Below are 57,671 nucleotides of genomic sequence, written 5' to 3'. Positions count from 1 at the left end.
TCAAGTTCTTGTTCCGATTGCACACCACGGCGCGCCAAAATTTGCGCAATAAACGGCGACACGCCCTGAAAATTTTCAGGGCGTGTAATCAAAGGGCGTTGCTGAATCAGGGTTTTAGGCATTTAAGGCATGAGTCGTTGTAATTTCCATGTACCGTCGATTCTTTCATAACTCAGGCGGTCATGTAAACGGTTAGGACGGCCTTGCCAAAACTCATAATAGTCCGGTTGCAAACGATAGCCTCCCCAGAACACCGGTTTAGCCAGCACCGCTTTTTCCGTCACCCGATCTTGCAAGGCCTGGAAACGTGTTTGCAGCTCTTCTCGGCTGACAATCACGCCGCTTTGCGGAGTGCTGATGTGTGCAGCAATTTGGCTATCACGTGGACGCTTATGATAATACTCAGTCGATTCCTCTAAAGAAATTTTCTCAACCCGACCACCGACACGAATCTGACGTTCTTGCTCAGGCCAATAGAACAGCAGCTCTGCATAAGGATTTTCCGCCAGATCCAGACCTTTTTGACTGTCATAATTGGTATAGAAGTCATAACCTGCTTCAGTTGCACCACGCAACAAGACCGTCCGCACATGTGGACGCCCTTGCGCATTTGCCGTTGCCAATGACATGGCATAGGGTTCATGCAGTTTCGCTTCCAAAGCATGGTTAAACCAATTCAAAAACTGCTGATGTGGCGTTTCCGCCACCTGAGTTTCGTGTAATTCCCCTTTTTGGTAACTTAAGCGCAGTTCGCTTAGGTCTTTAATCACATCAGTCATCTTGTTACCTTAAGCAGCGTTGGCACGTACGGTATCTGCCAGCTGGTTGGCTAAAGCAGTTACTTCCTGAAGATTATCCCCTTCCACCATCACACGAATCACTGGTTCTGTACCCGACTTACGAATCAGTAAACGGCCACGACCTTTCAGTTGGGCTTCTACTTTTTCAAACTCGCTCACCAATGCAGGAACACTGTAGGGATCAAACATATTGTCCAGACGAACATTTACCAGCACATTCGGCAATAACTGGAAACCTGCAACCAATTCATGCAATGCTTTTTTCTGCTCGACCATCACTGTCAGTACTTGCAAGGCAGCAATAATGGCATCACCAGTGGTGCTCTTATCTAGAGTCAGAATATGTCCTGATGGTTCTCCACCAATGGCCCAGCCTTTTTCATCCAGTGCTTGTAACACATAACGGTCACCGACTTTGGCACGTACAAATGGTACTTTAGCCTGATCCAAGGCCAGTTCAAGCGCCATGTTACTCATCACTGTGCCAACTATGCCAGCAGGTTTATGGCTGCTTTGAGTGGCTAAAATATACAGGATATGGTCGCCAGTGATTTGTTCACCGTTTTTATCCACCATAATCACGCGGTCAGCATCACCATCAAAGGCAATGCCTAAATCGGCCTGATGTTCAACTACGGCTTTTTGCAGATTTTCTGGATGGGTTGAACCACAATCCTGATTGATATTCAGGCCATCAGGCTCGTTATACAGTGCAATGACTTTAGCGCCCAACTCTTTAAATACCGATGGACCGACGTTATAAGCAGCGCCATTAGCACAGTCGACCACAATTTTTAAATTACTTAAATCAAAATGATACGGGAAGGTCGATTTACAGAATTCGATATAACGACCATTGGCATCTTTAACCCGCACACTTTTACCCAGGTTTGCGGTATCTTCAATTTTAAGTTCATTTTCGAGCTCTTGATTAATCGCATCCTGTAATTCGTCCGGCAGTTTTTTACCTTCGCCGGAAAAGAATTTGATGCCATTATCAAAATACGGGTTATGCGAAGCTGAAATCACAATGCCCAGACTGGCATGTAAAGCACGGGTCAAGTGCGCAATCGCCGGTGTTGGTAATGGACCTAAAAGATGCACATAGACGCCCGCTGCATTCAAGCCGGCCTGTAATGCAGATTCCAAAATATAACCAGATAGACGAGTATCTTTACCCAAGACTACAATTGGCTTTGATTTTTTACTGTATTGTTTTAAAACTTTACCTGCTGCAAATCCTAGTTTTAATGCAAATTCAGGTGTAATTGGAAGCTCCCCAAACTTTCCACGAATACCATCTGTACCAAAATAACTCATGTTCTACTCACTTCTTGATGGTGATCTAAATCATCACTTTTTACTGTAAATACTTTACACCAAAATCAAAAAAGCCGTCATAAAAATGACGGCTTTTCATGACTTTGATTACGATAAATCAACCAACGCGATAGTTCGGTGCTTCTTTGGTAATGGTCACATCATGCACATGTGATTCAGACATACCAGCAGCGGTAATTTTCACAAATTTGGCATTTTGACGCAGGTCATTCACAGTCGCAGAACCGGTATAACCCATCGATGAACGTAAACCACCCATCATTTGATGCACGATGTTACCCATCGGACCTTTATAAGGTACACGACCTTCAATACCTTCCGGTACCAATTTTTCAGCGCCAGCTTTAGAGTCTTGGAAGTAACGGTCAGCAGAACCTGTTGCTCCGGCCATTGCACCTAATGACCCCATACCACGGTAGGCTTTGTAGTAACGACCCTGAAAGAATTCAACTTCACCCGGTGCTTCTTCAGTACCAGCCATCAATGAACCCACCATGATGGTGCTTGCACCCGCGCCAATCGCTTTCGCCATATCGCCAGAGAAGCGGATACCACCGTCAGCAATTAAAGGAATTTGTTCTTTCAATGCATTGGCAACACTGTCAATCGCAGAGATTTGTGGCATACCAATACCAGCCACAATACGTGTCGTACAGATTGAACCTGGGCCAATACCGACTTTAACAGCATCTGCACCAGCATCTAAAAGTGCCAAAGCAGCATCACCAGTAGCAATGTTACCGCCAATCACCTGAACTTGCGGGTAGTTCGCTTTCACCCAACGTACACGTTCAATCACGCCAGCAGAGTGACCATGTGCAGTATCTACAACAATGGCATCAACACCGGCTTCAACCAATGCTTCTACACGGCTTGGTGTTTCTGCACCAGTACCAACCGCAGCACCAACACGTAGACGACCAAGGTCATCTTTACAGCTGTTTGGATAAAGTTCCGCTTTACGGAAGTCAGTCACAGTAATCAAGCCTTTCAGCTCATTGTTGTCACCCACCACCAGAACTTTTTCGATACGGTTTTTTTGTAATAAGGCTTGGATATTTTCTTTAGATTCACCTTCGCGTACAGTCACAAGGCGATCTTGACCGGTCATAATATTGCTGACAGGTTGTTCTAAATTGGTTTCGAAACGTGTATCACGACCTGTCACGATACCCACAACTTTACCGTCTTTAACGACTGGTACACCGCTAATATTGTTTGCTTGGGTAATGGCAATCAATTCACGAACTGTGGTTTCAGGAGTCACGGTAATCGGGTCTTTCACCATACCCGCTTCAAATTTTTTCACACGGCGTACTTCTGCAGCTTGGGCAGCAATATCCATGTTTTTGTGCAGAATACCAATACCGCCATTTTGCGCCATTGCAATTGCCATACGTGATTCAGTCACGGTATCCATTGCAGCAGAAACGAGAGGGATATTTAAATTAATTCCGCGTGTTAAACGTGTCTTTAGCGAGACATCTTTTGGGAGAACAGTTGAGTAGGCAGGGAGTAATAGGACATCATCGAAGGTTAGCGCTTCTTGAACGATGGTCAACATAACAGTCTCACTGGTAATTTCCGTGCGCCATTATAAACAAATTTAGATTCAAATTTCATTTTTTATTGAATTTTTTTGAATCTGCATGCAGCCAACATCATCCCTACCAGAATTTTTCCTCAATCTTAAGCTTAACTGACCTGATCAAAATCATCGTCATTGGTCGATTCAAAAGATTCAACCTGAATAAAGGCGATCATGTTATGGGCTTTACGTGCCTTATTACATTGCTCATCGGCAATTTGCACTTCTTTACATGATGAACTGCGTGCTTCATACATCCCACAACTGACCTGTTGACCGATCTCACCCTTCAGGGCAATACAGCGCGGTGATTTTTGGTTGGTGCCTGTCATACACGAATAGACAGCATTTACAGGTTCAGTATAGTGTTTGGGCATAGCCAAACCTTCTGCCCAATAAAATGAAACCCGGAAATAAGCGCAGCACGCACCACAACTTAAACACGCATCCTGCGTAGGTACTTGAGACAACATTCTTCTAAATTCTCGTTATCTAATATATTTTTAGAGCGAAAATCTTAAAAAATGTTGCCCTTTAATTCAAGATTTTTTTATGCATATCCCGTTCATTATGCAGGACAGGTAAATACCGTTTCATCCATTAAATCGGTGCCACATTCCAAGGTCTCAATCCAGTCCAGGAACTGCTTAATCTGTTCCTTGCCAATAAATGGCGTACCATGCTGCGGTACGATCATTTCCACATCCATGCTGCGAACCATATTGACCCATAAGCGAATGACTTTATTGGAACACATATAACGTTGATGGAACCCTTTCATCTTTGGAATATGCGCAGCAAAGTTCTCCAGTGGTTTGGCCGCATCTTCCACCATGGATGCCCCCATGTCACCGGAGAACAAAATTTTGGCGATCGGATCGTAAAACTGGAAATTGCCGACCGAATGTAGGAAGTGTGCTGGTACGGCCACAATACTGGATTGCCCTAGAGGAATCACCTGACCATGATCTGGAAGTTCAATCAAACGATCCAGCCAGTTGCCTTTCATGCGGTCACTCATAAACGCCGAGTTCAAATGCGGTAAAAAGCGTGCCCATAATTTTGAGGCCACAACTTTGGCTTCGGTATAGACCAGCCAACGCGGCATAGAAGTAATGATATCGGGGTCTTGATGCGAGGCCATCACATAATCAAGATTGGTTAAACGAGTATATTTATTCAATTCCATAGTCAGCGGGACATAAGTCAAGTCACCACCCGGATCAAGGACTGCAGCACGCTCATGATCCAAAATTAGAAATTGATTCGCTTGTACACCTTCACCTTTAACCAAACTGGTAAAACTAATACATTTATGCGTACCATTATCAAATAGTACTTGTGATGTGGTGCGATCAAACGCCATACCCATTCCCCAAAATTCTCTTTTAAAAAATTAGACTTCTAATTCCCTATAACATATATGGAATGCTGCAAAGTTACAATAAATTTAAGACCAACATCATTAGAAATATCAATTAATTGAGAGCCATTTTCCACAAAAAAATCCCGATTTTTTAAGTCGGGATTTCAGTTTTTTAGGCTTATATTCAGAAAAAATAATGCTGTACTAAAGCTGCAACACCAATGATCAGAAACACTGCTGCGCCAATTTTGTGAATCAAAGCAATTGGCAGCTTTTGTGCCAGTTTATTACCTATAAATACCGCAGGTGCATTAACCAGCATAATGCCTAGTGTCGTTCCTAAAGTGACCCAACCAATACTGTCAAAACGCGCAGCTAAAGCGACTGTTGCAATTTGGGTTTTATCGCCAATTTCTGCCAGAAAAAATAAAACAAAAGTTGCACCAAATACACCGTATTTTTGCCATTTATTGATACTTTCAGTTTCATCATCCAGTTCATCTGGAATCAACATCCACGCCGCCATCGCAATAAAGCCGAGCGATACAATCCACAGCAGCACTGTTGGACTCAAAACCGTAGTAATCCATTGACCTAAAACAGCAGAAATACCATGGTTGACCACAGTAGCAAGAAAAATTGCAATGAGAATGGGTACAGGCTTTCGGAAGCGGGCTGCCAGCAATAAGGCCAACAATTGAGTTTTGTCACCCATTTCAGATAAGGCAACGACTGCTAAAGAAATCAGAAAAGCTGAAAGCATGATATGTTTCTCTGGCTAGCAATAACAAATACCAATGACTCACCGCTCCTGCTAGCCAAAAATCTGCAGAGTGGTAAATCAAAGGTCTTGCCAACAAGAAAAAAAGCTTTCATCAAAAGCCAATTGGTTCTTTGCTATGATGACCATGTTCTGTTGAACAATTATGTTGACCATCACCTTTTTACATTGCGTAAAAAGCGGCTACTCCCCAATGAAGTAAAAGCATTTTAAGCTGAAGTCAAAAAATTATCAAATTTATTCAATAAGTAGACAAATAAGAAGCTAAAAATTAGAAGTTATTTAATTGAAAATGATCATAAAGAAGAGGAACTTTAATTGCTTCTTGCTCTTATTCCCAATATTACAATCCGCATTGCCTACAAAAGCAAATACGAAAAAACCCCGCCGAAGCGAGGTTTTTTAAATGCTCATGCAAAATGCGCTAGCTACTTTTTCTAGAGCAATAAACTACGAATATCAGCAAGCAACTTGGTCAATTTGTGGGTAAAGCGTGCTGCATCTGCACCATTAATCACACGATGATCATAGGACAGTGACAACGGCAACATCAATTTTGGATCAAAGCCTGAACCATTCCAAACTGGTTGCATGGTTGCAGGTGAAATTCCCAAAATCGCCACTTGTGGCCAGTTTACGAGTGGCGTAAACGCGGTACCACCAATGGCACCAAGGCTAGAAATAGTAAAGTTCGCGCCTTGTAGATCTTTCGGTGACAATTTCTTATCACGCGCTTTTTGCCCCAACTCACCCAACTCAATCGCGATTTGCTTAATCGACTTTTGGTCTGGATTACGCAGTACTGGAACGGTTAAACCATCAGGTGTCGCTACTGCAATACCCATATGAATTTCATTTCGCAGCAATACCGATTTACCATCGTCTGCCAAGTGACCTGCAAAATCACGCTCTTCTTTCAGTAAATGAGCCACAGCTTTAATAATAAACGCCATGATGGTCAGGCTAATACCTTCTTTCTTAAAGTTGCCTTTAAGATCACCGCGCCATGCTTCAAGTTCCGTGATATCCGCCAAATCAAACTGTGTCACTTGCGGAATGAAATTGTTGAGTGACAACTGTGGAATCGACACTTGTTGCAAACGTGTCAAGGTTTTCTCTTCCACGCCGCCAAAGGCATCAAATCTTGGTAATTTTGGTAAGCCAGACACTTGAGCCACAGCTTGCGCAGCAGGCGCTGCCTGAGGTGCGGTTAAACGCGTTTTCACGAAAGCAAATAAATCTTCTTTCATTAAGCGTTCATGTGGGCCAGAAGCTTTCACTTCAGCCAAAACCACACCTAATTCACGCGCTAACTTACGTACCGCTGGCCCTGCATAAACTTTAGCATTCGCCGCATTTTGCTCTTTGGTCAGCTTATCTGCGCCTTGAGTTACTGGCGCAGCTTCCACTTTTGCCTCAGCTTTTGGCGCAGTTGCAGCTACAGGCTGTGCTGCGGCTTGAGTAGGCTTTTCTGCCACAGCAGGTGCAGTAGCAGCTTGACCCTCTGCTTCAATGGTCAGTAAAGCCGCCCCCTCTGAAACACTTTGTCCAAGTTGTACGTGTATCGCTGTGATCTTACCAGCTACAGTGCTTGGCACTTCAACAGTCGCTTTATCTGATTCCACCACAATGATGCTTTGGTCTTTTTCAACCACATCACCAACTGCCACCAAAATTTCTGCCACAGCCGCTTTATCAACACCTAGGTCAGGTACTGCAATTTCAACGGGACCTGACGCAGATGCGGCTGGCTCAGGTGCCGATGCAGCCGCTTGAGATACTGTCGCAGGTTGCGCTGCTTGTGCAGCCGGTGCAGGAGCACTTTCAACCACTGCAGATGACGCCGCTGTTTTCACAGTCAGAATCACCACGCCTTCTTTCACCACATCACCTGCATTGATGGTGATGGATTCCACACGGCCAGACACAGTACTTGGCACTTCTACAGTAGCTTTGTCCGATTCCACTACGATGATGCTTTGATCGACATCAATTTCATCACCCACAGCGACTAAAATTTCGCTGACAGTGGCTTTCTCTACGCCAATATCAGGCACTTGTACATCGACCACTTGCGATGCCGATGCAGTCGCTTGTGGTACAACTTCAACTTTAGGTGCTTCTGTTACAGACGCTGCTTCAACAGCTTTTACTTCCGGTTCGCTTTGTGAAGTTTCAGGAGCAGCAGTACTTTCGCCTTCTGCTTCTAACTCAATCAGTACCGAGCCTTCAGCAACACTGTCACCTAAATTCACGGCAATGCTTTTCACTACACCTGCTGAAGTGCTTGGCACTTCAACAGAGGCTTTGTCAGACTCTAACAGTACAATGCTGTCATCGACAGCAATGCTATCGCCAACTTTCACTAAGATTTCAGCAACCGTTGCTTTATCTACACCAATATCAGGAGTCGTAATTTGCATGCTTAGTTCTCCTCTTTGTAGTCAGCAACAGCATGAAGCTCAGGAGTTTCTTGCGGTGCCCAAGCCACAGGACGGTCAGTGTCTAACTCAAAGCTAGAAATCGCATCTTTTACCAAGCGCGCATCCACTTCGCCTTCATCTGCTAATTTTTTCAAAGTCGCCACAACAATATGCGCTGCATCTACACCGAAGTAGCTGCGTAAGTTGCCGCGAGTATCTGAACGGCCGTAGCCATCCGTACCCAATGCCACAAACGGACGGTTATCTGGAAGATAAGCGCGGATTTGTTCGCTGTAGGCACGCATATGGTCGGTTGCCGAAACCACAATACCGTCTTTTTCACGCAGCAACTGAGATACCCACGCTTCTTTGGCATCTTCAGCCAACGGATGTAAACGGTTGTACTCTTCACACGCCATACCATCACGTGCCAATTCGTTGAAGCTAGTCACGCTCCACACGTTTGAGTGAATTTGGTATTCGTCACGCAAGATTTTCGCCGCTTTAATCACTTCACGTAAAATCACGCCTGAACCGAGCAATTGAACTGTCGCTTTGTCATCTTCTTCGAGTAAGTACATACCACGTTTGATGCCTTCTTCAGCACCTTCTGGAATCGCAGGATGTTCGTAGTTCTCGTTCATGACCGTGAGGTAATAGAACACACGCTCTTGGTTCACGTACATACGTTTCAAACCGTCATGCACAATCACCGTCAATTCATAGCCGAAACATGGGTCATATGACACACAGTTTGGAATGGTGTTGGCTAAAATGTGCGAGTGACCATCTTGGTGCTGTAAACCTTCACCGTTCAATGTAGTACGGCCTGCCGTTGCACCCAATAGGAAACCTTGCGCCTGTGCATCACCTGCTGCCCATGCAATGTCGCCAATACGCTGGAAACCAAACATTGAGTAGTACATGTACATTGGAATCATTGGCAAGTTATTGGTTGAATAACTGGTACCTAACGCCGCCCAAGCACTCATTGCGCCGGCTTCGTTAATCCCTTCTTGCAGCATGTGACCATCTTTAGCTTCACGGTAATGCATCAACTGTTCTTGGTCTTCAGGGGTATATTTTTGACCATGCGCAGCATAGATACCCAACTGACGGAACATACCTTCCAAACCAAAAGTACGCGCTTCATCCGGAACGATTGGCACAACGCGGTCTTTAATAGCTTTTTCTTTCAACAAAGATGAAATCAAACGCACCATCAGCATGGTGGTAGATTGTTCTTTACCGCCGCTGCCTTTGAGTACCGCATCAAACACTGACAATTCAGGAATTGCTAGCTGTTCACTTTCTTTACGGCGAGCAGGTAGATAACCACCCAATGCCTCACGACGCGCCTTCATATATTTCAATTCAGGTGAGTTTTCGCTTGGACGGTAGAACGGCACTTCTTCCAATTGCTCATCGGTAAATGGCAAGTTGAAACGGTTACGTACATATTTTAAGGATTCAAGCTGCATTTTCTTGATTTGGTGGGTTTTGTTCACCGCCTCAATTTCTTCAGATAAGCCATAGCCTTTCACAGTTTTGGCAAGAATCACCGTCGGTTGACCTGTTGATTTCATTGCTTCTGCATAAGCAGCATAGACTTTGTACGGGTCGTGACCACCGCGGTTTAGATTATCAATATCTTCATCGCTTAGGTTTTTCACCAGCTCTTCAGCTTCTGGATATTTACCAAAGAAGTGTGCACGGGTGTAAGCACCGCCTTTTACTTGGTAACGTTGGTAGTCGCCGTCTACGGCTTCTTCCATAATCGCTTTTAAAGCACCGGTTTTGTCTTTATCCAGTAGCGGATCCCAATGACGGCCCCATACCACTTTAATCACACGCCAGCCTGCACCACGGAACAGTGATTCAAGTTCTTGAATGATTTTACCATTACCGCGTACCGGCCCATCCAGACGCTGCAAGTTACAGTTTACAACCCATACCAAGTTGTCTAACTTTTCACGACCCGCAAGCGCGATTGCACCTGTACTTTCCGGTTCGTCCATCTCGCCATCGCCGAGATAAGCCCAAACTTTACGGTCTTCTTCTTTGATCAGGCCACGGTTCATCAAGTACTTTTGAATGTGTGCTTGATAAATCGACATGATTGGGCCTAGACCCATCGACACCGTTGGGAACTGCCAATAATCCGGCATTAAATAAGGGTGTGGATACGATGGCAAACCTTTACCACCCACCTCACGACGGAAATTATTCAAATGTTCTTCAGTCAAACGACCTTCAAGGAATGAACGTGCATAAATACCCGGTGCACAGTGACCTTGATAATAGATCATGTCGCCGCCAAAGCTGTCGCTGTTGGCACGGAAGAAGTGGTTAAAACCCACATCATACAAAGTCGCTGAAGATGCAAAGCTGGCCAAGTGACCACCTAAGTCATCACCGGTTTTGTTGGCACGCAGTACCATCGCCAAAGCATTCCAGCGAATGAGGGCACGGATACGACGTTCCATATCCGAATCGCCTGGCATAGGCGGTTGTTCTTCAACTGAAATAGTATTTAAGTAAGGGGTATTTAGCCGCTGAATGGGAACATGCTTGGCAATGGCGCGCTGATAGAGTTTTTCCAACAAAAATGCAGCCCTGTCTGTACCCATGTGCTGTAAAACCGAGTCAAACGCGTCTTGCCATTCTTGGGTTTCCTGCGCGTCGGTATCACCATAAAACGCCATAATTCACCTATTCCTTGAGCCTATTTATATTCTCTATATGTACCATACTTTAGTAGACTTCAGTTATTGCTACAGCTGAATACGGAATAGCACTATTATTTAGATAATAAATAGTCATTGACCATTCTTTACGCAATTAAACAAAAAACCGCCAATAAAGGCGGTTTTTTATACAATAAGTATTCTTTTGAATGATATTCTTATATCTGTAAGCTATAACCCACTCAAGGTCTGTGCTGTAACTCAATCTTTAATTCAACAAAGTACAGACCAAGGCATAAAATACATATAGCGATGAATGGAATAGCCTTATGGCAACATAGCTAGATAAGTAGATGGATTTTTGCGCTGTCCATCTTTAACCACTTCATAATGTAAATGAGGACCAGTGCAGCGACCTGTACAACCAACATTGGCAATATGTTCACCTGCTTCTACCCGATCCCCAACACGAGCAACTAAACGAGAAGCATGTGCATAACGGGTCAAGTATCCATTGCCATGATTGATTTCTACATATTGACCATAGCCCGTGCCCCAACCAGACTTGGTGACGACTCCAGGACCTGTGGCATAAATAGGTGTACCACTCGCAGCAGACAAATCTAAACCTGAATGATTTTCAGCACGGCCACCCATAGTACGGCCACCATAATTTGAGCTAACGCGCTTCATATCAGGAAGCGGATGTGCGACCAACCAGGAGTAAGGATTGTTAGAATAACTTTTTGAGCTACTTGAACCGTATTTTTTAGCGAGCGATGCATTGTTTAATTCAACAGTTTTTTCACGCAAGTTAACACTCATTCGAGTTTCAGCAGGAATATCGATATCCTGTGATTCTGCATAAGAGCCTTGAGCTAAGGTACGAGTTAGCTGTTCAATACGATCTGTTGAACCATCGTTAGGATTTAATTCCACTAAGTCTGCAAAAGCTACAGACGCGGCAGATGCTGCCAATGAAAACGCTAATAAAATACGTCGCGTATGCATAAAAAACCTCTTTTAACTGTTCTTAGTCAATGTCCTTGCGTGATCTCTTCCTTGATATTCACTAAAAGAAGTGCGTAAGATTAAGACACAAATATGTAGGAACAATGTATGTCGGAACCAGTGAACGTCTTTCAACAAACAAGAAAACACTTAAAAACAGGAAACTTTACGTTTCTCTCTACACAAGTTGCTGCATGGCAGAAACTTACAAAACTCATTCAACCCATCTTGCCCCAACCAGAGCAATGGCAAGTTGTTTGTTATCAACATGGCATTTTGACGATTACAGGTGAAAATCAAGCCATGATTAGTCAACTTGCATATCTTCAAAAGCAATATATCACTCAATTGTCACAGCTTTCTGAATTTAAAGACCTACATAAACTGCAAGTGCGTTTAAGAATTCAAACTCAAGCTCCACTAAAATCTCAAGCTCTGTCCCGATCCCTTAGTACCGATACTCAAGACCTCATCCGTGGCGCTGCCGACTTTGTGAGCGACCCTAAGCTTAGCCAAGCTATGCTACGTTTGGCAAGCAATAAAAAGTAACCAATATTCTGATCCCTTTGAAATCAGTCAGAATAATATGTGACCTGCTTAACAGTCTATTTTGTTATATTATAACACTTGCATTAAAAGACAATGACTTATGTCACACTTACATAAGAAATTGGACATTGAGTTTCGTCATCAAATGTTACAATTTCATAGTTCTTTGGATCACTTTGAACATTGCGTAATAATTGATTATTTAAAGCATGGCCAGATTTATAAGCATCATATTTTGCAATAATCTGATGCCCGAGCAAGTATAAATCACCCACAGCATCTAAAATTTTGTGCCGAACAAACTCATCAGAAAAGCGTAAACCTTCTTCATTGACCACACCCGTGTCATCGACGCCAATCGCATTTTCCAGACTAGCACCTAAAGCCAGATTATTGGCTTTCAAATAGTCCAGATCTTTCATAAAGCCAAAAGTACGTGCTTCGCTGACTTCATAAACGAAAGTTTCGGTCGAAAAGTCGATGGTTGCAGACTGGTATTCTTTTTTAAATGCTGGATGATCAAAATCAATGGTGAAGTTCAGCTGAAAGCCTTCATGTGGATGAAACACCGCATGTTTATCATCAATCAGCGCTTCCACCGGTTTTAAAATTTTTATAAATTTCTTGGGTGCATCTTGCTCTTGCAATCCACCTTGCATCAGCAAGTAAATAAATGGACCTGCACTGCCGTCCATAATTGGCACTTCGGACGCAGAGACTTCAATGATGAGATTATCGATACCCAATCCAGCAATCGCACTCATGACATGTTCAATGGTACCCACTTTGGCATTTTCTTGAACCAGATTTGAACACATAAATGCTTCTTGAATCAGCATTGCATCCGCAACAATATCAACCGGTGGCTGCAGATCAATACGCCGAAACACAATTCCCCCATCGACATGGTGCGGCACAAAGTTAATTAATACTTTTTGCCCACTATGAAGACCAATACCGCTCGCTCTCACGACACGCTGTAGGGTGCGTTGTTTCAACATGTTTTTCTATCATCTGCTCATCAAACCGCTATACGTTAGCATATTTAGCCATTGATAAAAAACAAAAAGGTAGCCTGAAGGCTACCTTTTCTGTTGAATTTATGCAGTCTGCATAAATTTTTCTTTATTTACGTTGCTGATTTTTCAAGTAATCTTGAATACTCATAGGCGTTGGTCGTGCCGAGCCTACTGCTGGAGCAGGAGCCGTTCCAGCCTCACTTTGTTGACGTTGAATTGCTGGCACATCATCGTCTTCCACCACTGCCTGCGCTACATGATTAGAAGGACGCGTTGCTGACTGTACCGATGGACGTTTAACTGCATCGGCTGAATCCGCAGAGTTACGAGTTAAGCCTGTTGCAATCACAGTAACGCTAATTTCATCACGTGCATCTGGATCAAATACTGTGCCGTAGAACACCTGACCTTCATCCAAATCGACAATTTGATTCACAACATCGGTGATTTCTTCAATTTCACCGAAGGTCACATCATCGCCGCCAGTCACGTTAATTAAAATGCCTTTGGCATTCATAATGGTCACGTTGTCGAGCAATGGACTGCGAATCGCTTGTTCTGCAGCTTGACGTGCACGAGTTTCACCACGACCTGAACCGACACCCATCATGGCATAGCCACGGGTACTCATTGCAGTTTTCAAATCGGCAAAGTCAAGGTTGATATGACCTGGACGTACCACAAGATCAAAGATACTACGTACGGCATTTAACAACACATCATCTGCCTTTTTATAGGCATCTTTCATTGAAATGTCGCGGAATACCTTAAGCAAACGCTGGTTTGGAATAATAATTAAAGAATCGACATGGGCTTCTAAAGCTTCAATGCCTTTTTCAGCTGACTGTTGACGACGTTTACCTTCAAAGTTAAATGGAGTAGTGACCACACCCACAGTCAAAATACCCATTTCTTTGGCAATTTCAGCCACAACTGGCGCAGCACCTGTACCTGTACCACCACCCATACCGGCGGTGACAAACACCATGTCAGTGCCTTCAAGATGTTGGCGAATCAATTCACGGCTTTCTTCAGCTGCGGTTTGCCCCACTTGAGGATTTGCACCTGCGCCTAAGCCACGTGTGCTTTGTTCACCCAACTGGATTTTGAATTGGGCATTCATACGGTCTAAAGCTTGTTTATCCGTATTGGCACAAACAAATTTTACACCTTGAATATCTGACTCAAGCATATGTTGTACGGCATTACCACCAGCACCACCAACACCAAATACAGTGAAACGGGCTTGACCGTTGCTATCGTTTTGATCATCTTCTAAAAATTCAAATGAGGCCATGACCTTTGGATTTCCTAATTCGTAATTGGCAGTCACTTAAGCCCGTATACTGCCTTGATCTTAATAAACAAAAATTGTGTTTTAGGATGCTGTTCAACTACACGCTTGTCAAGTGCAAGCCGTTAGACGTACAACTTCCTAACAATATTCCCAAAAAATTCCACTTAAAATATCGATTTTAACTGATTGTTTAAAGCTGACCATGCTCGACCTACGCGTCCAAAAATGGATAATTTTTCAGAGTCTGTAGATTCTACAAGGCTATCTTGTGTGTCACTTTGACTAAACATTAGCAATCCAGCAGCTGTTGCATATTGAGAACGACGCAAAGCCGCCTGATTTTGTTCATCGGCATGCACCTGAACTGGGGGATTACCCAGATGGGCTGAAACACCCAACATATGACGCGCCAGATTAACCATACCTTCAATTTGACTGGCATCACCTGTTAATACTACACCATGATATAAGCCATGAATGGCACCGTTATGTTGTAATACTTGATGTACTTGGGTCAAAATTTCTTCATAACGGGCAATAATAATTTCTGCCAGTTCAATACGGCTAATGGTTTGTGGACCGTCAATACCCTGAAATTGAATCATATGGTCTGGTTTTACTACTTTCAGGTCAACACAACCATATAATAATTTCAGACGCTCAGCTTCTTCAGTTGTGGTTTGCAGTACAGCCGCAATATCACGAGTGACATGCTCACCACCGCGTTGCAAGGTATGGGTCAATGCCAGACGACCGTCCAGATACACCGCTATATTGGTTGTACCAGCACCAATATCCACCAAGCATACACCATATTCTTTTTCATCTTTAAGCAAACTGGCTTCAGAGGTTGCCAAGCAGGAAACCACCATTTTTTCGACGCCAATATTGGCCCCTTTCAATGCACGATCCAGATTCTGCATGGTACTGATGGGTAGCATCATGAGCTGATAATGCCCCATCATGCTATGTGCTGACATGCGAATCGGGTTTTGTACCCACTCTGCAGAATCATCCAGTTCAAAACCTAAAGGCACTGCACTGACCAAATAATGGTCCGAAGTCAAATGACTGGCTTTCGCCAATTCTAAAGCACGCACCACTTCGCTTGTTGTAATTGTATGGTCGCTATTTTCAATAGGTGTACGACCTGAGGCATAAAAGCTTTTTAATTCTGCACTTGGAATTGAAATCCAAGCGGAATGCACCCGGCATTCAGCCATATCTTCTGCTTCTTGTACGGCATTTTTAATTGCAGTGATGACCTTGTCTAGACTTACAATTTTCCCTTTATTCATGCCTCGGTTACGAGCGGTTGCCATACCAATCACTTGGATATTGTCTGGCGCATGTACCTTACCAATCAAAACTGAAACTTTGTGTGTCCCAATGTCAATCGCCACAACCGAGGGAACAGCTTCATTCATTATCTACTACTACCATTACGTTTTTGGTTAATTTATGGCCTTAAGCCTCTATTTTATATAAAGCCGCTCAATTATGGCTTTACCGTTATTCCATCTGCAATGCTTGTGTCATTAATCGTTACAACAAAGTGACCATTTACAATACTTGGAGGTGCTGAATTCTTCCATTGTATAGCCAATCCGTTTCTATAACGTAAGTCAACCGATGAAATTCTAGCCCAAACGGGTTTTAAATCACTTTGTGCCATATGACTCAAGCGTTGAAGTTTACTCATGGTCTGATCTTGGTCCACTATGACACGTAAACCAGAATCAAACTGCATAAACCAAGTCATACGTTCGGTTAAATATAATTCTTTTAAATGAACGTTGACTGGAAGGAATAATTGATTAATTTCATTGTAGCGACGCATCATCATTTTAGATTGAGATGCTGGACCATGCAGCAATGGCAATTTCTGATTATTTTGCGGAACAACTTCTGCAAAAATATCGCCACTATCGCTCAGCAATCGTCCGGTTCCCCAACGGGCAATCGCATGACGCGGCATGACTCGCACACGAATTGAATTGGGCCAGGCACGTGAAACCACCACGCGATCCACCCAAGACAACTCCAAAGCCTGATCCCGGATTTGTTCCAGATCAGAAGTAAAATAATTTTCAGTGACCTTAGGCGCCACATGTGCCATGACCTGACGATTTTCAGCATCAGAACGTGTACCCACCACATTCAGTTCAGCCACATGGGCATCAGTCATGACACGATATAAACCATACACCCCGACTGCCAATACCACCAGTGCAACAAGCATTAATAACCAGCCACCCAGATTCGCAAGCTTTTCCTTACGTGTAGGTGGCTTATCATGGATAGAGGTAATTGCTGCTCGTTTACGACGCATTGAAGCAGGGAGTTGAGCCATAGTTTAGTGTGCCGCACCAGTCAGAGTTTGTTCTAAAATTGCCACACATAAGTCATCAAAGCTATAGCCCACCGCTTTTGCAGCTTTGGGAACTAAAGAATGACTGGTCATGCCTGGAACGGTGTTCACTTCCAACAACCAGAAGTTGCCGTTTTCGTCCTGCATGGCATCAATACGTCCCCAACCACTTGCACCTACAGCCTGAAAAGCCCGTAAGCACAAGGCTTGTAAACGCTTTTCTTCATCTTCGGTCAGACCGCAAGGAATCCCATATTGCACGTCATTACGATTGTATTTGGCTTCATAGTCATAGAATGCCACATCTTTAGGTGGTTCTAGACGAATAACCGGCAAGGCCTGACCATTTAAAATCACAATGGTAAATTCACGACCAGTGATCCATTTTTCGGCCATCACTACAGCATCATGCTGGGTTGCTTTGGTCATCGCGTCAGCAAAGTCTTCCATTTTTTCAACTTTGCTCATGCCAATACTGGAGCCTTCATGTACCGGTTTGATAATGAATGGCAGACCAATAGTATCGACTACATCTTGCAAATCAGAATCTTTCGTCACAATGCGGTAAGGTGCTGTTGGCAATTCTGAACCTTGCCAAACCTGCTTGGTTTTAACCTTATCCATACCAATAGCTGAACCTTGCACACCAGTACCGGTATAAGGCAGATTCAACCATTCTAAAGTCCCTTGAATTTGACCATCTTCACCGCCGCGACCATGCAACACAATAAAAGCACGGTCGTAGTTAACCAGTTCCGTCACACTGCGTTCCTGAGGATCAAAAGCTTCGGCATTCACCCCGGAACGCACCAATGCCTCAAGCACAGCTTTACCACTATCTAGAGAAACCTCGCGCTCAGCCGATTTACCACCAAGCAATACGGCAACTTTGCCGAATTTTGAAGCATTTGCCACGTTTATATCCTTAAACTTTATAACTGAACGATCAAATTCAAAATCACATAAAGTGATTATTTTAAATACAATTTATTTTGTGCAAGCTCGATTGAGATAGCTCCCACATTACCTGCGCCCTGCGTTAATAACAAGTCATTCGCTTGTAACACTTTTTGCATCGCATTCTGCAAATTGCCATCAACCGGGTCAATCAGAATCGGCTCGACATCGCCACGCAAACGGATACTACGTGCCAAGCTGCGGCTATCTGCCCCGACAATCGGTTTTTCACCCGCAGGATACACTTCCAGCAATAACAATTGGTCAACTTGTGACAATACATCCACGAAGTCGTCAAAACAGTCACGGGTACGGCTGAAACGGTGTGGTTGGAACATCATCACCAGGCGACGGTCAGGATGGCTGGCACGCGCAGCTTTAATGGTGGCTTCCACTTCTTTAGGATGGTGACCATAATCGTCCACCAATTTCACATTGCCACCTTCAAGCTCAAATTCACCTTGCACCTGGAAGCGACGACCTACACCGCTAAAGCTTTCCAATGCACGAGCAATCGCTGCATCTGATACGCCTTCATCGGTTGCAATACCAATCGCAGCCAAAGCATTCAGAATGTTATGCAAACCTGGAAGGTTAATGGTTAAGCGTAACGGCTCACGGTCTTTACGCAATACGCTAAAGTGAGATTGCATACCGTCTTGAACAACATCTACCGCACGAATATCGTTGTCTTCATTAAAACCATAGGTCAGAAGCGGACGACCGATACGCGGCATGATCTCGCGAATGTTGGCATCATCACCACACACCACAGCCAGGCCGTAGAATGGCAGTTTTTGCAAGAACTGCACAAAAGTATCTTTTAAGACGTCAAAGCTACCGCCATAAGTGTCCATATGGTCAGCATCAATGTTGGTCACAATGGTTGCCATGGGCTGTAAATGCAGGAATGAGGCATCTGATTCATCCGCTTCAGCCACGATATAACGACTCGCACCCAATGCTGCATTGACACCGGTACGGTTCAGCAAACCACCAATGACATAGGTCGGATCCAGATTTTCTTCCGCCAACATACAAGTCACTAAACTGGTGGTTGTGGTCTTACCATGTGTACCTGCAACCGCAATGCCATGACGGTAACGCATTAACTCACCCAGCATTTCCGCACGGCGAACTACTGGAATACGGCTTTCAATGGCTGCCTTGATTTCTGGATTTTCACGATCAATGGCGGTAGAAACCACCAGTACATTGGCATCTTTAATATTGTCTGCTGCATGGCCGATATAGACTTTGATGCCATTTTCTTCAAGCTGTGCCGTGGTTTTTGAGGCTTTAATGTCTGAACCAGAAACCTGATAGCCTTGGTTCTTCAGCACTTCTGCGATACCGCACATCCCTGCGCCACCAATACCCACAAAATGAATGTGTTTGATACGGCGCATTTCAGGCACTTTAATTAACTTTTTCGCTTGATCAGCAGGAGTAGATGGAGACATATATTACTCTAATTTACAATTCTTGAATTAAACGAACCACGTGTTGGGTTGCATCTGTTTGAGCCTGTTGACGCGCCTTGACTGCCATTTCAGACAACAGCTGACGATTCATCAACGGTGCTAAAAGTTCTTTTAAACTGTCTGGGGTTAAAGTTGCTTGCGGGCAAATTTTTGCCGCACCGGAATTGGCTAGAAATTTGGCATTGGCCGTTTGATGGTCATCCACCGCACTTGGCAGCGGAACAAAAACCGCAGCCACGCCTGCTGTGGCAATTTCAGTCACGGTTAAAGCCCCTGCACGGCAGATAATTAAATCGGCATCGGCATAGGCTTGCGCCATATCTTCAATAAAGGGCTGCACTTCAACCTGCAACGATGCCGGTTTATCAGCATAACGTGCCTGAGTCGCCTCGGCATGGTTTTGACCACACTGATGATAGACATTCAATGGCACATTCAGCTGTTTTAAGGCTTCCGGAACCCGCTCATTCAGTGCTTGAGCGCCAAGTGAACCACCAACGATCAATATACGCAGTGGTAAACCTGCTTTTTCACGTTCTTGATAACGCCAAGCCGGGCTTAAAATTTCAGTAATCTCTTTACGTACCGGATTGCCTGTGGTCACAATTTTCGCACTTTCAGGGAAAGTCTTCGGAAATGCCTGACACACCGTTTTGGCAATGCGTGATAACTGCGTATTGGTAAATCCGGCAATGGCATTTTGCTCATGGATAATCACCGGAATACCCAAAGCACGAGCTGCCAAACCACCTGGGCCGGCCACATAACCGCCAAACCCGGCTACTGCATCCACTTTCAACTGTTTCATATAGCGCATCGCGCTTAGGGTTGCTTTTAAAATTTTAAAAGGGGCCAGTAACTTACGCACCGCACCGTTACCACGTACACCCTGAATATCAATTTGATAAATTGGAATATTGTGATTTTTTAATAATCGGTTTTCCATGCCTGCAGGTGTTGCAAGCCAGGACACCTGTATTCCTTGTTGCTGTAACTGTTTAGCAACAGCCAATGCTGGGAAAACATGTCCACCCGTACCTGCGGCCATCATCATGACATGTTTAGGCTGTTTTTGCTGAGCTTCGGTCACGGTTTAATTCTTCAATTCAAATAGGGATAATGAAAGATCTTTATAAGCGGTCAATTGTAATCACAAACGTAAAGTCGTGAAAGTTTATTTACTTTTTTTCACCAAGTGCTTCATTGTTTTTTTCTTCCGATTTTAAAGTTTAAACTAGTTTTATTATTAATCGGCCAAAAATATATTTTTTTATACATTTTTTATGCAATTTAGCACCCTATTCCTGAATAGGCAGCGAGTTTTATATGGACTGAGCAAAATGTCTAAAAAAAAGAGCCCGTTTAACCCGGGCCCTCTATTTTTATTAAACCATCATTAAGCTTTTAAACCGGCTTCTAAAACATCAAATAAATCATCAGCAATCGATGTTCCAAACTGACTATCAATTTCACGGATACAGGTTGGACTGGTGACATTAATTTCAGTCACATAATTACCAATTACATCCAGCCCCACAAAAACCAGACCCTTTTCTCTGAGATACGGCCCCACTTTAGCCGCAATTATTTTGTCATTTTCAGACAATGGACGTGCCTGCCCCAAACCGCCAGCAGCCAGATTGCCACGAACTTCACCATTTTGAGGAATCCGTGCCAGACAATAAGGCACCGGTTCGCCATTGATCATTAAAATACGTTTATCCCCTTCCACAATTTCTGGAATATAACGCTGTGCCATAATTGGCTGTGTACCGTTATTGGTCAGAATTTCAATCGTCGAGCCAATATTGATGCCATCTTGATACAAACGGAAAATCCCCATACCACCCATGCCATCTAATGGTTTTACAATCACATCGACCTGTTCTTTAATGAAGTCACGAATCAGGCTTTCTTGTGAAGTGACCAAGGTTGGCACCTGCAATTCCGGAAACTGGGTAGCAAATAGCTTTTCGTTGCAGTCACGCAGGCTTTGCGGTTTATTGATAATCCATGCACCTTCTCGTTCTGCCTGTTCCAAAATATAAGTGGTATAGACAAAATTCATGTCGAAAGGTGGGTCTTTACGCATTAAAACTACGTCATAAGCCGCAATAGATTCTTTCTTCTTTTCGCCCAGTTCATAGTAATGGTTATAGTCCTCAAACACTTGAAGCGGCGCAATCAGACCAAATGCTTTACCCTGTTCAATATATAAATCTTGCTGTAATGCATAACCCAATTCATGTCCACGGCGCGCTGCTGCCCACAGCATGGCCATTGAGGAATCTTTTTTCAGATTAACAGTTTCGATGGGATCCATCACAACAAGTACGCGCATATCGATCTGCTCATGTATGTTTAAATTGAGAAAAGTATAGCGGAGATTACCCTAGATGTTTTCTGATTTTTCTACATGCTTATAACTAAAACTCAAGATCACAATATGATTTATTAACCCTTTAAATTTATATTAAAATTATTTTTATTTTCAGTATTTTACATTATATTAAACCTCGATTAAACAAAAATAAATCGAATTCAACATGAATAAAACAAAGTATTCTTTTCAATCGGGAATTTTGGTTGGGGTGATCAGCAGCTTATCTGTCGTGGGTTTGGCCTATGCCGGACAATATTTTTATCAAACATACCAGCAACAGCAAATCCTCCACCATATCGAAGCCCAAAAACAACAGTTCCTGGAGCAAGTGAATCAGCAGTATTTAAATCAAAGTCAAGATGGCGCACAGCAACTGCTGACCCTATTACGACAATCTTCACAAATCCAACGGGCAATTGTAGCCAATCTAAAAATAGATGATGGCGTGAGTTTACAATTTGACCGCCTGTTATTTACAGCAGAAATTCAAGCACATAAAGGCATTCCAGCTGCACTCGCTCAACATAAGATTTTCTATCAGCCCCAATTTCAAATTGGGCAACCGATAAAGACATGGCAATGTTTTTCAACATTGAATGATGAACTTCGTCCTAAAGACTGTTTATATCGGCAGGAAGCACCAGAAAATTCTGATCTATTACGACAAGCCCTAATGTCTGCGGTATCTGCAGCGCGACAGCAATACCAAGGTTCAACTCATACCCCTCCTATTGAAACGCAATGCAGTAAATTCAAGGCCAAACTCCCGCAAGATTTTGATGTCTTTGCCACAGGTGCCTACTCTGGTCGTGATTCACGCTATCAAATTGATGACAGTGGACACCAAGCCAACGAAATGGATATTTACGTGCAACACAATCGCCCGACCGTATTAATTTTAGGGGCATACGAACCTACAATTTGGAACATAAAATGGGAAGCCAACACCCATATCGTAGGCGTTGTTGCAACGGGTTATCATGCTCAGCGCGTATTGGGCTTGCCTAATTCAGTACCAGTTCTGGAAACCACTTCTGAAAATTCGCAATGTGGCTATAGTTACGTATCTAATGAAAATGCCGCGGCATTAAACCAACTGTCACAAAAGATTATGCAAAAAGATATTAAATCCGTAATTTTGGCGCAAAATGGACGCGCCCAGATTGGTAATATTGGTTTAATCAGCGCCTTAAAGTCATCAAATGACAAGACTATCAATGACATTATTGATAAAAATGCCCCTTTGGCAGGTCAAGCGGGAATTAATGATGCTGTGGCGAAAGGCTTGCTACGTCCAGCCAATAAGACCGATATTCAAGCATGGAAAGCCAGCTACAATAGAGCCAACAATATTCATACACCACCCGTGATTGGCGGTTCTGAGTCTTCGGGTACAGGCATGGAATATGTTCATTTCGGTAGTGCTTATGTGGTATTAAAAGAGATGACCATTCCTGCTGGATTATATGGTGCCCACTCGGTCACCTTTTTTGTTCCGCAAGGCGTACCACGCCCGAAAGGTAATCCTGGGCATTCGACTATTTATGACATGGGTTCCGGCGGTTGCTATGGTTCAAGTCCTGACTGTTCCCGATCTTAAAAGCCTGAGGAATGATTTAAGGGGACTAAAAGCCCCTTTTGAATTGCTTTAAACGTTGAATCGTTTTAATTTGAATTTATCATCGTTATTTCGGAGCATAACCATGCAACAAGCAATTATTGGCTTTGATCTGGATGATGAAAATCATTGGTTTGCCATTTTAGCCTGTGGCCACACCCAGCATGTCCGACATAACCCACCATGGCAAAACCGTTCTTGGGTGATGACTGAACAAGGACGACTGGAGAAGCTAGGTATTTTGCTGGAATGTAAAAAGTGTGAACAACGAATAGACTAGCGAGAGCTTAGGCACAAAATATTAATTTCAGATTCCAATTTCATCACTATATGTGCTGCATGCCTAAACAAGAAAATGAATACTTACTTAGCTTAAAATATCTATTAAAAATTTAGTTTAGCCATTATTTGTCTATTTTAAAAAATCCAAATAAAAAGCCCAATTATGAGCAATGGGCTTTTTATCAATACTACATATAGCCTGATGAATATCTGATTATTATTACTTTGGTATGCTTTTTTATCATTTTAAATTTTAGCTACAGATATCTCACGTACTGCATGCGGCACCACAATAGTCAAAAAACCTAGCTTAATGAGCCAGTTTTTTGAAAATATGTTTGAGATTTTCTAACATTTTTTCAATTTGAAGGGGAGTTAAACCCTCAAAAGATTGTTCCAAAACAACGTGACTCAGATCATTAATCTTATGAATCATCTGTTGTCCCTTATCTGTTAATAAAACCCGGGTAATTCGAGCATCATCTTCGCAACTATAAGTATGAACCAAGCCTTCATCTTTTAGGCGATAAACAATTTTTGTCGTTGTAGACATTTTAGAAATCAGCATTTCAGAAAGATCGGAAACACTTGCTCTATTTTTTGCTTTTAAAGCCAATAAAATGCGACGACGAGAATTATCTAATCCATATTTTTTTAATGCATGATCTACATTCTGTACATACTGAGCATGAACTTGAGTGATCCAAAAATATGGAGAATTTTCTAAATTAAAATCTGCTGTGGCAGACAAAAATCTATTGTACTTTTTTGCCATGGCTAAGCCCCTTTACATTTATTGTTGTTATTGAAATTATTTTCAATAAATAAAGTTCTTTTATAACAGTTACATCTCTCGCATAACTTGTATTGCTAATTTCGAGATCAGATCTTTTCTTTAAGTTGACGGCCTCGTTCAATTCATCACATGGATTTGCTTAAAGTGAGCAGGTCAACGTTAAATATAGACTCCTGTTTCTCTGTTCTATGCTGAAACAAATTAAATCACTTTAATGGTTAAATGATCTATCACAAAAAATACCAATTTATTAGCCAGAACAAACAAACACGTGACACAATTAACATTAATTTGATTCAAAAATATTTTAAGCATGCATCATTTTCTTAAAATGATCATAAGTTTATATGAAAAAAATGAATATTTATCAAGATTAAAATAGCAATTAAGTTGTTGTTTATTTTTAAATTTACAAAAATACAATACTATACAAGTATAAAATTATATCGATCAATCATAGTTGAAAAATCACATATACACATTTTGTCACATCATACATTTTATATACTTGACTTTAATAATCAGAAATCCAACTCGCACTATTTTTTAGTGATTCTAAAATGAAAGTCTATTGATGACATGGGAATCAGACCTAAGCAATAGTGACTTAGGAAGCCTGCAAAAGATTCTATTCCGTGCAACTTCACAATAATAAGCATTTAATAATTTTCATTATAAAAAATATTAAATATCAATGTATTGAAATTAATATTTGGTAGCCATTATTGTCTATCCATATTTTTAGCTCATTATCATGTTCTTTAATCATAAAAAAAAGGAAGCGATGGGCTTCCCTTCTTCACTTACTCAGATTCAGCTGAACCATCAGATGCCGTATTTCACACGATAGGCTTCCATTTTCGCCAAAGCCTCTTTTTCACCTTTAGCATCCAGAAAGTTCATTAAATCTTTCATAGTAATTAAGGCATGCACTGGAATTTCTAATTCTTTTTGCACTTCCTGAATAGCAGAAAGTTCACCTTGACCTTTTTCCTGACGATCAAGTGCCACCAATACGCCGGCAATTTGCGCACCGGCATTTTTTAAAATGGTGACCACTTCACGAATCGCAGTCCCTGCAGTAATCACATCATCAATAATCCAGACTTTTTTACCTGCAACAGAAGCACCTACCAGTACACCACCTTCACCGTGATCTTTGGCCTCTTTACGGTTAAAACCCCAAGGCACACTTACGCCATGATTTTGTGACAATGCTACAGCTGTTGCAGCAACAAATGGGATACCTTTATATGCAGGTCCAAAAATCACTTCCACGTTGTCACATGCCGTTAATTTGTCTGCATAGCCTGAAGCCAATAAGGTTAAGGCTTCCCCATCATTCAATAAACCGGCATTAAAAAAATAAGGACTCACACGACCCGATTTTAAAGTAAACTCACCAAATTTAAGCACACCACGTGATAATGCAAGTTCGATAAAAGCTTGAGGGTTAAATTGAGCTGGCGACGTCATGAGGTGCTCCAAAATTCATAAATAGAGGTAAGACTTGCGCATGATACCAAAGAGTAGCTATCCAAGTGATCAAAAAATTCTAAGAGTAGTCTCAATTAACGTGAATGGCTTACGTTCTTCAGTGACCAAAGGCTTACTGGAATGGATGGCACAGTCAGATGCTGATGTCATTTGTATGCAAGAAAGCCGGATCACGCATGCGCAGTGGACTGAAAAATTCAGACCTGAAGGCTGGCACACTCACCTGTTCCCGGCAGAACGTGCAGGTTATGCGGGTACTGCGATTTATAGCCGTTTGCCCTTTGTTTCAGTAAAAGATGGCTTGGGTTTTGAATTGGCAGACTCTCAAGGCCGTTTTATTACGGCTGAATTTGATCTCGGTTTAGACAAGCCAGTGCATATCTGTTCACTGTATTTACCGTCAGGTTCTTCGGGTGAGGAAGCCCAAGCGCGTAAAGATCACTTTTTGGATCAATATCAGGAAATTTTAAAGCAGTGGCGTGATGAAGATAAATCCATCATTGTCTGCGGTGATTACAACATTGTGCACAAGCGTATTGATATCAAAAACTGGTCAGGTAACCAAAAATCTTCCGGTTGCTTACCGCATGAACGTGCCTGGCTGGATCATATTTATGATGATTTGGGTTATGTCGATACTTTCCGTGAAGTACGCAAAGAAGCTGAATTGTATTCATGGTGGTCTAATCGCGGTCAGGCACGTGCCAAGAACGTGGGTTGGCGGATTGATTACCAAGCCTGTTCTCCCGACTGGAAAGCCCGTACCATCAATGCCTGGGTTTATAAAGACAGCTGGTTTAGTGACCATGCGCCAGTCATTATTGATTATAAAATCTGATTCAATGCACCTATTTGAGTGAACAATAGTTCACTCAATACCATCCAAATTCGTACAACACTTGACGCGTTTGTGTATTTTTATACATCTGTTTTCAGCGCATTATAGTCACACGGCAAAGGGATAAGTCAGGATGACTCAAAAGGACAGGACGCCGTAGGATGAAACAGAATAGACAGCTTAAGCCGTTTATTTTGCAAGGATGTGACAATGGACGTTGAAATGAGACCCGCATGATCAGGACGATTAAATGCGGGTTTTCTCTTTTTTATTCATCCATTTTTATCATTATAAAATGATCATCAAAACGATGCTTTCCTTTATAAGGCTATATTGGCAAATCCAAATGTCAATTTCATGACATCACACTATATTTTTTAAGCTTGAATACTTTCATTTCTTTCTAGAGCTTCTAGCAGATTTTCGTTACGCTATCAGATAATAGAAAATGGAAAGACCCTCTTATGCTTAAAATTTATGGCATCAAAAACTGCAACTCGATGAAAAAAGCCTTTGACCTGTTAACTGAATTAGGTCTGGCCTATGAATTTCATGATTATAAAAAACAAGGCATTGATACTGAGACCGTGAAAATCTGGCTGGATGCCAAAGGTCAGGATGTGATTTTAAATAAAAAAGCTACCACCTGGCGCAAACTCACTGATGCGGAACAACAAACAGCTTTAGCCAGTAAAGAAAATCTCATTCAAGCACTGACTCAACACAGCAGTTTAATTAAGCGTCCTGTGCTGGCAACAGATACGGGGTATATTGTCGGTTTTGATGAAGATGCTTATCGGGCATTAAAATAAGTCTGCTAGATAACTTCCTCTAATTGATAGTGCCTTGAATAAAAAAAGCCTGACAAAGTCAGGCTTTTTTTATTCAAATTGTTCAGCAAAATTAGTTCGCGCGAATCCAAGTTTGGTTACGACCTAAAACTGATACACCAATAAAGCCACGTAGCTCTAATTTTTTACCGCCTTCAATAAGCTGGCCTTTTAATTTGTAAGTTTTGCCTGAAGAAGGATCAAGAATAGTACCTTCTTCATAGTTTGTACCGCCTACATTTTTAAGTCCATGTACAATCTTTAGACCTTTCAAAGATTTGTTGTGATATGGACCTTCACATTTGGTACAAGCGTTTTCTTCACCTGGTGTTAAAGTCTTTTGAATACTCGCAGATAACGTACCATTTTTTTGCTCAGTAAATTTTACTATTGCTTTTGGTTGTTTTGTTTTGTCATCAATAGTTTTCCAAACAGTACCATTTAATGGATCTGCGGCGTTAGCCAAAACTGTAAATCCGAGCAATCCTAATGCAAGCGCAATTTTTTTCATTTTTTTTTCATTCCCTAGTCTAGTGTTGACGGCTTTAGTATAAAAAGTCACAACAATTATGCAATTTTTGAATGTGACCATTTAGTGTACCCTTGTAACTTGTATTGGTAAATATGCAAAATAAGGCTCAAAACAAATAACAACATAGGAACAACATGAAGATAGATCCTGTTTGGAAACAATTAGTAACTGAAAGCTTTTTAAAAACGGCTATTCGAACGCCCAGTCAATTTAATTTACCTCCAAGTTCAATCCGTTTTGCACTTGAACAAATGTGTCGCCTATTTCCCCAGAATAAAGAGGTAAGTCTTCGTCCTCTACGTCTCGCAGGTTTACGTGCAGAAGAAATTAAACCAAATAATGAAGCCACTCAACTGATTTTATATATTCATGGTGGCGCATTCTTTTTAGGGTCTTTAAATACCCATCGGGCCTTCTTATCCGATATCGTGGCGCGCACCCAAATGCAGTTAATCCACATAGATTACCCACTAGCGCCTGAACAGCCTTTTCCTGAAGCACTCGATGCACTTTTCGATGTCTATAATATTTTGCTCGACCAAGGCATACAGGCCAAAGATATTATTTTGGCTGGCGACTCTTGCGGTGCCAATTTAGCGGTCGCGCTGGCATTGAAAATTCGAGACCAAGAGCTTCCCCAAGCCAGTGGACTGATGTTGTTATCACCATTTTTAGATTTAACCTTGACCAGTGAATCTTTACGTTATAACCGCAAGCATGATGCCCTGTTATCAATTGAAACACTAGAAACCGGTATTGATTATTACGTTCCAAAATCAATGGACAAAGCTGATCCAGCTATTTCACCGTTGTTTGCAGATTTAACCGGTTTACCACCAACTCTGATTCAAGTCGGTTCAAAAGAAATTTTATTAGATGATGCCCAGCGTTTTAAAGCAAAAGCAGAACAGTCCAACGTAAAGGTTAGTTTTAAACTGTACACTGGCATGTGGCATGACTTTCAGCTCTTCACTGCATGGTTTGATGAAGCAAAGCGCGCTTTAGCAGATCTGGCCGAATTTGCTCATGAACTTGACCAAGATTAATTAGAAAATCAAAGCATAAAAAAGGTCAGCCGAAGCTGACCAAAGAGGAATTGTGAACTTAATGCTGTAAAAACTCAAAATTACAGGGCTTGAACCTGAGATAAAGCGCTTTCAATGGCTTTTGCTTTTAATTCTGGACCCATATTCACACCTTCAGCACGAATAATTTCCACATCATTCACACCTGTAAAATTAAATACGGTTTTCAAAAAGCCTTCCTGAAAATCAGCCGGGCTATTTTCGCCATAGACACCACCACGACTGCTGGCGATATAGGCTTTTTTCTCACCTGCTAACCCGACTGGGCCATTTTCAGTGTATTTAAAGGTTTTTCCTGCCACACTGATACGATCAATCCAGGCTTTTAAGGTAGATGGTAAGCCAAAGTTATACATTGCCGCACCGACCACGACTACATCTGCATCCAAATACTGCTGAATAATTTTTTCACCCAAAGCAGCCTGTTCAGCATCTTGCCCCATCATGATTTCAGCAGTTAAATGAGGAATAGGCTGTTTAGCCAAATCCAGATATTCTACTGTTGCATCTGCATGCTTGGTTTGTAATTGAGAAACAATGGCCTGGCTCAATTGGCGTGAAACTGAAGCATCACCTAAAATACTTGAGTCGATATGTAAAACTTTCATGGCTAAACCTGCATCTGTATTTATTCAATGCAGTCAGTTTAATCAATCAATAAAAATAGAATAATATCTATAACAACAACATTACGTTCTATTTTTAAAACAATGAGAATACGAATTTAGCGTAATTTTCACTCAAAAATGCACAAAATATAAGCATTACTATTCACAAAAAACGTGCTATGTTGTGAATTAATCAAAATAAATTAATTGTTTCACACTCATTTATCATTATAAGACTTAGGGATCAAATCTATCGAATGAAGCCAAATTTTTCGCCCAATATCAGCTCTTCGTTCAAGAAAAAAATTAAAAAATATCTCATCGAAGATGAGGTCGTCATGAACTGGAGCGTCTTAAATAAATGCATTTTGATGCTGATTTTAGGCAGTTTGGTGCACGTCATTTGGATTGTGTGGAAAGTATTTGTACTTATAACGCCTGATCTGTGGCAATGGATCAATTTACCTTTACTCAAATTCCAGCTTGGGTTGAACATTCTCATCCTGATAACTTTTATTGCCCTGATTTACCCATGTTCAGTTTTGCGTAAAAAGGTCTGGGTACAAAATTGCTTACCCTTTTTAGCAGTTGGAATTTTGGTGATATCCCTATGTCGGGACGGCTATGTTGTTGGAGTACTGAGTCCTGCCACTATGATCTCTTACATCAGTCTGGTCACTGTGGGTTTAGTGCTGTTTAACCGTAAAATCGTGTATTGCGCACTGATTCCTGCCACCGTGTTTTTAATTGCATGTGGATATTTGAGTTTACAAGGTTATATCCGCTACGCCCCGATCTTTCACCTAAGCAGCCTGCCCTATCAGAATAAGTTTTGGGTACTCACAATGATGTACTTCATTCTCCCGATTATGATTACCTGTTTAATTTTATTTGAAATTTTACTGAGCCAATGGCGACATAGAGAAAAACTCATTCAGCAGCTCAGCCGGATTGACCCACTGACCAATGCGCTGAACCGGCGCAGTATTAATGATTGCTTAGAAAAACTGGAACGCAAACCCACAAAATCTTATGCGTTGGTATTGATTGATCTGGATCATTTTAAGCGGGTTAATGATCAATTCGGACATGATAAAGGCGATGAAACCCTGATCAAGGTCAGTGAAGTCCTTTCCCAGATTATCCGGGATAGCGATGTGGTCGGACGCTTTGGCGGGGAAGAATTTATTCTGATTTTGAACCAGTCTTCTTTAGAGCAGGCGCAGATTATTGCTGAACGTTGTCGACAGGCTATTGAGCAAATCAATTTAAATAGTGATTCAGGAGAAGTCATCTCCATCACCGCCAGTTTCGGGATCGCCCTTTCCAATCATATGCTTAAACCGCAGCAACTGATTAGCCAAGCAGACAAGGCTCTTTATGAAGCCAAAGCCTGTGGTCGTAATCAGGTCAAATGTTATCAGCCAGAGTTTTTAACTGAAGCCAAGCTGTGTTAACCATCCAAGTGATTAATGCTGCTTTTGTTGATAGGACTCTAAATAATTGACCCAGCCATCTTCTTTCAAGGCGTCCGCTATCCATAATTGCATGGCCGGATGCTGCAGCATGGTCTGCATATATTGGAGAGTAGATTCACTGACAGGTAATCCATAAGTCATAAAGCGGGTCACTACAGGCGCGTAGAATGCATCGGCAATGGAAAATGCCCCACATAAAAAACCATCCGCGTGCGGACGCTGCGCCCAGATCTGTTCTATACGGGCAACATCTTGACGCAGTTCTGGATTGTCCTGCCATAAGCGTTGACCAACCTCAGCCAGATTGGCGCGGATATTCATGCCACAGAGATTACGCAACTGGGAAAAGCCGCTATGCATTTCCGCAGCAATACAGCGCGCACGTGCTCGCTGTTTCACATCTTGTGGCCATAACGCCAGATCAGGATGTTGTTCAGCCAAATATTCACAAATGGCCAAGGAATCCCAAAGCATCAACTCCTTATCCAGCAATACCGGAACTTTACCGTTCGGATTAATGGCCAGCACGTCCTGCTTAAACGTACCGGTATTTCGCTCGACCGGAAAAGCGATTATGTTTTCCTGAAAAGGCAGATGGAAAGCCTGCAACACCAGCCATGGACGCATGGACCAGCTGGAATAATTTTTATTGGCAATATATAGCTGATACATCAACTTATGCTCCTAAATGCTTTTGAAACCGGACCAGCTGTTTCAGCAATTCCGCCTCGCTAAAAGCACCGGTTAAACGCAAACCACGAATTTCCTGCTGTTTGGAATCTAAGAATAAATAGGTCGGCGGTCCCAAAATATCCCATTGATTCAATAAAGACTGATGCGTGGCATCATAGTCGCTCAAATCCAGTTTGATCAGAAAATAAGGCGCCAACGCCTGTTGCACTTGCACTGATTTTAACACCCGATGTTCAATCGGCTGACAGGCCACACACCAATCAGCATAGACATCAATAATCACGGCCTGATTAGATGGCACGCTGGCTAAAATCTGCTGAAACTCAGCTGCAGTTTTCGCAACATGCCAGGTAGCGTGAGTACGGCTCTGCTCGGCAAAAAACCGCTGGCTCTGCTGATATTGCGTATAGGCCAGATACGGAACCAGAATCAGTAAAGTCAAAAGATATAACCATCTCAGCGGCGGTGTTTGCCCGGCTAAGCGCTTGAGAAGATAGCCAATAAAGATGATGCCCAAAGCCAAACTTAGCCACTGCATCCAGGCTTCAGAAATGAGCGGACGTATAAAGTACAGCGCCAATCCGAGCATAATAAAAGCGAACAGCACCTTTATCTGATGCATCCACAAACCGGCTTTAGGCAGGACTTTAGCACCCAGCACACTGGCCAGCAGCAAAGGGGTTCCCATGCCAAAACCTAAAGTAAACAGCAATACTGCCCCCTGCCACTGACTTTGGGTCTGGGAAATAAATAACAGTGCTCCGGCCAAAGGCGCGGTCATACAGGGTCCAACCAAAAGCGCCGAGATCATCCCCATGATGCCAGCACCAATCAAACTGCCACCCTTTTGCACCGACTGTGCCTGATCCAGGCGATTGACCAGTGCCTGAGGCAATTTAATTTCAAATAGACCAAATAGATTCAACGCAAAAACCACAAACAGTGCACTAAATGCAATCAATGTAGAAGGCTGTTGTAACCAGCGCTGAAAGTTCAATCCGGCAGATGAAGCGATTAAGCCTAAAACGGCATAGACCATGGCCATGCTACAGACAAAGACCAGTGCAATCATCCAGGCTTTCAAGCCCTTACTGTCTCGTACAATCAGCGAGGTTAGAATGGGTAACATCGGTAATGAACAAGGAGTAAAAGCCAGCAAGATTCCCAAGCCAAAAAACAACAATAAACCATAGACCAAAGAGCTTTCAGCCAGTTTTTCCGACCACATCTGATCTTTGGCGGTATCTAGGGCAACAGTAGGTTGAGTGGCTGTTGAATTATTTTGTTCAGCGTTCAAAGTCTGATTGTGAAGGCTGGTGGTACTATTCGCGGACTGCGACAGTTCCAGTAAACTTTTTTTCGATTTCGCCTGATTCTGCAGCAACACCAAGCCATCTATATCGGTCTGGAACTCGATAGTTTGTGGCGGGTAACAGATACGATCCTGCGCACAGCCCTGCCACGTCACCTGATAGGTTTTGGAGGCTTCAGTAGGCACATTAAATTGAACCTGATGAAAATAAACCTGGGTATGTCCATAATTTTCATCATGTAAATAGGTGGCTTTGGGTAGGCTTAACGCCAACTTCTGGCTGCCCTGCTGCACTGCAAACTTGTGCTGATATAAATAGTAACGATCTGGTATGTTCCAGCTCAGCTGTGCTTCATGCGTGCTGGTAGACTCCACCGTAAAGGAAAAAGCATCTTCCGCAGACAGTAATTGCTCTTGGGCATGTAAGGTCATTGAAAACAGTAGAATAACGCTACATACCAATCCACTGATAGCGCAATGTAACAACGTGCTCAGATTTTGAAGATGCTTTTTCATGGGCATTTATATTTTTTATTAGAAAAGGTAGGACACACCTAAACCTGATTGATAGCGTTTATCTCTGCCATTCAAATTCACCCCGACACTGGCATCGAGTTGCAGGCGGTCATTCAGCGCATAAATCAGCCCTGAACCCAGTGCATATTCGCTCTCTTCACTTTCGGCTTTACGATAAGCCAGTTCAGAGAACCCGGATAATTTATCGGTAATTTTATATTCAATAGTCGGTATAGCATTGATAGCCCAATTACTGTTTTGAACTTCATAACGCATAGTCATCGAGGTATTGATTAACTCATTATATTCATAAGCTACGGCAGAACTGAGACTATAAATATCATCATGATTGCTAAATTGATCATTGCCTGTAGCCAGAATCGCTTCGGCTAAAATCGCCATAGACAGCTTTTCATCATCTAGATTAATGGCTTTTTTTACCCCGATGCCGACATCGCCTAAACCATCTTCTTCAACTGACTTACCTGCACGTTTAACTTTGCTCCAGGCGGGGCCTTGCCATCCCAATTGCAGTTCCATATCTTGTGCCAAACCTGTACGGAACAGCATGTCGCCATTTAAAGTCGTGCTTTTCAGCTTTTCGCCATTTACAGTGCTTTCCTGATAATTGGCACTTGGAATGCCCTGTTCCCAAGCTAGATGGCCTACCGGCGTAATGCCCATACCCATGCCTGCACCCGGGCGATCAAAAGAAAAATCGGCAGCTATGGCAGGGATGCTAAAACCGGCTGCAAAAATAAAACTTGCTGTTTTTAATACAGACATTTTTGATCTCGCTATTATGTTAATTCTTTGGTCATTTTTGCACCGTAACTACGAAGCAATTCCAAAGTTTGCTTTTCTTCGGCCAAGGCTTCAGACCAGTTAATTTCATCAAAATCACAATCGAAAAATAAATCACTAATTGAAGACAAAATGGTTAAACCTTCTTCATCTTTGCTATTAGGATCTACTTTTTCATCTAACAAGCGTTTGACCGCAGGCACACAGGCAGAACTGGCAGCATCCCACAATGGACCATACAGTTCTTCTGCATCCCATAAATGCAAATTGACTTTGGCTTGAATCAACGCATCTAAAATTTCAAGGTGAACTGCCAGATTTTGTTGTTTTTCTTGTTCAGATAAAGGAGAACCCGCTTCATAGGCTTCGCAAATATGTTCCCACCATTGAAACAAACCATCTGACCAGACTGAAATGGCTGGGCCTTTCTCAAGATCAATAAAATTAGGATCGAGACCATCTGCCAAAAGACGTTGCACCTGAGCAAGATTGAGTTCTTCTATTGCCTGTACAAAGACTTGTTGTTGTGCTGTTAACATGGAGAACGTTCTCTTCAATCATTTTCAGACTATTATGCCGAATAAACGGTGATTTGTTTTAGCTAAATGTATAAGCCATACATTTTTATTACTTTTAAGAAAAATTTCATGCCTGCAATAAAAAAAGCTCCGAAGAGCTTTTTTATCTATTTAAGCAGAATACTGCTTAATCATGTGTCGTTTCTGCCTCAACAGCTTCTTCAGCCAGTTCAAGCGCCCCGCCACGCGGGTTCTCTTTTTTCTCAAACACATGTTCCAGACTGCGTTTTAAGCGGTCAATCGCTCCATGAATCGCAGTATCGATATTGTGACCACGATGATTCACAACCACGGGTTTTAAACCTGCTGGACGTGCTTCAATCATACAGTTGATATCATCTGCACCACCTTTGGCGCCGTTTACATCACTGAAATGAACCGAGAAATGGGTAATACGCTCACTATGACGCTGGAATTCTGCATTCAGTTCTGCACGAACATAAGTAATTAATCGATCACTATTTTGAATGTTTTTATCTGTACGGATTTCAATGTTCATATAATTTCATCCTCTTTATTCAAATCTTTTGTGCAAAACTTCTTATCTTGGCACGTTTAAACTTGCTGTTAAAAACAGCGCTGAGCATCTATCAAATTAGTTTGGAACCAAGTCCTCCACATTGAACGATGAACACTTTTGAGTCTGCAGATTCGTGTCCTTATGCTTTGAATATAAGGGTCTAAGTGAAGCATATGCAAGTAGTATTTTGATATTTTTTTAAATCCCATAAAAAGACTATGTGATTCTATTATTTTTTTAAATTATCTGATAAATCTCACATTATTTTTATCCCATCAAATTTCTGTCCAAAACAGGTTTATCTTTTTTATCGGCATGTACTTTTTAAGTATCAATGCTGTGTTATTCATTTGATCACAAAATTTTTTGCAAATTACACTATTTTTTAACCGTCAATCAATTTTGACTTTCTTTTTGGTTAAGAATCTGTATCCTTTGTGTGCTTCTCGGGGGAGATATTTTTTAATGAAACTTACACAAATTTTTGCTACATGTGCATTGGCTTCAACTGCTGCATTTACACAGGCTGCACCAGTATGGCAAGACTTCAGCGTGACTGGTCTTTATGGTGAAAATTACAAATCACCTTATGCAACTGGTGATGAAGAAATCGATCAAAGTACTGTTACCTTTGAATATGGTGCTGGCTTTAAATATGGTGATTTCTTTGCTTTTGCTGACCGCACAAACAACGATCCAGATGGCAATCAGACTTACTTCGAAGTCTCACCTCGTTTAAGTTTAGGTGCTGTTTCAGGTCAAAAACTTGCAGTGGGTCCAATTAAAGACGTTTTGGTTGCAACCACTTGGGAAGGCGGTGAAGGTTTCAATAACTACCTATACGGTGTAGGTTTTGATCTGGATATTCCATATTTCCAATATGCCCAGTTGAACTTCTATAAAGCAGCCAATGACAACACTAAAGATGATTACCAAATGACCTTTGTCTACGGTATTCCGTTCAAGGCAGGTTCTGAAGACTTTCTGGTCGATGGTTTCCTAGACTGGTCTACTGCTGAAGATGATCATGCAAGTGAATTGAACTGGACTACTCAGTACAAATGGAATGTAGGTAAGCATATCTCTCCAGATACACGTTTATACGTAGGTATCGAACACTCTGTTTGGAACAATAAATACGGCAACAAATTTGGTGTAAATCAAAACGACGTCAGTGCTTTGGTAAAATACCACTTCTAAGCACCATGTTTTGAACACTGAAAAAGCAAGGCTTAAGCCTTGCTTTTTTATTGCTGAAAATCAGGTTTATTTCTAAAATCCATATTCTATTTATCCGTTCGGCATATACTCATGGGCTTTCTGATCCGTCCTGCTCAAACACAAGACCTAAAACACATACTAAAAATTTATAATGCTGAAATTTTAAATGGAACAGCGACCTGGAATAGCACCGAAAAGTCGATAGAAGATTTTCACAGCTGGTTTAACGATCTCAGTACTCAACAATTTCCTTTATTTGTCGCTGAACATTCAGAGACTAAACAAATTGCAGGCTATGCAGATTATTCTTCTTTCCGCCAGATTCAAGGCTTTAAACAAACGGTTGAACATTCTGTGTTTATCCATCCGGACTTTATTAGACAAGGTCTGGGTAAAACCTTAATGCTGAAACTGATTGATCATGCACGGCAAAATCATATTCATGTCATGGTTGCTGCGATTGATGCAGAAAATTCAGGCTCTATCCTGTTACATGAAACATTAGGTTTTAAGCAAACCGGTTATATGCCTGAAGTTGGACAGAAGTTTGGGAAATGGCGTGATCTGGTGTTGATGCAATTAAATTTAGAATAAATGAATTTTCAATAGATAAAAAAATCAGGAGCTTAATAATTTTAAGAACAACTTTTACTCTACGTAACTTAATTCTGATTTTGCGCATTCATGCAAATATCATTTGTTCAAGAACTAAGACAAGATTACGATAAAATCAGTCAATACAATCAATTGGGGGCAAAAATTTTATGCTCTAAAAAACTATAAAAAACATTTAGAAACTGGAAAAATAAAAGCCCTCTATTTGAGGGCTCATGATTTACAGATTTTCAAATAATTCTTGGGCAATTTTTCTGGCTAATTGATCTTTTTCATCCCCTAATTGTTCAAGATGGACAGCATATTGAATAGCTTCTCTTCCTGCAATTGCCATAGGTCCATAATCATCATAGGCTTCACCTGTATAGGCATTATAAGCTCTGAAATCATCCTGAGTAAAATCCATATCCAACAGCTTCGCCAAATATATATAGACCCAAGCTTCACCTGAATTTTTGAATATTTTATTGTATAAAAAACACTCAATTGCTTCTAGATCTCCTCGATTACATAAATAAAGAAATTGTTTGTATACCGTTTCTGTACCTGCATTCAGATTGATCTCTTCAATATTTGCTGGTGCAAATTTGATAAACTCTTCGTAATACTCTGCAAATTTTATAAAATCATCATATTGATCAATTTTTTTCTTTGCATCATTAGATGAAATATATTTTTGTTTATTATTATCCCACTTACTTCCAAATGTAGACCTATCTCGCCCGTAAGGTGCAATTTGATTGGCTAAATAACGATAATATGCTGCCAAAACTGCATAAGCATCAAAATTATTACGTTCTTTAGCATACCTATGAATTTTCTCTAGATTTTTTTGAATACTTACAAAATTGATATCTTCGTCAAATAATTCCTCACTTTCTTCCACTGAGCCATTTTCATAATCAATATAACTCAATGATTCCCGGAGCTCTTTGAAGTTCAGACAATTTAAATTTAGAAACAAAAAATCATATTGCAATGTTTTAGCAATATTCAAAAGCTGTTCTTCCAAATACTCATTTTTTAACAAACTTTGTAGTTTTGAAATTAAATTTCGAATTTTTTCCAATAACTCATAACTTTCATAATCATCCCAATGAATATCTTCATCATCATAATTTGAGTAATCTGTTTTTGGAGGATTTTTGAGAATCTCAAGTGTTAATAAATTTAATAATTCATGCTCATAATATTCTTCCGAAGAATCATATTCACAGTTGAGTAAAAGATTTTGAGCTACAAAAGAATTGTAAGATCGATAACCTTGATTTAAAGCAATCAATTCATAAATATGTGAGCGACTGATTTTTACAGCATGTTTAGTTTGAATTCTTTGTGCTAATTGATATGCAAAATCTTGAATAGACATAACTTTCTCATCTTTCAATCCTAATCATAGCAATGATTTTGGTGTCATTAGACTTTTAGCAACGCATGTTTAAATACTAAGAACCAAACGGATTGATTACTTAAGAAAATTAAAATTATGTACTGTTTAAATCACTAAAATTCAATTTAGAAATCCCTTTTCTACTCATGCGTAAGTACGGTAGGCGACCTTGCTCATTAAGTTAATAAAATTTAACTAGATTTTCAAGAACTAAATTAAAAAAGCCCGCAACTGCGGGCTTTTCATCTACATACGTGCGTATGCATTCAAATAAAATTTAAACTGCCAGATCAGCCAGATTACCTTTCTGTTCTAGCCAGTGTTTACGGTCAGAGGAACGTTTTTTCGCCAGCAATTTATCCAGTAAGCCTGCGGTAAATTGCGCATCATCCAGATCCAGCTGCACTAAACGACGGGTGTTTGGATCCATCGTGGTTTCACGCAACTGACTGGCGTTCATTTCACCCAAACCTTTGAATCGGGTGATTTGAGGGCTCTTGGTTTTACATTTTTTCAGGATGCTTTCCAGCTCGTCTTCATCCAGCGCATAGTGCACATCTTTGGCATCATCGATACGGAATAACGGCGGCATTGCCACGAACAAATGCCCTTCTTCGACCATGGTCGGGAAATGTTTCACAAACAGGGCGCATAACAAAGTCGCAATGTGCAAACCATCGGAATCGGCATCGGCCAGAATACAGATTTTACCGTAGCGAAGTTCTGACAAGTCATCACTACCGGGGTCAACCCCAATGGCAATGGCAATATCATGCACTTCTTGCGAACCTAAGACTTCATCTGAAGACACTTCCCAGGTATTCAGAATTTTCCCGCGAATCGGCATAATGGCCTGAAAATTTTTGTCCCGTGCCTGTTTGGCAGAACCACCCGCAGAATCCCCTTCCACAATAAACAGTTCTGATTCTTCCAGGGTATGTCCGACACAGTCGGCCAATTTACCCGGGAGCGCAGGCCCGGAAACAATCTTCTTGCGCTCCACTTTTTTCGCCGCTTTTAAACGACGACCGGCCTTGGCAATTGCCAGTTCAGCCAGCTGCATGGCAATATCTGAATTCTGGTTAAGCCACAAGGCAAAGGCATCTTTGGCAATATTCAGCACTATGCCGGAAGCTTCACGGCTCGACAGACGTTCTTTGGTCTGACCGGAAAATTGCGGTTCCTGAAATTTTAATGACAGAATGTAGTTCACCCCATCCCAGACATCTTCCGCTGACAATTTTAAATTACGCGGCAACAGATTACGCAGTTCACAGAACTCACGCATCGCATCGGTGACGCCTGAACGCAAACCATTAACATGCGTACCGCCTTGCGCGGTTGGAATCAGGTTGACATAACTTTCCTGAATCTGTTCGCCACCTTCGGCATTCCAGCAAATCGCAAATTCTGCACTGGCACGTTCTGCTTCACCAGTGGCGACAAACGCAGGATTGGGCACGATCTCGCGATCCTGCAATTCATCCATCAGATAGTCGACCAGACCATTTTCAAATTGCCATTCAATTTTTTCATTATTAATTTGGTCGACATAAATAATTTGTAGACCAGCCGCCAGTACCGCCTTGGCTTTTAAATTATGTTTTAAGGCTTTAAGGGCAAACTTGGGCGAATCAAAATATTTGGCTTCAGGCCAGAAATGTACCGTGGTTCCGGTGGCCCGTTTCGGGGCCTTACCTTCCAGCACTTCTAGCGGAGCAACGGCTTCACCCTGCTCAAAGGCCATTTTATACAGGTTGCCCTGACGCTGAACTTCTACTTCAACCCGAGTCGAAAGCGCATTGACCACGGAAATCCCAACCCCGTGCAAACCACCGGAAAACTGGTAGTTATCGGTACTGAACTTGCCCCCGGCATGCAGTTTGGTCAGAATAATTTCAATCCCGCTTTGACCATATTCAGGATGGATATCGACCGGCATGCCGCGGCCATTATCTTCTACCGACAACGAGCCATCTTTATAGACCGTGACTGTAATCTTGTTGGCATGACCTGCCAATGCCTCATCCACGGCGTTATCAATAACTTCTTGTGCCAAATGGTTTGGACGAGTGGTATCGGTATACATACCCGGACGACGACGTACCGGATCTAAACCAGATAAAACTTCAAGTGATTGGGCCGTATATTGAGACACGTTGTACTGTTTCCTTAATTTATACAATCCGATAAAAACTGTAATGCCATCGGTATTTTGTCTGCGAAATTTTCCATGGCATGGTTGCCATTTGCTTCCGTGATCAGCATCGACTGATGTGAAGCGTTGCTATAATAACGCTGTGCTTCACGATAATCCAAAACTTCATCACCTTGTTGTAATAACACTAAAATTTTGTCTGCATCTTGCACAAATGGCAATGCCATCTGCTCCAGCTGATCCAGATGGCGATGATCCAGCGTCCATTCAGCATTGACCACATAGGGAATCTGCTCGGCGCCAAATAAGTCGCGAAACAGTTGCCATGGTCGCATAGCCGGATTAATTAAAACAGCCGGCACGCCATACTTTGCGACCAGTTGTGTCGCATAAAAGCCGCCCAGACTACTGCCCACCAGCCCCACCTGATCCAGATCTTCAATCATCTGGGCCACATGCGCGATCGCCTGCTCAGGAGGCATGTTCAGATCCGGCAAATGCACCTGCACATCGCTATGCTGACAGTAATGTTTAAGCTGTTGCCCTTTTATGGATAAAGCATTGCTTTGAAATCCATGTAAATAAATGATGTTCATGGTTTTTATTGCATCATTACCCAATTTAAACTAGATTCATTTTATCCAACAGTCTCAAGTACGCTTTTGCTCTTGTTTAGATATAAGCAGGATTGTTAGACAAAAAAATTAGCACCGAAACACAATCATCGTTATTGTAAAAGCTGTTCGAGATGAACGATATAACATCAAAAGTTAAGAATTTATACCGTGATCCCAAGAAAAAATAAAGTGTATGGGAGACATGGTGAGAAAAAGGATAGGATCAAATGCCCAGCTTAACCCCTTTACATGAAACCTATTGTAAATGGGACCGTACACCGCCTAGCCAAGCTGATGTATTAGAAGGTCTCGCACAATTGGTGACGACTCGTCTCAGCGACGTGATGCAAGACCTGATCCAGGCAATTCAATGTGAAATCCTGATTAGCTTATTTGGCATGAGTGAACAGCGCTCAAAAAAATTACAAAATATTCCATATATCGACAAACTGTACCAGTTTTCCTACGATACCTTGCTGAATTACGGGTCCTATTTACTGGCACCCGGATTACGTCAAATTATTGAAAAATATCCAAAATTACATGAAAAACCACTTACCCCGGCATTACATTTTCTGGTGGGTGCTCTAAACGGGGTATTGGGAGATTATTTACTGAAATATCAAAATCCTATGGCGCTACCGATGGTGCTCTACGACCATTATGGCGGACTGCAAAAAGGCGATTTATCCGGCCGGATTGTGATTTTTGTACATGGTTTATGTATGAACCATCTCGACTGGAGCAATCGCCAGTATGGGGGCATTGGTGAAAAATTATTGGCACAACGTGACCATAACACCATGCTTTACCTGAATTACAATACTGGACGACGTATTTCCGCCAATGGTCGCAGTCTGGCAAATACTTTAGAAGACTTGGTACGGTGTAATCCACGGATTACCAGTATTGATTTAATCGGTCACAGCATGGGTGGCTTAGTCTTACGCAGTGCCTTGTTTTATGGCAAACAGAATATGTATCAATGGATGCATCTGACTGAAAATTTGGTCTGTCTTGGGTCTCCGCACCATGGTGCGGTATTGGAACGTTTTGGTTTCATCCTGCAAGATAAACTCGGACATTTCCCTTTTGTGAAAATTATCCGGCATATTGTCAATATCCGCAGTAATGGCATTCTCGATTTACGCTATGGCAGCGTCCGGGATGATGACTGGGAACATAATCATGCCCGAATTGGTGGTATGGATGACAACCGCAAGCCGGCACCATTACCAAGCTATATCAATACCTACCTGGTTGCAGGTACCATTGAATATGAAAATAAAAAGAACCGTACATTGAATGTCTTGGGCGATTATCTGGTCAGTGTAAAAAGTGCTTTAGGTGAACATCCCAATCCGCGTTTTCAACTCAAAGTGCCGGAGTCACATAAAGCGATTTTTTATGGCCTGAGTCATTTTGAAATTAACTATCATTCCAGCGTGGCTGAACAGATTGCCAAATGGTTCTATCCATCTCAAGATGAACAGGTCACAGAACAGGTCCATGAATATCGGATGCATTTAGAAGATTTGTCAGGCATTGCGCTGACTTAGTCATTCATTGTCGATTTTTCATAGAAATATAAAGGGGGAACCCCGTTCCCCCTTTATATATGGATGTACTGCCTGAACTACTTCTGTTCAGACACAATCTGAATTATTTTTTCTTCGCAGCTTTAGCGCTCGCCAACGGATAGTGACGCAATAATTGCCATAGGCTGATCAAGGCCAGGACAACAAAGAACACAAATGACCAAACTGGAAGCGATTGTCCCAGAAAAGTCCAGTCCACTTTGGCACACTCACCAGAACCCTTAAGGACTTGTTCAAAGACTGACTTCAAAGGCAAGGTATCCAGCCAGTAGTCTAAGCCCGGACCGCAACTCGGCACCTGATCGGGTGGTAAATGTTGCAACCAGACATGACGTGCTGCTACACCTGCAGACCAGAGAATGCTAAGGATACCCAGCAAGGCGTAAAAGCGTTTAAACGCATTGGAAATCGGGTTATGTAAAAAAGCGATCAGAGAAATGATGCCTAGCCCCATTAAGCCTATGCGCTGAAAGACGCAGAGCGGACAAGGTTCAAGTCCTTGTCCATGTTCCAAATACAGCGCAAACGCCATCCCTATGACGCTGGCTAAAAACAAAAAACCACTCACGAAGCGATAACTCCATTGCATGGTAAATCCTCTTCATTTTTTATCGATAATCGGCAAGATATTGCTCAAAACTGAGGCTGCTATCTTGTTCCAGTTGCTGTTGTTGTTGCAATGACTGTACGGCTAAATCATCAAAATAAGCCGAAGTTTCTGCACTTAATGCATGCTGTTCATAGGTCATTGCATGTTGCTGCGCCATGACACTACCAAAACTCCAGGTTCCACCATTTTCCAGCGTATCGGCAATCACCTGTGCAGACAAGGTTTCATCCACTTCATCAATACGACCCAGCATGATGGTTAATGCAGCAGAATACAGGTCAGTGTTATAGGTCGCATTCAGTATATCAGCCAAAGGTTGCATGGCGATGACCAGCGCGCGTGCCCAGTCTTCAATTGGATGTTCACCCGCTGCATCGATAATCGATGCATTCGGTGCACGACCACGGTTCACCACCTCGGCCTGATTACGCTCAATCTGTTCCTGTTCCGCATCCAGCAGATCAGGGCTGTCCTGCAACAAACAATACAGGCCTAACACTTCCAGAAAGGCAGCAGTGTTTTCATCAATCCCAATCGGGCTATACGGATTGACATCGACTGCACGCAGTTCCACATAGCCAACCCCACGATTTTGCAATGCTTGAGAAGGCGTTTCGCCTGACTGAGGAACCTGTTTTGGGCGAACCAGACTGTAGTATTCGTTTTCAATTTGCAGCACATGATCATTGATCTGAATCGGTTCACCCTGTTCGTCATTTAAACCCAAACGGCTAAAAACCGGATACGGTGTTTTGACCGCTTTTTGCAAGCCATCCAGATAACCAGACAAGTTGTTGTAATGAATACCCAGTTGTTTTTGTGCCGAGTTCTGATAGCCGAAATTGCCCATCCGCAATGCGGTTGCATAGGGCAAATACAAAGTGCCTTTCAACAAAGGTAACAGATGATGATCACGTCCGGTCATAAAGCATTTACACACCGAAGGACTGGCGCCGACCAGAAACATGACCAAGGGTGTTAAACGAATAAAATTACGAATGAGACCAAAATAACGATGACTGCGATAATCCTGCAAACTCAGGCTGTTCAGCGTGTCATCAGTCTCATGTTGTTGCAGTGCTTCAAACACCTGATCCGGAAAGGATAAATTATAATGTACCCCGGAAATGGTCTGCATGCGACGTCCGTAACGTACCCCCAGACCATGACGATATAGAGTCTTGAAGCGCCCCACATTGGAGCTGCCATATTGGGCTAAACGAATGTTTTCTTCTTGATCGTCCAGCATGCAGGGCATAGACAAGGGCCAAAGTTTTTCGCCATTTTCCAAATGACGATGCGCTACAGCATGAATATCTGCCAGATAGTCCAAGGCTTTTGCAATACTGTCTTGTGGAGGAGTAATAAACTCCATCAAAGCTTCTGAATAATCTGTGGTGATATGCGGATGTGTTAAAGCCGAACCCAGTGCTTGGGGATGAGGTGCTTGTGATAAAAAGCCATTACTTTGCATACGTAGGCTTTCACGTTCAATACCGCGCAACATGCCCTTAAATAGCGAAGAATCCACCCAAGTCGGTACTACAACTTGAGCGGTCGATTCGGGTTGACTCATTACAATCTCGCTTATCGGAAGATAACTACTAAATAAAACTACTAAAATAAAATCATCGGTTTATATCAGTATAACGTGATTTTCGGCTGCTACATTACACCCTGTATAGTTTTCAGGCAAAACGTCAATTTTATTTCTGGCAAATTTTTATCACAAAGATACTCTATAAGACATCTGAATTTTGTGATTGTATTGAATAATAAGTGCTAAGGAATTGTAAATATTATGAATTATCCAGATATTTTGGACTTTTGGTTTGATGCAAAAACCCAGCCTTTCTGGTTTGCCAAAAGTGCCGATTTCGATGCACTGCTACATGAAAAGTTTGTAGATATTCACCATCAAGCCGCAAAAGCTGAGCTATGGTCCTGGCGCAAAACCGCTGAAGGCCGTCTGGCCGAAATTATTGTACTGGATCAATTCTCACGCAACCTGTTTCGCGATCAGGCTCAAGCCTTTGCTCAAGATGCATTGGCTTTGGCACTAGCTCAGGAAGCCATTAGTCTGGATTTGGATAAACAATTAAGTCCAGAACAACGTGCGTTTTTATACATGCCCTTTATGCATAGCGAATCGAAACTGATTCATGAATTCGCGTTAAAATTATTTCAACGGCTGGGTAATCCGATGAATCTGGATTACGAGAAAATGCATAAAGCCATTATTGACCGTTTTGGACGCTATCCACATCGCAATCAGATCTTGGCGCGCACTTCAACTGCAGAAGAGCTCGAATTTTTAACCCAACCCAACAGTAGTTTCTAAATATTTATTGTGTCCCCTCCCGCACACAGTAAATCTTATGGAGGTTTAACATGAAAAACAGCATTATGGGTCTGAGCATGGCCGTGGCCATTGCCCTGTCAGGCTGTGCAAGCACACCTTCAAAACCCCTAACCTTTGACCAGTTGGGACAATTCGGCAATACGCCTTTAAATGCCCAATCCTATCGCATCAGTTTTCAGGCTCGTCCCAATATGAGCTTTGGAACTGCTGAGGAAATTACTCTGGTCAAAGCCGCTCAAACCACAATACAAAATGGATTCCGCTATTTTAAGGTGCTGAATGACCCCAGCAACCGTAACCAGCCGCCACGTCAGGCCGTGGTCTATTCATCCCCGATGTACTACCCTTATGGATACTATCGTCGTTATCCTGGTTACTGGCCTGATCCCTTCTACGACATGCCACGAGTAGTCACTATTGACCCGGTGCAAGTTTCCTATACCATTGAATGTTATAAAGATCAGAAAAAAGTACCCGGTGATGCCTTTGATGCCTATTTGATTTTGCAATCTTTAGGACAAAAATACGGCCTCAGCCCGACGGGACAAGTTTTACAACCACAAGCGCCCAATACAGCAAAATAATCATAACCTAGCATCTACAGGAAGATTGCATGACCTCAGCGGAAGCCGCCACCACTCCGAGTTTGCAACGCAGTAAACGCTTTGCCACCATTGCTCTGATCAGCGCTATTGTTGGCTGGTTAGTGCTGATGGTGGTCGCCAAGCTAATGCCTGAATATGCCTGGTTCATCCATATTCTGATGCTCTCTGCCGAAGCGGGTGTGGTCGGTGGTCTGGCTGACTGGTATGCCATTACCGTGCTGTTCCGCAATCCCTTTGGGAAAATGCCGATTCCCAAATTTTTGCTCGATCACACTGAAATTATTCCGCGCAATAAGGCCCGGATTGCCGAATCGATGGGCCGTTTTGTTCAGGAAAACTTTTTATCTCCACAAGTGGTGGAACGCAGTCTGAAAAGCACCGATCTCAGTCTGGCTGTGGGGCAATGGCTGGCTAAACCGGAAAATAACACCCAAGTCACGCAAGTTATTCAGCAAACCGTGCCCAAGATTTTTGAATTTGTCGGGCAGGAACAGATTGGCCACTTTATTCAAAATAATAGCGTGCAATGGGTGCGTAACACGCAGGTCAATACCCTCGCCAGTGAAATGCTGCGTGCCGTACTGGAAAATGACTTTCATCAGGATGTATTGCAACGCGGACTCGATTTAGCGCATGAATGGATGCTGTCACATCCTGAACAGGCCCGTGAACTGACTCGGCGTTTGTTTAAAGAATTAGGAGTGTGGAAACTGGCCAAAGGTGCGAGCTGGATTGGCATTGATGTGCAGCAGCGCACCATCGATTCACTGATTGAACGGGTGGAATCCATGCTGGCCGATCCACAGCATCCTTGGCGGCAACAGATTGAGGACATGGGCAATCAGTTGATGTTGGAGCTGGCTGACAATGGCAGTCTGGCCAGCCATCGTCTGAACAGCACCAAAGATGCGCTGCTGGATAGCCCGCAGGTGCTGAATTTTATCAGCGGGGCTGTGGTGATTCTATGTGATGCCATTAAAGCCGACTTGCTCAAACCCGATTCAGGTATTGCCCAGAACCTGCGTGTGGCCATTCAACAGGTGGGCGAAAATATCGTGTCCAATCCGGCCGTCCGTCAATTGCTGAATGATCGTATGAGTGGCATCGCGATCAACTTGAGTGATCAATACAGTGAAAAAGTGATTCGTTTTATTAGCGAACGCATTCATGAATGGGATTCACGCGTAATGATCGACAAGATTGAAAATGAAGTCGGTGGCGATTTACACATGATCCGGGTCAATGGCGTGGTGGTCGGCGGCTTTATTGGTTTAATCCTCGGGATTATTCGTGCGCTGATTGACTGGGTGCTTTAGTTTATTTCCTGATTAAAAGATTATCTTCTCTTTAGCTTTACTTCGCTTCCGGAGGCTCAGGGATATCCACCAGTTTAGCGGTCAGCTTACGCACTACAGGCAACAGCACCAATACAATCGGAAAAGCAAAGGCCCAGGAAATCATCCAGTTATGCAGCCATAAGTGCAGAAAGCCATCAATCCAGCCCAAATTACGCAACATATTGATAAAGGAAATAATGCCACTCATCAGGCAGGACAGCATAAATGGCATCACCACCGTGGCCCATTTGGCGGGAAGTTTCGGGATATTGCCAATAATCGTAGGACGTTCAGGTTGCATAGGACCGACTCTGCTGCTCTATAGCCTTACAATATGCCAGAAATCCTGTTTTTTTGAATCTTTTCCTGAATTTAAGCTGTTCCATTTAAACCAGCTTGTCGGACAAGATTCATTCAATACAAATGGGTTCACCTAAAGACTGTGAAATTTGCTATATTTGCTGTTTTTCTGCGACATTTATTTTTCGACTGATTATGAATACGGCAATACAAGCAGCTCTCGATCATGCAGTGCAATCCCTTCAAGCTGAAGGTGTACTTCCATCCGACTGGAATAACAACGGTCATTTAACGCGAACCAAAGACCGAAGCCACGGTGACTTCGCTTCAAATATTGCAATGATTGGTTCTAAAGCTGCGGGTATGAAACCTCGTGATCTGGCGGAAAAAATTCTCGCAAACCTTCCTGAAGTAGCAGATATCAGCAAAGCAGAAATTGCCGGTCCTGGCTTTATTAATTTCTTTTTAAATGCTGACCAACGTTTTGCTGTTTTAGACCAGATTCAAGCACAAAAAGAGCAATTCGGTCGTACTACTGCCAATGCGGAAAAACGCATCCAAGTCGAATTTGTTTCAGCTAACCCGACTTCTAGCCTGCACGTGGGTCATGGTCGTGGTGCAGCTTACGGCATGACCGTGGCTAACTTGCTGGAAGCTACAGGCGCCAAAGTTGACCGTGAATATTATGTCAATGATGCCGGCCGTCAAATGGACATTTTGGCGACTTCAACTTACCTGCGTTATTTGCAACTCACCGGTCAGGAACTGGTTTTTCCGAAAAATGCTTACCAAGGCGACTACGTTAAAGAAATCGCGCAAAGCATTATCGATCAAGATGGCGATGCCTATGTACGTCCAGTTGCGGACATCTATAAAGATGTGCCTGAAGATGTGCAATATGCTGCCGAACTGGATGCAGATGGCAACAAAGTTGTATTGTCTGGCGACAAAGAAAAGCACATTGATGGTCTGATTAATAATTCTCAAAACCATCTAGGCGAAGGCTATCGTATATTCCATCAAGCGGCATTAAAAGCCATCCTGAATGACATTAAAGATGACTTGGGTGAATTTGGCGTCACCTTCAATCAATGGTTCAGTGAAGCCACCCTGACTGAAAAAATTGAAGAAGCCTTACAAACTTTAGATCAGCGTGGTTTCTTGTATGAACAAGATGGCAACATCTGGTTTAAATCGACTGAATTTGGCGATGAAAAAGACCGCGTGGTAAAACGTCGTAATGGTCAAACCACTTACTTTGCCTCTGACATTGCGTATCACCTGAATAAATTACAACGTGGTTATACCAATCTGGTAGACATCTGGGGTTCTGACCATCACGGTTATATTGCACGTGTCAAAGCAGCCATTGATGCCATGGGGTATGACTCCTCTAAACTGACTGTACTTTTGGTTCAGTTCGTCAGCTTGTGGCGTGGTGGCGAGATGGTGCAAATGTCATCCCGTTCAGGCCAGTTCGTGACTTTACGTGACTTGCGTAAAGAAGTTGGTAACGACGCCGCACGTTTCTACTACGTGATGCGCAAGTCAGAACAACACATTGACTTCGACTTAGACCTTGCTGTGTCACAAAGCAAAGACAATGCGGTGTACTACATTCAATATGCGCACGCACGTATCTGCCGTATGTTAGAAAAAGCAGCAACCACAGGTGTGAACTTTGATGCACTGAATGCACGTCAATTTGCTGCAAAACTTGCACTAGATGCTGAAACAGAAGTATTGGCTAAACTTGCAGCTTACCCTGAAATTGTTGTTCGTGCTGCAAACAGTTATGAACCACACCAAGTGGGTAACTACTTAAAAGAACTTGCTGCGCTATTCCACGGCTGGTACAACGAAAACAAAGTCTTAGGCGATGATGCTGAATTAACTCAAGCTCGCTTATTACTTTCTGTGAATGTACAGCAAGTTTTACGCAACGGTCTTGAATTGCTTGGTGTATCCGCACCTGAGAGCATGTAAACAAAGCACTGCTTTGTATGCTCGCAAAATGAGAGCCGTGCTCGAGTTAAAATGTAAAGCACTGCTTTTAGATTGACATGCTACATACTTGAAATCCAATGCACTCACTCAGTGCATTGGAATCCAAAGACTCGTTAGACTTACGGTAAAATCTATTCAAATACAGGCTCTATATGGGCCTGTATTTCTTTTATATTCAGTTATATGCTAGATTCATCAAGCTTGTGCTGAAATTGTGAAAATTAAACAAAATCCTGATGACAGTCATGTAATATATAACAATCAAGACTTCTATCTTTGGGCGGCCCCCAAAGTGGTTGGTAACAATTAAAAAATAAATGAGGTTTCCACGTGTTTGGAAAAACGCAGCGCGGTGTATCTGAACGGCCCAATAAGCCAAAAAAACCATTGATTCCGGCATGGCTGGGAACACTTGTCGTCATTTTAATCGTGTTAAGTTTTGCAGTAGCTTTAATGTTATGGAAACCCTGGGAACCCGTAAAACCTAAAAATCAGATTAATTCAGAGCATTATCAAGAAGATACAAACAAAGACTATCGTTTCTACGATTTATTGCCGCAACAGCAAGTCACTCCTATTCCAGATCAGGCAGTACCTGAAACTAAAAACTCTGATGCCGTAGTGATTGTTGAAGCCCCTGAAGAGCCGACAATCAAAACCGAAACTCCTGAACCGGGACTGGATGCAACTGAAGCTCCTGCTGCCCATCAGCCAAGTTATATTCTGCAGGTGCGCAGTTATCCCGATCCGGATAGCGCCGATGCACGCCGTGCTGAAATTATCCTGAATGGTTTATCTGCTGATGTAGTGAAATCGGTTGAAGGCGGTCAAACTTGGTACCGTGTGATTTCAGGGCCTTATGATTCTCAGGAAGCTGCAGTGATTGCACAGCAAACCCTGCAACGCAGCGGTATTGATTCTATTGTGGTGAAACGCTAAGTTGAATCCATAAAAAAAGCGCCTCATTCGAGGCGCTTTTTTTATGCTTTGCTGTTCCCTCTCCTTTTAGGAAATGAGGCATCCCTGTAATAATCACAATGGCCATTGTGATTATTCCTCCTCCCAGAGGGAGGAGGTTAAGTGGAGGGGCTTTTTAACCTCTCCCTAGCCCTCTCCTTATAGGAGAGGGAACCTCTCCCTTTCAAAAGGGGGAATGAGGGGGATTTTTATAAACTTAAAGCGATTTATTGAATAGAGATAATCCCTCCAACCTCCCTTTAACAAAGGGAGGCTGAAAGCCTTTAAACCGTATGTCCCAAAGCTTCGCCCATCACTACCACCGAATTAGCTTTGAACGCGGCATCCCATGTCATTTTATCTTGTTCAAATAAAATCACCGCGGTAGAACCCAAATAGAAACGGCCCAGTTCTGCCCCTTTTTCCAGGAACAGGTTGTGCTGGTTTAATTCTAGGCGTCCGGTCGGTTTCACCTTACCGGTTGCCACGGTTTCAATTCCGGCTACAATCATGGCACCGACTAAAACCACCGCCATACGACCCAACTCGGTATCAAAAAGACAAACCATTCGCTCATTACGCGCAAATAACCCGGGAATATTTTCCGCAGTGGTTTGATTGACCGAGAATAATTCGCCTGGCACATACAAGGTTTCAGTCAATGTCCCTGCAAATGGCATATGCACACGGTGATAATCTTTAGGCGATAAATACACGGTAGCAAATTGGCCATTTTTAAAAGGTTCAGCCAATTGCGGATCTGCAATTAATTTTTCCACCGAAAAGCTTTGACCTTTGGCCTGAAAAATATCGCCTTGTTCAATTTTCCCCAATTGCGAGATCGCGCCATCTGCCGGAGAGACAACGCTATGCACGTCCGGGTCAATTTGACGAACGCCCTCTTTTAAAGAGCGGGTAAAAAATTCGTTAAAAGATTTGAACTTGAGTGCATTGCCTTGTTCCGCAATCGACATATCAATCCCGTACTGGGCTTTAAATGCCTGAATCACGGTATTTTTGATGATCGGGTTTTCACTCGCTGCAAGTTTACCCACGACACGGGATAACTGGTGTTGTGGCACGACACGTTGTGCTTGAATAAAAATTTGTTTTTTTAAACGTGATGTGAAGCTCAAGATGGTAATTCTCCGGTAATAATCGGACTGTCGAGGCGGTTGCCCCATTCACTCCACGCACCATCATAAGCTTGAATATTCCAACCAAGGAGTCGACCCAAGATATAAGCCAGACCTGAACGGTGATGTGACTGACAATACACCACTACAGGTTGTTTTAAATTGAATCCCAATTGTTCTAAGCGCTGTTGGGTGCGTTCCAAGGGGTGTAATTTTAAATGATTTTCACGATTAAGGGCAGTGCTCCATTCAAAATGTCGGGCATTTGGAATGTGACCGCCGCGTCGCGCTGCAAGTCGCAGACCGGTATATTCATCTTCAGTGCGGCAATCCCAGAGCTGAGTTTCCTGATGTTGTACTTTTTCTAGAAGCTGTGGATATTTAATACGATATTGTTCAATATTGGCCTGGTTAATCTCTACCAGATGCTCGACAGGCACGACTTTTTCCACGTCAGAAGAAGTCGGCAGACCGGCTGCCAGCCAGGCATGAATACCACCATTCAGCAAACTGGTATTTTCAAAACCCAAACAGTGTAAATTCCAGATCAGACGCCCTGCCCATGCCCCGCCTTCATCATCATAAGCCACCACATGATGCTCGGGAGAAATATTTAAATACTCAATCAGGGCTTTCAGGCCGGCAATATCGGGCAACAAACCCGAAGCCTGTTCTTGCTGACGCACCAGTTGTTTGGGTTGCACATGAATGGCATGCGGAATATGCAATTGATCATAAACAGAACGACGGCTGAGATCGACAATGCGTAATTTCTCATTCCCCAAATAAGGCACAAGCTCTTCTGCTTCTATCAGCAGACCAAAATTAAAGGCAGATGTAGTCATACTTTTCGAGTTTTATTCAGATCAACATTTATGATCTTAGCACAACTCATTTTCACTATTATGCTGATTTTTTGCATTCATTTAGCAAAAAATCAGATATAGCAAAAAAAGGATTATTCCACTTCTGGAATCTGGAAGACCTGACGTAAATAAGCCAGGAAAGTATCGTTATCGGTCATGGTTTTTCCCGGACTATCGGAAATTTTCGCTACCGACTGGCCATTACATTCCACCAGTTTCAACACGATATTCAGCGGGGTTTGTCCCATATCATTGGTCAAGTTGGTACCAATCCCAAAGCTCACTTGGAAACGGTCTTTAAAATATTGATGCAGGCTCCAGGCCTTTTCAATATTCAGACCATCACTAAAGGTCAGCATTTTGGTTTTGCTGTCAATTTTCAGTTTTTTGTAATGAGCATAGGCTTTATCGCCCCATTCATACGGGTCACCACTGTCATGACGCAAGCCATCAAACAGTTTGGCAAAGTACAAATCAAAGTCGCGCAGGAAGGCATCCATTCCTACCACATCCGTCAAGGCAATGCCTAAGTCACCACGATATTCCTGTACCCAGGTTTCCAGTGCCGCTTTTTGGAAATTACGTAATCGTACATCCAGCGCCTGGAATGCCTGAAGGAATTCATGTGCCATGGTCCCAATGGGGGTAATACCTAAATCTTTGGCAATCAATACATTACTGGTACCACGGAAAATATAAGGGGAAGCCTGATTAAACTCTTCAATCACATGCTTTTGCCATGCATAACTATAGCGACGGCGCGTACCAAAATCCGACACTAAAAATGGCGGGTCATTGGGATTTTGCTGGGCTTCATATTGTTTCAGCAGCGCAATTTTATGCTGTAAACGACGCTCACCTTCTGCTAGCACTTCTGGCGTACGAATACGCTGGAAATACAATTCATTGACAATCGCCAAGACGAAGATTTCAAACATCATCGCCTGAACCATGGGACCTTCTACCCAGATGTCCAGACGGCCTTCAGCATCAATCCCCGCTTTAATAAAGCGGCGTTTCAGCTGGAACAGTTCCAGATAATCAACAAAGTCGCTTTTGATAAAACGTAAACTGCGCAAATAAAGCAGCTCATCTTCTTTAAACTTGAGCTGGCACAAATAATCCAGTTGCTGGTTCAAATCATCCAGAATGTCCGTCAGGGGATAAACCGTATCCTCTAGGTTGCGGCAACGGAAATGATAGACGCTATGGGTTTGAGGAAATTTATGCAGTACCACTTGTAGCATGGTAAATTTGTACAAGTCAGTATCAAGCAAAGATTGAATGATTGGAGCCATATCTAATGAAATTTCGCTGTGCTGCCTGCATTAAAACACACTTTTTAGCTTGATATTGCTAGTTTTGCGTATAGCTGGCCGGATTCCTATCAAAATTTCCCCTCGGCTGGCTAAATTATTTCTGTACTTTGGCTGCTGATTTTTCTTGCGCCTGAATAATTTTCTGTAGTTGTTTTTCCTGACCAATCACTTTGGCAAACTCAGCTGTGGTTTTTTGACCCATCTGTTTGACATTGGCATCACAGTCGACTTGGCGCAATTGTTTGGCAATCGCCCACTCCAGTTTAAACATTGCACCCATGAGCGCGGTATTGCCTTTCTTGTCACGCAAACAGCGATCTGCACCGTACTTCAGTAGAGTCGTCACAATGCTTTGATTTCCATAATATGCCGCCATCATCAAGGGTGTGTAACCATCGGCATTCCGGACATCTACTGGAAAACCGTGTTTTAAAAATTCATTGATCACTGCCTCATTTCCCGTTTTGGCTGCAGCAAAAAACAGTGCAATCAATTCTTGCTCAGCATTCGACACTTGCTGCTGAGTGACTTGAGCCGTTTCTGCAGCATGTAGTTTGGTCATGCCGACAGTCAGTAAAGTCATTAATAGAATGCTTGAAATCGATAGCATTAAACCATTCAATATCACTTTCATGTTCATCGGCCTCAAGTGGGTTGATAATCAAATTTATGCAACTAAAATGCCTGTAAAACTCCCCTAGGGTTGCAGGAAAGGATTGAGTTTTACAGGACTTTCGGTGGCGACTTTAAGCCTTTACCCTAGTCACCGATTCGATAGACCAATCTGGATTAGTCTTTCAGTTGCGCAGCTTTGGCTTTAACCGTTACCAGATTGCCATTTACCGCTTTGGTCATACGCGTACCGTAGTCAGCGTCAGCTTTGTAGAAGTAAGACAACATGATGTGTTTGGTTTCTGAATCTTTAACGTTGCCTAAGTCAGCCGCTAAGTTCATGATTAAGTCGTCTTTTTCTTTGGCAGTATATGAACGGTAAAGCTCGCCGGCTTGCTTAAAGTTCTGCTCTTTCACACCGATTTGCTGCACAGTGCCAGAAAGCGGCGTTTGAACTGCACGCGCTTTTTCAGTTGCCGGTTTTGGTTCTTTACGGCTTGGCTCGTAGTTCACGTCAGAATCGCGTTCACTTACGTTCATGTAGCCATCTTGGTTGTTGTTGTTTACAGCAACAACTGGGCGGTTGACTGGAATTTGCTGGTGGTTGGCACCTAAACGGTACATTTGCGTATCTGAGTAAGAGAAGATACGGCCTTGAAGTAAACGGTCTTCAGATGGTTCGATCCCCGGAACCAGGTTGCCTGGCGCGAAAGCGGATTGCTCAGTTTCGTTGAAGAAGTTCTTCGGCATACGGTTTAGCGTTAAGGTACCCACTTTCGTTTCAGGAACCAGGTCAGTCGGCCAGATTTTAGTTGGATCAAGTGGATCGAAGTCAAACTTACTGAGGTCTTTAGGATCCAAGACCTGGATATAAAGATCCCATTTCGGGAAGTTGCCTTTATTGATGTTGGCGTAAAGATCATTGGTCAAGTGGTTGAAATCTTTACCTTGTTGCTCAGCAGCTTCTTTCACGTTCAAGCCCTTCACGCCTTGTTTCGAGCGGAAGTTGAATTTCACGTATTTGTATTCGCCTTGGTCGTTATACAACTTGTAAGCATGAACACCAAAACCGTCTTGTTCGCGGTAACTGGTTGGTACCCCTTGTTTACCGTACACATAAGTCAACATATTGGTTGCCCAAGGCTGGCTAGACAAGAAGTCAAATACGCGGTTGGCATCTTGAACGTTGTTGATTGGGCTTGGCTTCATCGCATGAATGAAGTCAGGAAACTTGATTGCATCACGAATGAAGAATACAGGCGTCTGGTTACCCACTAAGTCCCAGTTCCCTTCTTGGGTATAGAACTTGACCGCGAAACCGTGTGGGTCACGTAAAGTTTCTGGAGAACCTTTTCCGTGAATGACCGTAGAGAAACGTAAGAAAACTGGAGTTTTAGTACCCGCTTTAAACAAAGAAGCGATGGTCAAATCAGACAAATCTTTCGTTGCTACAAACTCACCATATGCACCTGTACCACGTGCGTGCACAACACGCTCAGGAATACGCTCACGACCAAAACGTTGTAACTTTTGAACGAGTTGAACATCTTGAAGTAAAGTACCGCCATTTGGACCAGCAGTAATTGAATTCTGGTTGTCACCAACAGGTGCACCATTGTCTTTGGTTAACGCCGCAGCTTGAGTCGCAGCTGTCGCTGTTGCAAGCATTGCAACCAGCAAAGAACGCTTAAACATGGTCTATCTCTCTAAATTAAATACCTTTCCTGCACGGCTAAAGATACGGATATTCTCAACATAGATAAGACAGATAATATTTATAATTTTAATCGCTTAGATTAGCATTTGAAGTGCAACACCATGTTCTTGGAATAATACCTGACTCGGGCTTCTAAATCCGAGTCTTTTTCTTGGGCGATGATTCAAACGTTGAGTGATTTCTGAAATATAAGCATCCGA

General features: G+C 42.6%; 53 protein-coding genes and 1 riboswitch (1 of these 54 running past the window's edge). Of the genes, 15 read left to right on the top strand and 38 right to left on the bottom strand.

Annotated features, from left to right (window positions below; genetic code table 11):
• The 10 genes from recJ to FB6_RS00530 all read right to left on the bottom strand — a co-directional run.
• Positions 1 to 122 carry the start of a single-stranded-DNA-specific exonuclease RecJ gene (gene recJ, locus FB6_RS00575; RefSeq protein WP_174558138.1) on the bottom strand. It extends 1,582 nt beyond the left edge of the window, so the window shows 122 of its 1,704 coding nt (coding positions 1-122); the start codon lies at positions 120 to 122; the stop codon falls past the left edge of the window.
• The gene (pdxH, locus tag FB6_RS00570; RefSeq protein WP_174558137.1) at positions 123 to 779 is read right to left on the bottom strand and encodes a pyridoxamine 5'-phosphate oxidase; all 657 of its coding nucleotides are present in this window, start codon (positions 777 to 779) and stop codon (positions 123 to 125) included.
• Between the two features lie 9 nt (positions 780 to 788).
• Complete coding sequence (gene glmM, locus FB6_RS00565) at positions 789 to 2,120, bottom strand: phosphoglucosamine mutase (protein ID WP_174558136.1); 1,332 nt, start codon at positions 2,118 to 2,120, stop codon at positions 789 to 791.
• Positions 2,121 to 2,238: 118 nt separating this feature from the next.
• Positions 2,239 to 3,705 carry an IMP dehydrogenase gene (gene guaB / locus FB6_RS00560; RefSeq protein ID WP_174558135.1) on the bottom strand — a complete coding sequence of 489 codons (1,467 nt, stop codon included), beginning with the start codon at positions 3,703 to 3,705 and terminating at the stop codon, positions 2,239 to 2,241.
• 131 nt (positions 3,706 to 3,836) lie between these two features.
• Positions 3,837 to 4,202, bottom strand: coding sequence for a YkgJ family cysteine cluster protein (locus FB6_RS00555; RefSeq protein ID WP_174558134.1), 366 nt, complete (start codon positions 4,200 to 4,202; stop codon positions 3,837 to 3,839).
• Positions 4,203 to 4,297: 95 nt separating this feature from the next.
• Positions 4,298 to 5,095: an MBL fold metallo-hydrolase gene (locus tag FB6_RS00550; RefSeq protein WP_174558133.1), complete on the bottom strand. Its 798-nt coding sequence runs from the start codon at positions 5,093 to 5,095 to the stop codon at positions 4,298 to 4,300.
• Positions 5,096 to 5,279: 184 nt separating this feature from the next.
• Positions 5,280 to 5,858, bottom strand: coding sequence for a TMEM165/GDT1 family protein (locus FB6_RS00545; RefSeq protein WP_174558132.1), 579 nt, complete (start codon positions 5,856 to 5,858; stop codon positions 5,280 to 5,282).
• Between the two features lie 76 nt (positions 5,859 to 5,934).
• Positions 5,935 to 6,080: riboswitch (yybP-ykoY riboswitch) on the bottom strand.
• 233 nt (positions 6,081 to 6,313) lie between these two features.
• The gene (locus FB6_RS00540) at positions 6,314 to 8,299 is read right to left on the bottom strand and encodes a 2-oxo acid dehydrogenase subunit E2 (protein WP_174558131.1); all 1,986 of its coding nucleotides are present in this window, start codon (positions 8,297 to 8,299) and stop codon (positions 6,314 to 6,316) included.
• Positions 8,300 to 8,301: 2 nt separating this feature from the next.
• Positions 8,302 to 11,004, bottom strand: a complete 2,703-nt coding sequence (gene aceE, locus FB6_RS00535) for a pyruvate dehydrogenase (acetyl-transferring), homodimeric type (protein ID WP_174558130.1) — start codon at positions 11,002 to 11,004, stop codon at positions 8,302 to 8,304.
• A 309-nt stretch (positions 11,005 to 11,313) separates the two neighbouring features.
• Positions 11,314 to 11,997, bottom strand: coding sequence for a M23 family metallopeptidase (locus FB6_RS00530; protein WP_174558129.1), 684 nt, complete (start codon positions 11,995 to 11,997; stop codon positions 11,314 to 11,316).
• Positions 11,998 to 12,105: 108 nt separating this feature from the next.
• Here FB6_RS00530 and FB6_RS00525 point away from each other — a divergent pair, with 108 nt between their 5' ends.
• Entirely contained in the window at positions 12,106 to 12,546 is a 441-nt protein-coding gene (locus FB6_RS00525) for a DciA family protein (RefSeq protein ID WP_174558128.1), read from the top strand.
• A gap of 98 nt (positions 12,547 to 12,644) precedes the next feature.
• On the opposite strand, the gene lpxC is transcribed toward FB6_RS00525, so the two are convergent.
• The 8 genes from lpxC to gshB all read right to left on the bottom strand — a co-directional run bounded on the left by lpxC (position 12,645) and on the right by gshB (position 22,015).
• Positions 12,645 to 13,547: a UDP-3-O-acyl-N-acetylglucosamine deacetylase gene (gene lpxC / locus FB6_RS00520; protein WP_174558127.1), complete on the bottom strand. Its 903-nt coding sequence runs from the start codon at positions 13,545 to 13,547 to the stop codon at positions 12,645 to 12,647.
• 124 nt (positions 13,548 to 13,671) lie between these two features.
• Positions 13,672 to 14,862 (bottom strand): cell division protein FtsZ, encoded by a 1,191-nt coding sequence (gene ftsZ, locus FB6_RS00515; RefSeq protein WP_174558126.1) that lies wholly within the window; start codon positions 14,860 to 14,862, stop codon positions 13,672 to 13,674.
• A gap of 164 nt (positions 14,863 to 15,026) precedes the next feature.
• On the bottom strand, positions 15,027 to 16,289 hold the full coding sequence (gene ftsA / locus FB6_RS00510; protein WP_174558125.1) for a cell division protein FtsA: 1,263 nt from the start codon (positions 16,287 to 16,289) through the stop codon (positions 15,027 to 15,029).
• 71 nt (positions 16,290 to 16,360) lie between these two features.
• A complete protein-coding gene (locus FB6_RS00505; protein WP_174558124.1) occupies positions 16,361 to 17,215 on the bottom strand; it encodes a cell division protein FtsQ/DivIB in 855 nt (284 codons plus the stop codon).
• 3 nt (positions 17,216 to 17,218) lie between these two features.
• Positions 17,219 to 18,148 carry a D-alanine--D-alanine ligase gene (locus FB6_RS00500; RefSeq protein ID WP_174558123.1) on the bottom strand — a complete coding sequence of 310 codons (930 nt, stop codon included), beginning with the start codon at positions 18,146 to 18,148 and terminating at the stop codon, positions 17,219 to 17,221.
• Between the two features lie 56 nt (positions 18,149 to 18,204).
• Positions 18,205 to 19,653, bottom strand: coding sequence for a UDP-N-acetylmuramate--L-alanine ligase (murC, locus tag FB6_RS00495; RefSeq protein WP_174558122.1), 1,449 nt, complete (start codon positions 19,651 to 19,653; stop codon positions 18,205 to 18,207).
• A 13-nt stretch (positions 19,654 to 19,666) separates the two neighbouring features.
• Positions 19,667 to 20,764, bottom strand: a complete 1,098-nt coding sequence (murG, locus tag FB6_RS00490) for an undecaprenyldiphospho-muramoylpentapeptide beta-N-acetylglucosaminyltransferase (protein WP_174558121.1) — start codon at positions 20,762 to 20,764, stop codon at positions 19,667 to 19,669.
• Positions 20,765 to 21,070: 306 nt separating this feature from the next.
• Positions 21,071 to 22,015: a glutathione synthase gene (gene gshB, locus FB6_RS00485; RefSeq protein ID WP_174558120.1), complete on the bottom strand. Its 945-nt coding sequence runs from the start codon at positions 22,013 to 22,015 to the stop codon at positions 21,071 to 21,073.
• A 205-nt stretch (positions 22,016 to 22,220) separates the two neighbouring features.
• On the opposite strand from gshB, the gene FB6_RS00480 reads away from it, so the two are divergent.
• Both FB6_RS00480 and FB6_RS00475 read left to right on the top strand, forming a co-directional pair.
• Positions 22,221 to 23,657 carry a hypothetical protein gene (locus FB6_RS00480; protein WP_254592171.1) on the top strand — a complete coding sequence of 479 codons (1,437 nt, stop codon included), beginning with the start codon at positions 22,221 to 22,223 and terminating at the stop codon, positions 23,655 to 23,657.
• Between the two features lie 103 nt (positions 23,658 to 23,760).
• Entirely contained in the window at positions 23,761 to 23,955 is a 195-nt protein-coding gene (locus tag FB6_RS00475) for a DUF3565 domain-containing protein (RefSeq protein ID WP_174558119.1), read from the top strand.
• Between the two features lie 312 nt (positions 23,956 to 24,267).
• Here the strand turns inward: FB6_RS00475 and FB6_RS00470 are convergent, their stop codons facing one another.
• Both FB6_RS00470 and pyrE read right to left on the bottom strand, forming a co-directional pair.
• Positions 24,268 to 24,732 carry a MarR family winged helix-turn-helix transcriptional regulator gene (locus FB6_RS00470; RefSeq protein ID WP_174558118.1) on the bottom strand — a complete coding sequence of 155 codons (465 nt, stop codon included), beginning with the start codon at positions 24,730 to 24,732 and terminating at the stop codon, positions 24,268 to 24,270.
• 846 nt (positions 24,733 to 25,578) lie between these two features.
• On the bottom strand, positions 25,579 to 26,229 hold the full coding sequence (gene pyrE, locus FB6_RS00465) for an orotate phosphoribosyltransferase (protein ID WP_174558117.1): 651 nt from the start codon (positions 26,227 to 26,229) through the stop codon (positions 25,579 to 25,581).
• A 40-nt stretch (positions 26,230 to 26,269) separates the two neighbouring features.
• Between pyrE and FB6_RS00460 the strand changes: the two genes are divergently transcribed.
• On the top strand, positions 26,270 to 27,088 hold the full coding sequence (locus FB6_RS00460) for an exodeoxyribonuclease III (RefSeq protein WP_174558116.1): 819 nt from the start codon (positions 26,270 to 26,272) through the stop codon (positions 27,086 to 27,088).
• A gap of 464 nt (positions 27,089 to 27,552) precedes the next feature.
• The gene (locus FB6_RS00455; RefSeq protein ID WP_174558115.1) at positions 27,553 to 27,900 is read left to right on the top strand and encodes a Spx/MgsR family RNA polymerase-binding regulatory protein; all 348 of its coding nucleotides are present in this window, start codon (positions 27,553 to 27,555) and stop codon (positions 27,898 to 27,900) included.
• Between the two features lie 91 nt (positions 27,901 to 27,991).
• On the opposite strand, the gene FB6_RS00450 is transcribed toward FB6_RS00455, so the two are convergent.
• Positions 27,992 to 28,429: a DUF2147 domain-containing protein gene (locus FB6_RS00450; protein ID WP_174558242.1), complete on the bottom strand. Its 438-nt coding sequence runs from the start codon at positions 28,427 to 28,429 to the stop codon at positions 27,992 to 27,994.
• Between the two features lie 155 nt (positions 28,430 to 28,584).
• Between FB6_RS00450 and FB6_RS00445 the strand changes: the two genes are divergently transcribed.
• On the top strand, positions 28,585 to 29,496 hold the full coding sequence (locus FB6_RS00445) for an alpha/beta hydrolase (RefSeq protein ID WP_174558114.1): 912 nt from the start codon (positions 28,585 to 28,587) through the stop codon (positions 29,494 to 29,496).
• Between the two features lie 80 nt (positions 29,497 to 29,576).
• On the opposite strand, the gene FB6_RS00440 is transcribed toward FB6_RS00445, so the two are convergent.
• The gene (locus FB6_RS00440) at positions 29,577 to 30,143 is read right to left on the bottom strand and encodes an FMN-dependent NADH-azoreductase (protein ID WP_174558113.1); all 567 of its coding nucleotides are present in this window, start codon (positions 30,141 to 30,143) and stop codon (positions 29,577 to 29,579) included.
• Between the two features lie 257 nt (positions 30,144 to 30,400).
• Between FB6_RS00440 and FB6_RS00435 the strand changes: the two genes are divergently transcribed.
• Positions 30,401 to 31,600 (top strand): GGDEF domain-containing protein, encoded by a 1,200-nt coding sequence (locus FB6_RS00435; RefSeq protein ID WP_174558112.1) that lies wholly within the window; start codon positions 30,401 to 30,403, stop codon positions 31,598 to 31,600.
• Between the two features lie 12 nt (positions 31,601 to 31,612).
• Here FB6_RS00435 and FB6_RS00430 read toward each other — a convergent pair whose 3' ends face one another.
• From FB6_RS00430 to FB6_RS00410, 5 genes are all read right to left on the bottom strand, one after another.
• Positions 31,613 to 32,293 (bottom strand): glutathione S-transferase family protein, encoded by a 681-nt coding sequence (locus FB6_RS00430; RefSeq protein WP_174558111.1) that lies wholly within the window; start codon positions 32,291 to 32,293, stop codon positions 31,613 to 31,615.
• Positions 32,294 to 32,297: 4 nt separating this feature from the next.
• A complete protein-coding gene (gene dsbD / locus FB6_RS00425) occupies positions 32,298 to 34,142 on the bottom strand; it encodes a protein-disulfide reductase DsbD (RefSeq protein WP_174558110.1) in 1,845 nt (614 codons plus the stop codon).
• Positions 34,143 to 34,160: 18 nt separating this feature from the next.
• Positions 34,161 to 34,928, bottom strand: coding sequence for a transporter (locus FB6_RS00420; RefSeq protein WP_174558109.1), 768 nt, complete (start codon positions 34,926 to 34,928; stop codon positions 34,161 to 34,163).
• Between the two features lie 14 nt (positions 34,929 to 34,942).
• On the bottom strand, positions 34,943 to 35,485 hold the full coding sequence (locus FB6_RS00415; protein ID WP_174558108.1) for an ankyrin repeat domain-containing protein: 543 nt from the start codon (positions 35,483 to 35,485) through the stop codon (positions 34,943 to 34,945).
• Between the two features lie 166 nt (positions 35,486 to 35,651).
• On the bottom strand, positions 35,652 to 36,023 hold the full coding sequence (locus tag FB6_RS00410; protein ID WP_174558107.1) for an HPF/RaiA family ribosome-associated protein: 372 nt from the start codon (positions 36,021 to 36,023) through the stop codon (positions 35,652 to 35,654).
• A 486-nt stretch (positions 36,024 to 36,509) separates the two neighbouring features.
• On the opposite strand from FB6_RS00410, the gene FB6_RS00405 reads away from it, so the two are divergent.
• Together FB6_RS00405 and FB6_RS00400 are read left to right on the top strand one after the other, a co-directional pair.
• Entirely contained in the window at positions 36,510 to 37,244 is a 735-nt protein-coding gene (locus tag FB6_RS00405; RefSeq protein WP_174558106.1) for an outer membrane protein OmpK, read from the top strand.
• 111 nt (positions 37,245 to 37,355) lie between these two features.
• On the top strand, positions 37,356 to 37,859 hold the full coding sequence (locus FB6_RS00400; protein ID WP_174558105.1) for a GNAT family N-acetyltransferase: 504 nt from the start codon (positions 37,356 to 37,358) through the stop codon (positions 37,857 to 37,859).
• 241 nt (positions 37,860 to 38,100) lie between these two features.
• Here the strand turns inward: FB6_RS00400 and FB6_RS00395 are convergent, their stop codons facing one another.
• From FB6_RS00395 to FB6_RS00385, 3 genes are all read right to left on the bottom strand, one after another.
• A complete protein-coding gene (locus tag FB6_RS00395) occupies positions 38,101 to 39,249 on the bottom strand; it encodes a hypothetical protein (RefSeq protein ID WP_174558104.1) in 1,149 nt (382 codons plus the stop codon).
• Positions 39,250 to 39,547: 298 nt separating this feature from the next.
• Entirely contained in the window at positions 39,548 to 41,428 is a 1,881-nt protein-coding gene (parE, locus tag FB6_RS00390; RefSeq protein WP_174558103.1) for a DNA topoisomerase IV subunit B, read from the bottom strand.
• A gap of 14 nt (positions 41,429 to 41,442) precedes the next feature.
• Positions 41,443 to 42,024 (bottom strand): YqiA/YcfP family alpha/beta fold hydrolase, encoded by a 582-nt coding sequence (locus FB6_RS00385; RefSeq protein WP_174558102.1) that lies wholly within the window; start codon positions 42,022 to 42,024, stop codon positions 41,443 to 41,445.
• Between the two features lie 248 nt (positions 42,025 to 42,272).
• Between FB6_RS00385 and FB6_RS00380 the strand changes: the two genes are divergently transcribed.
• Positions 42,273 to 43,604 (top strand): alpha/beta hydrolase, encoded by a 1,332-nt coding sequence (locus tag FB6_RS00380; protein ID WP_174558101.1) that lies wholly within the window; start codon positions 42,273 to 42,275, stop codon positions 43,602 to 43,604.
• Between the two features lie 103 nt (positions 43,605 to 43,707).
• Here the strand turns inward: FB6_RS00380 and FB6_RS00375 are convergent, their stop codons facing one another.
• Both FB6_RS00375 and gshA read right to left on the bottom strand, forming a co-directional pair.
• A complete protein-coding gene (locus tag FB6_RS00375; RefSeq protein ID WP_174558100.1) occupies positions 43,708 to 44,232 on the bottom strand; it encodes a disulfide bond formation protein B in 525 nt (174 codons plus the stop codon).
• Between the two features lie 19 nt (positions 44,233 to 44,251).
• Complete coding sequence (gshA, locus tag FB6_RS00370) at positions 44,252 to 45,829, bottom strand: glutamate--cysteine ligase (RefSeq protein ID WP_174558099.1); 1,578 nt, start codon at positions 45,827 to 45,829, stop codon at positions 44,252 to 44,254.
• A gap of 225 nt (positions 45,830 to 46,054) precedes the next feature.
• Between gshA and FB6_RS00365 the strand changes: the two genes are divergently transcribed.
• Genes FB6_RS00365 through FB6_RS00355 form a run of 3 tightly spaced genes read left to right on the top strand, consistent with a single transcriptional unit; the run spans position 46,055 to position 48,536 of the window.
• On the top strand, positions 46,055 to 46,594 hold the full coding sequence (locus FB6_RS00365) for a DUF924 family protein (protein ID WP_174558098.1): 540 nt from the start codon (positions 46,055 to 46,057) through the stop codon (positions 46,592 to 46,594).
• 50 nt (positions 46,595 to 46,644) lie between these two features.
• Positions 46,645 to 47,199, top strand: coding sequence for a CC0125/CC1285 family lipoprotein (locus FB6_RS00360; protein ID WP_174558097.1), 555 nt, complete (start codon positions 46,645 to 46,647; stop codon positions 47,197 to 47,199).
• A gap of 29 nt (positions 47,200 to 47,228) precedes the next feature.
• Positions 47,229 to 48,536 (top strand): DUF445 domain-containing protein, encoded by a 1,308-nt coding sequence (locus tag FB6_RS00355; RefSeq protein ID WP_174558096.1) that lies wholly within the window; start codon positions 47,229 to 47,231, stop codon positions 48,534 to 48,536.
• Positions 48,537 to 48,573: 37 nt separating this feature from the next.
• Here the strand turns inward: FB6_RS00355 and FB6_RS00350 are convergent, their stop codons facing one another.
• Positions 48,574 to 48,858: a DUF2798 domain-containing protein gene (locus FB6_RS00350; RefSeq protein WP_174558095.1), complete on the bottom strand. Its 285-nt coding sequence runs from the start codon at positions 48,856 to 48,858 to the stop codon at positions 48,574 to 48,576.
• A 194-nt stretch (positions 48,859 to 49,052) separates the two neighbouring features.
• Here FB6_RS00350 and argS point away from each other — a divergent pair, with 194 nt between their 5' ends.
• Both argS and FB6_RS00340 read left to right on the top strand, forming a co-directional pair.
• Entirely contained in the window at positions 49,053 to 50,843 is a 1,791-nt protein-coding gene (argS, locus tag FB6_RS00345; RefSeq protein ID WP_174558094.1) for an arginine--tRNA ligase, read from the top strand.
• Positions 50,844 to 51,194: 351 nt separating this feature from the next.
• The gene (locus FB6_RS00340; RefSeq protein ID WP_174558093.1) at positions 51,195 to 51,803 is read left to right on the top strand and encodes an SPOR domain-containing protein; all 609 of its coding nucleotides are present in this window, start codon (positions 51,195 to 51,197) and stop codon (positions 51,801 to 51,803) included.
• A gap of 302 nt (positions 51,804 to 52,105) precedes the next feature.
• On the opposite strand, the gene asd is transcribed toward FB6_RS00340, so the two are convergent.
• The 5 genes from asd to FB6_RS00315 all read right to left on the bottom strand — a co-directional run bounded on the left by asd (position 52,106) and on the right by FB6_RS00315 (position 57,449).
• A complete protein-coding gene (gene asd / locus FB6_RS00335) occupies positions 52,106 to 52,957 on the bottom strand; it encodes an archaetidylserine decarboxylase (RefSeq protein ID WP_174558241.1) in 852 nt (283 codons plus the stop codon).
• On the bottom strand, positions 52,954 to 53,802 hold the full coding sequence (locus tag FB6_RS00330; RefSeq protein ID WP_174558092.1) for a sulfurtransferase: 849 nt from the start codon (positions 53,800 to 53,802) through the stop codon (positions 52,954 to 52,956). The genes asd and FB6_RS00330 overlap by 4 nt, the downstream gene beginning before the upstream one ends.
• A 113-nt stretch (positions 53,803 to 53,915) precedes the next feature.
• On the bottom strand, positions 53,916 to 55,121 hold the full coding sequence (gene pncB / locus FB6_RS00325) for a nicotinate phosphoribosyltransferase (protein ID WP_174558091.1): 1,206 nt from the start codon (positions 55,119 to 55,121) through the stop codon (positions 53,916 to 53,918).
• Positions 55,122 to 55,236: 115 nt separating this feature from the next.
• Positions 55,237 to 55,704 carry an ankyrin repeat domain-containing protein gene (locus FB6_RS00320; protein ID WP_438819950.1) on the bottom strand — a complete coding sequence of 156 codons (468 nt, stop codon included), beginning with the start codon at positions 55,702 to 55,704 and terminating at the stop codon, positions 55,237 to 55,239.
• A 227-nt stretch (positions 55,705 to 55,931) separates the two neighbouring features.
• Entirely contained in the window at positions 55,932 to 57,449 is a 1,518-nt protein-coding gene (locus tag FB6_RS00315; protein WP_174558090.1) for a catalase, read from the bottom strand.
• Between the last annotated feature and the right edge of the window lie 222 nt (positions 57,450 to 57,671).

The organism is Acinetobacter bouvetii (assembly GCF_902753875.1).
GTDB classification, from domain to species: domain Bacteria; phylum Pseudomonadota; class Gammaproteobacteria; order Pseudomonadales; family Moraxellaceae; genus Acinetobacter; species Acinetobacter bouvetii_A.
Note: the sequence above shows the minus strand (reverse complement) of the source record. Positions and strands in the feature narration are given on the sequence as shown.

What these genes read in the sequence shown, in the direction of transcription:
- FB6_RS00420 (WP_174558109.1), bottom strand. Translation starts at nt 34,928, where the DNA reads ATGTCTGTATTAAAAACAGCAAGTTTTATTTTTGCAGCCGGTTTTAGC.
- glmM (WP_174558136.1), bottom strand. Translation starts at nt 2,120, where the DNA reads ATGAGTTATTTTGGTACAGATGGTATTCGTGGAAAGTTTGGGGAGCTT.
- FB6_RS00440 (WP_174558113.1), bottom strand. Translation starts at nt 30,143, where the DNA reads ATGAAAGTTTTACATATCGACTCAAGTATTTTAGGTGATGCTTCAGTT.
- FB6_RS00545 (WP_174558132.1), bottom strand. Translation starts at nt 5,858, where the DNA reads ATGCTTTCAGCTTTTCTGATTTCTTTAGCAGTCGTTGCCTTATCTGAA.
- argS (WP_174558094.1), top strand. Translation starts at nt 49,053, where the DNA reads ATGAATACGGCAATACAAGCAGCTCTCGATCATGCAGTGCAATCCCTT.
- aceE (WP_174558130.1), bottom strand. Translation starts at nt 11,004, where the DNA reads ATGGCGTTTTATGGTGATACCGACGCGCAGGAAACCCAAGAATGGCAA.
- guaB (WP_174558135.1), bottom strand. Translation starts at nt 3,705, where the DNA reads ATGTTGACCATCGTTCAAGAAGCGCTAACCTTCGATGATGTCCTATTA.
- FB6_RS00410 (WP_174558107.1), bottom strand. Translation starts at nt 36,023, where the DNA reads ATGAACATTGAAATCCGTACAGATAAAAACATTCAAAATAGTGATCGA.
- FB6_RS00355 (WP_174558096.1), top strand. Translation starts at nt 47,229, where the DNA reads ATGACCTCAGCGGAAGCCGCCACCACTCCGAGTTTGCAACGCAGTAAA.
- FB6_RS00380 (WP_174558101.1), top strand. Translation starts at nt 42,273, where the DNA reads ATGCCCAGCTTAACCCCTTTACATGAAACCTATTGTAAATGGGACCGT.
- ftsZ (WP_174558126.1), bottom strand. Translation starts at nt 14,862, where the DNA reads ATGGCCTCATTTGAATTTTTAGAAGATGATCAAAACGATAGCAACGGT.
- lpxC (WP_174558127.1), bottom strand. Translation starts at nt 13,547, where the DNA reads ATGTTGAAACAACGCACCCTACAGCGTGTCGTGAGAGCGAGCGGTATT.
- pyrE (WP_174558117.1), bottom strand. Translation starts at nt 26,229, where the DNA reads ATGACGTCGCCAGCTCAATTTAACCCTCAAGCTTTTATCGAACTTGCA.
- FB6_RS00505 (WP_174558124.1), bottom strand. Translation starts at nt 17,215, where the DNA reads ATGGCTCAACTCCCTGCTTCAATGCGTCGTAAACGAGCAGCAATTACC.
- FB6_RS00480 (WP_254592171.1), top strand. Translation starts at nt 22,221, where the DNA reads ATGAATAAAACAAAGTATTCTTTTCAATCGGGAATTTTGGTTGGGGTG.
- FB6_RS00400 (WP_174558105.1), top strand. Translation starts at nt 37,356, where the DNA reads ATGGGCTTTCTGATCCGTCCTGCTCAAACACAAGACCTAAAACACATA.
- FB6_RS00460 (WP_174558116.1), top strand. Translation starts at nt 26,270, where the DNA reads ATGATACCAAAGAGTAGCTATCCAAGTGATCAAAAAATTCTAAGAGTA.
- FB6_RS00330 (WP_174558092.1), bottom strand. Translation starts at nt 53,802, where the DNA reads ATGACTACATCTGCCTTTAATTTTGGTCTGCTGATAGAAGCAGAAGAG.
- FB6_RS00550 (WP_174558133.1), bottom strand. Translation starts at nt 5,095, where the DNA reads ATGGCGTTTGATCGCACCACATCACAAGTACTATTTGATAATGGTACG.
- FB6_RS00315 (WP_174558090.1), bottom strand. Translation starts at nt 57,449, where the DNA reads ATGTTTAAGCGTTCTTTGCTGGTTGCAATGCTTGCAACAGCGACAGCT.
- FB6_RS00365 (WP_174558098.1), top strand. Translation starts at nt 46,055, where the DNA reads ATGAATTATCCAGATATTTTGGACTTTTGGTTTGATGCAAAAACCCAG.
- FB6_RS00470 (WP_174558118.1), bottom strand. Translation starts at nt 24,732, where the DNA reads ATGGCAAAAAAGTACAATAGATTTTTGTCTGCCACAGCAGATTTTAAT.
- FB6_RS00385 (WP_174558102.1), bottom strand. Translation starts at nt 42,024, where the DNA reads ATGAACATCATTTATTTACATGGATTTCAAAGCAATGCTTTATCCATA.
- FB6_RS00540 (WP_174558131.1), bottom strand. Translation starts at nt 8,299, where the DNA reads ATGCAAATTACGACTCCTGATATTGGTGTAGATAAAGCAACGGTTGCT.
- pncB (WP_174558091.1), bottom strand. Translation starts at nt 55,121, where the DNA reads ATGGCTCCAATCATTCAATCTTTGCTTGATACTGACTTGTACAAATTT.
- FB6_RS00350 (WP_174558095.1), bottom strand. Translation starts at nt 48,858, where the DNA reads ATGCAACCTGAACGTCCTACGATTATTGGCAATATCCCGAAACTTCCC.
- FB6_RS00375 (WP_174558100.1), bottom strand. Translation starts at nt 44,232, where the DNA reads ATGCAATGGAGTTATCGCTTCGTGAGTGGTTTTTTGTTTTTAGCCAGC.
- FB6_RS00450 (WP_174558242.1), bottom strand. Translation starts at nt 28,429, where the DNA reads ATGAAAAAAATTGCGCTTGCATTAGGATTGCTCGGATTTACAGTTTTG.
- FB6_RS00405 (WP_174558106.1), top strand. Translation starts at nt 36,510, where the DNA reads ATGAAACTTACACAAATTTTTGCTACATGTGCATTGGCTTCAACTGCT.
- pdxH (WP_174558137.1), bottom strand. Translation starts at nt 779, where the DNA reads ATGACTGATGTGATTAAAGACCTAAGCGAACTGCGCTTAAGTTACCAA.
- FB6_RS00445 (WP_174558114.1), top strand. Translation starts at nt 28,585, where the DNA reads ATGAAGATAGATCCTGTTTGGAAACAATTAGTAACTGAAAGCTTTTTA.
- gshA (WP_174558099.1), bottom strand. Translation starts at nt 45,829, where the DNA reads ATGAGTCAACCCGAATCGACCGCTCAAGTTGTAGTACCGACTTGGGTG.
- murC (WP_174558122.1), bottom strand. Translation starts at nt 19,653, where the DNA reads ATGTCTCCATCTACTCCTGCTGATCAAGCGAAAAAGTTAATTAAAGTG.
- FB6_RS00475 (WP_174558119.1), top strand. Translation starts at nt 23,761, where the DNA reads ATGCAACAAGCAATTATTGGCTTTGATCTGGATGATGAAAATCATTGG.
- FB6_RS00525 (WP_174558128.1), top strand. Translation starts at nt 12,106, where the DNA reads ATGTCGGAACCAGTGAACGTCTTTCAACAAACAAGAAAACACTTAAAA.
- FB6_RS00395 (WP_174558104.1), bottom strand. Translation starts at nt 39,249, where the DNA reads ATGTCTATTCAAGATTTTGCATATCAATTAGCACAAAGAATTCAAACT.
- FB6_RS00320 (WP_438819950.1), bottom strand. Translation starts at nt 55,704, where the DNA reads ATGACCAAACTACATGCTGCAGAAACGGCTCAAGTCACTCAGCAGCAA.
- dsbD (WP_174558110.1), bottom strand. Translation starts at nt 34,142, where the DNA reads ATGAAAAAGCATCTTCAAAATCTGAGCACGTTGTTACATTGCGCTATC.
- FB6_RS00435 (WP_174558112.1), top strand. Translation starts at nt 30,401, where the DNA reads ATGAAGCCAAATTTTTCGCCCAATATCAGCTCTTCGTTCAAGAAAAAA.
- FB6_RS00360 (WP_174558097.1), top strand. Translation starts at nt 46,645, where the DNA reads ATGAAAAACAGCATTATGGGTCTGAGCATGGCCGTGGCCATTGCCCTG.
- FB6_RS00415 (WP_174558108.1), bottom strand. Translation starts at nt 35,485, where the DNA reads ATGTTAACAGCACAACAACAAGTCTTTGTACAGGCAATAGAAGAACTC.
- FB6_RS00430 (WP_174558111.1), bottom strand. Translation starts at nt 32,293, where the DNA reads ATGTATCAGCTATATATTGCCAATAAAAATTATTCCAGCTGGTCCATG.
- FB6_RS00455 (WP_174558115.1), top strand. Translation starts at nt 27,553, where the DNA reads ATGCTTAAAATTTATGGCATCAAAAACTGCAACTCGATGAAAAAAGCC.
- FB6_RS00530 (WP_174558129.1), bottom strand. Translation starts at nt 11,997, where the DNA reads ATGCATACGCGACGTATTTTATTAGCGTTTTCATTGGCAGCATCTGCC.
- ftsA (WP_174558125.1), bottom strand. Translation starts at nt 16,289, where the DNA reads ATGAATGAAGCTGTTCCCTCGGTTGTGGCGATTGACATTGGGACACAC.
- gshB (WP_174558120.1), bottom strand. Translation starts at nt 22,015, where the DNA reads ATGCGCGTACTTGTTGTGATGGATCCCATCGAAACTGTTAATCTGAAA.
- FB6_RS00555 (WP_174558134.1), bottom strand. Translation starts at nt 4,202, where the DNA reads ATGTTGTCTCAAGTACCTACGCAGGATGCGTGTTTAAGTTGTGGTGCG.